Here is a 57,671-nt window from a genome sequence, read left to right on the forward strand (position 1 = left end):
GGCCGCGGTGAACGGTCCGGACTCCGTGGTGGTGGCCGGTGAGCAGGACGCGGTGCTGGAGATCGCGGCACACTTCGCCGAACAGGGCCGCAAGACCAAGCGACTGACGGTCAGTCACGCCTTCCACTCCCCGCTCATCGACCCGATGCTGCCGGAGTTCCGCCGGGTGGTCGCCGGGCTCGCGTTCGGCTCCCCGGAGATCCCCGTCGTATCGGCGCTGACCGGGCGGGAGATCACCGCGGAGGAGCTGCGGACGCCCGAGTACTGGGTGCGGCACGCCCGGGGAACCGTGCGGTTCGCGGACGCGGTCCGCGCCATGGAGGCCGCGGGCGTGCGCACCTTCCTGGAGCTGGGCCCCGACGGGACGCTGTGCGCGATGGGCCGCGACAGCCTCACGGCGGCGGACGCCGATCTGGTCCCGGCGCTGCGCGCGGAGCGGGCCGAGGAACTCACCGTGACGACCGCGCTCGCCCGGCTGCACACCCGGGGCGTCCCCGTCGACTGGCGGGTGTTCTACGGGCGAGCCGCAGCGCCGGCCGTCGAGCTGCCCGTCTACCCCTTCCAGCGCAGCCGCTACTGGCTGACGCCCGCCCGCTCGGCGGCGGTGGGTTCGGCCGGGCTCGGCACGGCCGACCACCCGCTGCTCGGCGCGGTGGTGTCCCTGGCGGACGACGACGAACTGCTCTTCACCGGGCGGCTGTCCACCGGCGCGCACGGCTGGATCGCGGACCACCAGGTGTTCGGCCAGGCGCTGCTGCCCGGCACGGGCTTCCTCGAACTGGCCCTGCACGCCGGGGAACGGGTCGGCCTGGACGTCGTACAGGAACTCACCTTCCACACCCCGCTGGTGCTCCCCGAGCGCGAGGCGGTCACGCTCCAGGTGCGCGTGGGCGCGGCGGGCGAGTCCGGGCAGCGCTCGCTGAGCCTGCACTCCCGGCCGGACCAGGCGGCGGACGACGAGCCGTGGACCCTGCACGCCACCGGTGTGCTGGCCCGGGCCGAGGCGCCCGGCGGCGCCGACGAGGAGGAGCTGGCCGTCTGGCCGCCGCGCGGCGCCGAACCGGTGGACGTCGGCGGGCTGTACCCGCTGATGGCGGAGACCGGGCTGGACTACGGCCCGGTGTTCCAGGGGCTGCGGGCCGCCTGGCGGCGCGGCACCGAGCTGTTCGTGGAGACCGGGCTGCCGGACGGCACCCGGCCCGAGGAGTACGGCGTGCATCCCGCGCTGCTGGACGCGGCCCTGCACGGGGTGGCCCTGAACGTGGTGCTGCCCGAGTGGGACCAGGCCCGGCTGCCCTTCTCCTGGCGCGGGGTGACCCGGTACGCCGTCGGCGCGCCGTCGCTGCGGGTGCGGCTGGCGCCGGCCGGGGAGGACGCGGTGTCGGTGCTGGCCGCCGACGAGTCCGGCCGGGCCGTGCTGGCGGCCGACGCGCTGGTGCTGCGCCCGGCCGCGCGCGAGCGGATCGAGGCGGCCGGCTCCGCCACCCGGGACCGGCTCTTCCAGGTGGGCTGGGAGCCGCTCGCCGCCACACCGCGGCCCGGTGCGGCCCCGGACCTGGTGGCCGTGGGCCCCGGCACCGGCGACCTGGTGCCGTATCTCACCGGCGGCTCCGCCGCACTCCACCCCGACCTGGACGCCCTGGCCGCGGCCCTGGAAAGCGGCCGTGCGGCCCCCGCGGCGGTGCTGGTCTCCTTCCGTACCGACCCGGTCGCGGCGGACCCGGGTGCCGGTGCCACCGCGGCAGCGGATCGCGGTGACGCCGTGCGCGAGGCCGCGCACCGGGCGCTGGAGCTGGTCCAGGGCTGGGTCGCCGACGAGCGGTTCGCCGGTGTCCGGCTGGTGGTGCTGACCCGGCGCGCCGTCGCCGCGGGCAGCGAGGACGTGACCGACCTGACGCACAGCGCCGTGTGGGGGCTGCTGCGCACGGCCCAGTCGGAACACCCCGGCCGGTTCACGTTGGTCGACCTCGACGGCCCGGCGGACGCGCTGGATCTGCTGCCGGTGGCGCTCGCCTCCGACGAGCCGCAACTGGCTGTGCGGGACGGCGAGTTGCGGGTGCCGCGGCTGACCCGGCTGCGCCCCGAGCGGGCGCTGGCCGTGCCGGCGGCGCCGGCCTGGCGGCTGGGCGTCGACGGCGGCGGCACACTGGAGAACCTGGCCCTGCTGGACCACCCCGACGGCGCCGCCCCGCTCGCCCCCGGCCAGGTCCGGGTGGGCGTACGGGCGGCCGGCCTGAACTTCCGCGACGCGCTGAACGCCCTCGGCATGTACCCCGGAGAGGCCGGGCCGCTCGGTGTGGAGGGCGCCGGTGTGGTGCTCGAAACGGGCCCCGGCGTCGACGCGTTGGCGCCCGGTGACCGGGTGTTCGGCATGATCTTCGGCGGGATCGGCCCGATGGCCGTGACCGACCACCGGCTGCTGGCCAGGGTCCCGGACGGCTGGTCCTTCGCCGAGGCGGCGTCGGTCCCGGCGGTCTTCCTCACCGCGTACTACGCGCTGGTCGGCCTGGCGGACCTGCGGCCGGGCGAGTCGGTGCTGGTGCACGCCGGCACCGGCGGCGTCGGCATGGCCGCCGTGCAGCTGGCCCGGCACCTGGGCGCCGAGGTGTACGCCACGGCCAGCCCGCCGAAGTGGGACACGCTCCGCGCGATGGGCCTGGACGACGACCACATCGCCTCCTCCCGGTCGCTGGACTTCGCGGAGAAGTTCCGGCGGACCAGCGGCGGGCGCGGCGTGGACGTCGTACTGAACTCGCTGGCCCGGGAGTTCGTGGACGCGTCGCTCGGGCTGCTGGTGCCGGGCGGCCGGTTCCTGGAGATGGGCAAGACGGACGTACGGGACGCCCAGGAGGTCGCCGAGGCGCACCAGGGCGTCACCTACCGGGCGTTCGACCTGGTGGACGCGGGACCGGACCACACCCGGGAGATGCTCGGCACGGTCCTCGAGCTGTTCGCACAAGGTGCGCTGCGGCTGCCGCCGGTCACCTCGTGGGACGTGCGGCACGCGGCCGAGGCGTTCCGGTTCATCAGCCAGGCCCGCCACATCGGCAAGGTCGTGCTGACCGTGCCGTCCGGCCTGGACCCGGCGGGCACGGTGCTGATCACCGGCGGCACCGGCGCGCTCGGCGCCGGGGTGGCCCGCCGGCTGGTGGACCGGCACGGGGTGCGGAACCTGCTGCTGGTCAGCCGCCGGGGCGCCGCGGCGCCCGGGGCGGACGACCTGGTGGCCGAACTCGCCGCGCGGGGCGCCGAGGTGACCGTCGCGGCCTGCGACGTCGCCGACCGGGACGCGCTGCGGGAGCTGCTGGCCGCGGTGCCCGCGGACCGTCCGCTGACCGCCGTGGTGCACACGGCCGGCGTGCTGGACGACGGGGTCCTGGGGTCGCTCACCCCCGAGCGGCTGGACACCGTGCTGCGGCCCAAGGCGGACGCGGCGCTGCTCCTGGACGAACTCACCCGGGACGCCGATCTCGCCGCGTTCGTACTGTTCTCCTCGACCGCCGGTGTGCTCGGCGGCCCGGGGCAGGCCAACTACGCGGCGGCCAACGTGCTGCTGGACGCGCTGGCCGCGCACCGCCGGGCGGCGGGACTGCCCGCGGTGTCGCTGGCCTGGGGGCCGTGGGAGGACTCCGGCAGCATGCTCGGCGGGCTGGGCGAGGTGGACCTGCGCCGGCTCGGCCGCACCGGTCTGGTGCCGCTCACCGACGAGGAGGGCCTGGACCTGTTCGACGCCGCCCTCGCCGCCGGGCGGGCCGCCCTCGTCCCGGCCAAGGTGGACGGCGCACTGCTGCGCCGGGCGGCCGACGAGCTGCCGCTGCTGCTGCGCGGGCTCACCCGGACGCCGGTGCGCCGGGCGGCCCGCGAGGCGGCCCGGCCGGCCGCGACCGCGGCCCTGCGCAACCGGCTGGCGGGCGTGTCCGAGGCGGAGGGCGAGCAGCTCCTGCTCGATCTGGTACGGCAGCACGCGGCGACGGTGCTGGGCCACACCGACGGCGCGACCGTCGCCGCCGACCGCACCTTCAAGGAGCTGGGCTTCGACTCGCTGACCGCGGTCGAGCTGCGCAACCGGCTCAGCGGTGCCGCCGGGACGCAGCTGTCCGCCACGCTGGTCTTCGACCATCCGACGCCGGTCGTGCTGGCCCGGCATCTGCGGGCCGAACTGCTCGGCGCCGCGCCCGCCGGGGAGCCGGTCCCGGCCGCCGCGCAGGCGCAGGCCGCGGACGACGACCCGGTGGTGATCGTCTCGATGAGCTGCCGCTACCCGGGCGGCATCGCCACCCCGGAGGACCTGTGGCGGCTCGTCACCGACGAGACCGACGTCGTCATGCCCTTCCCGGCCGACCGCGGCTGGGACGTGGACGGCATCTACGACCCGGACGGCACCCGGCCCGGCACGACCTATGTGCGGGTGGGCGGCTTCCTGGACGACGCGGCGCGGTTCGACGCGCAGCTGTTCGGCATCAGCCCGCGCGAGGCGCTGGCCATGGACCCGCAGCAGCGGCTGCTGCTGGAGACCTCGTGGGAGGTGCTGGAGCGGGCCGGGGTCGACCCGCTGTCGCTGAAGGGCCGCCAGGTCGGCGTGTTCATCGGGGCGGCGGCCCAGGGCTATCCGTCCGACCCGCGCCAGGCGCCCGAGGACCTGGGCGGCTATCTGCTGACCGGCAGCACCTCCAGCGTCATGTCCGGCCGGATCGCCTACGCCTTCGGCGTCGAGGGGCCGGCGGTGACCATCGACACCGCCTGCTCGTCCTCCCTGGTGGCGCTGCACCTGGCCGTGCAGGCGCTGCAACGGGGCGAGTGCTCGCTCGCGGTGGCCGGCGGCGCCGCCGTCATGGCCGCCCCGGACATCTTCCTGGAGTTCAGCCGGCAGCGCGGGCTGTCCCCGGACGGCCGCTGCAAGGCCTTCGCGGCGGCCGCCGACGGCACCGGCTGGGGCGAGGGCGTCGGCACGGTGCTGCTGGAGCGGCTGTCGGACGCGCGGCGCAACGGCCACCCGGTGCTGGCGGTGGTCCGCGGCTCGGCGATCAACTCCGACGGCGCCAGCAACGGCCTGACCGCCCCCAACGGCCCCTCCCAGCAGCGGGTCATCCGGCAGGCCCTGGCCAACGCCGGTCTGGCCGCCGGTGACGTCGACGCGGTGGAGGCCCATGGCACCGGCACCCGGCTGGGCGACCCGATCGAGGCACAGGCCCTGGCGGCGACGTACGGCCGTGAGCGCGAGCCGGAGCGTCCGCTGTGGCTGGGCTCGGTGAAGTCCAACATCGGGCACACCCAGGCCGCCGCGGGCGTGGCCGGCGTGATCAAGATGGTCGCGGCGCTGCGGCACGGGGTGCTGCCCCGCACGCTGCACGTCGACCGACCGACCCCGGAGGTGGACTGGTCGGCGAGCGGGCTGTCGCTGCTGACCGAGTCCAGCCCGTGGCCCGAGACCGGCCGGCCGCGCCGGGCCGCCGTCTCCTCCTTCGGGATCAGCGGCACCAACGCCCATGTGATCATCGAGCAGGCCCCGGAGCCGGCCGAGGAGCCCGCGCCGGACGCCCCGGAGCAGGCCGCCCCGGCCGCGCTCGCCGCCGTACCGTGGGTGCTGTCCGGCAAGACCGGGACGGCGTTGCGCGCCCAGGCCCGGCGCCTGCTGTCGCGCCTGGCGGACACCGGTGCGCCGGACCTCGCGGGGATCGGGCACGCGCTGGCCACCACCCGCGCCACGCTCGACGAGCGGGCCGTGGTGGTCGGCGCCGGCCCCGAAGAGCTGCGCGCGGGCCTGGCCGCCCTCGCCGAGGGCCGGGACGCGGACGGGGTGGTCCGGGGCACGGCCCGCGAGCGCGGCCGGACCGTGCTGGTGTTCTCCGGGCAGGGCTCGCAGTGGCCCGGGATGGCCGCGCGGCTCCTCGACGAGTCCGCGGTGTTCGCGGAGCGGATCCGGGAGTGCGAGGCCGCGCTGGCGCGGTATGTGGACTGGTCCCTGACGGAGGTGCTGCGGGGTGCCGAGGGCGCGCCGTCGCTGGACCGGGTGGACGTCGTCCAGCCCGCGCTGTTCTCGGTCATGGTGTCCCTGGCCCGGCTGTGGCAGCACTTCGGGGTGCGGCCGCAGGCGGTGATGGGCCACAGCCAGGGCGAGATCGCCGCCGCGTGCGTGGCCGGCGCGCTCACCCTGGACGACGCGGCCCGGGCGGTGGCGCTGCGCAGCAAGGCGCTGCTCGCGATGTCCGGCAAGGGCGGCATGGTGTCCGTCGCGCTGGGCGAGGAGGCGGTGTCCGAGCTGGTGGAGCAGTGGGCCGGCAAGGTGTCCGTGGCCTCGGTCAACGGCGCGTCGTCCACGGTCGTCTCCGGTGACCTGGACGCGCTGGAGGAGCTGGTGGCGCGCTGTGCCGCCGACGGGGTCCGCACCCGGGTGCTGCCGGTGGACTACGCCTCCCACTCCCCGCAGGTCGAGCAGGTCCGCGAGGAGCTGCTGCGGGAGCTGGCGCCGATCTCTCCGCGGCCCGCGGAGATCCCCTTCTACTCGACGGTGACCGGCACGGAGCTGGACACCACCGCGCTGGACGCCGAGTACTGGTACCGCAACCTGCGGCAGACCGTGCATCTGGAGCGGGTGACCCGGCTGCTGCTGGAGCAGGGCCACGACGTGTTCGTGGAGACCAGCCCGCACCCCGTGCTGACCATGGCGATCCAGCAGACCATGGACGCCGCGCACGTCGCCCACGGGGTCACGGTGGGCTCGCTGCGCCGGGAGGACGGCGGCCTCGGGCGATTCCTGGCCTCCGCCGCCGAACTGCACACCCGTGGCGTGCCGGTGGACTGGGCCGCGGCCTTCCCCGAAGGCCGTACGGCCGCGGCCGCGCTGCCGACCTATCCGTTCGAGGGCGAGCGGTACTGGCTGGAGCGCACCGTCGCCGCGGCCGACGTCACCTCCGCCGGACTGGGCCGCACGCGCCACCCGCTGCTCGGCGCCCTGGTGGCGCTGCCCGGCCCGGCCGGCACGGTGCTGACCGGCCGGCTGTCCCTCACGGCCCAGCCCTGGCTGGCCGACCACGCGGTGCGGGACACGGTGCTCTTCCCCGGCACCGGCCTGGTGGAACTGGCGCTGCGCGCCGGTGCCGAGACCGGCTGCGGCACGGTCGAGGAACTCACCCTGCTCGAACCGCTGGTGGTGGACGAGGAGGGTGCCGTACAACTGCGGGTGCTGACCGGGGAGGCGGACGGGACCGGACGCTGCTCCGTGGAGGTGCACTCGCGGCCCGAGGACGCGCCCGCGGACACCCCGTGGCAGAAGCACGCCGTCGGGGTGCTCGCCCCCGGCGGGCCGGCCGCGCCGGACCGGCTGCCCGCGTGGCCGCCGGCGGACGCCGAACCGGTGGCCCTGGAGGACGGGTACGCCGTGCTGGCGGCGGCCGGACTGGAGTACGGCCCGGCCTTCCAGGGGCTGCGCGCGCTCTGGCGGCGCGACGGCGAGGTCTTCGCCGAGGTCCGCCTGCCGGACGAGGCGGAGGCAGGGCGGTACGGCATGCATCCGGCGTTGTTCGACGCGGCGCTGCACGGAATGGTCCTGGGCGGGCTGGTGGCCGACGCCGGCGAGCCGCGGCTGCCGTACGCCTGGCAGGGCGTGTCCCTGCACGCCACGGGCGCGGCGGCGCTGCGGGTACGGCTGGCGCCGGCGGGCGAGGACACCGTGTCCCTGACGGCGTTCGACACGGCGGGCGCTCCGGTGCTCTCGGTCGGCTCGCTGCGGGCGCGACCGGTGCCGTCCGGGGCGCTGGCGAACTCCCGCCGGGCGGGCCTGCGTTCGCTGTTCCGGCTGACCGGCGAGCGGCTCGCTCCGGGACGCGCGCCCATCGGCGGGTGGGCCGTGCTGGGCCCGGACGACCTCCAGCTGGGGGCCGTGCTGGAGCGGGCCGGGGAGCGGCTCGACGGGTACGCGGACCTGGCGGCGCTGGCCACGGCGGTGGCCGCCGGAACGCCGGCGCCCGAGGTGGTCCTGGTGCCCTGCCTGTGCGACCCGCGGGAGGACGCGGGTCCGGCCGCGGCCGTGCACGGGACGGTCCACCGGGCGCTGGCGCTGACCCAGGAGTGGCTCGCCGACGAGCGGTTCGCCGGCTCGCGGCTGGTCTTCGCCACCCGGTACGCGATGTCCCTGGACGACGACGAGCCCGCGCACGACCTGCGGCACGCCCCGCTGTGGGGGCTGCTGCGCGCGGCGCAGTCGGAACACCCCGGCCGGTTCGTGCTGCTGGACACGGACGAGGACGCCGCGTCCCTGCGCGCACTGCCGCAGGCGCTGGGCGGCGACGAGCCCCAGCTGGTGGTCCGGCGGGGTGTGGTGCAGGCGCCGCGGCTCGCCCGGGTCTCCCCCGCCGCCGAGGCGGCGGACGGCCCGGCACCGCTCGCGCCGGAGGGTACGGTCCTGATCACCGGCGGCACCAGCGGCCTCGGCGCGCTGGTCGCCCGTCACCTGGTGGCCCGGCACGGGGTCACCCGGCTGCTGCTCACCAGCCGCGGCGGCCCGGACGCGCCGGGCGCGGCCGAGCTGGCGGCGGAGCTGACCGGGCAGGGCGCCCGGGTCACGGTGGCCGCCTGCGACGTGGCCGACCGGGACGCGCTGGCCGCGGTGCTGGACGGGATCCCGGCCGCGCATCCGCTGACCGCGGTGGTGCACGCCGCCGGGGTGCTGGACGACGGGGTGCTCACCGCGCTGACCCCCGAGCGGGTCTCCGGGGTGCTGCGGCCCAAGGTGGACGGCGCGCTGCATCTGCACGAACTGACCCGTGACGCCCGCCTGTCGGCCTTCGTGCTGTTCTCCTCGGCCGCCGGGGTGCTGGGCACCGCGGGGCAGAGCGGGTACGCGGCGGCCAACGCCTTCCTGGACGGGCTCGCGCGCACCCGGCGGGCCGCCGGCCTCGCCGGCACCTCGCTCGCCTGGGGCATGTGGGAGGAGCGCAGCGGGCTGACCGGCGCGCTGTCCGAGGCGGACCTGCGGCGCATGGCGCGGTCCGGGGTCGGGCTGCTGCCCACCGACGAGGGTCTCGCGCTGTTCGACGCGGCGCTGGGCGCCGAGGACGCCGTCCTGGTGCCGCTGAAGCCGGCGCCGGCGGCCGACGCGGACGCGGTGCCGGCGGTGCTGCGCACGGTACTCCGCGCCGGGCGGCGGGCCGGCGGCCCGGGCGGCGCGGAGGAAGCGGGCCGGCCGTTCGCCGCGCAGGTGGCCGAACTCCCCGCGCAGGAGCGGGAGTCGGCGGTGCTGCGCCTGGTCCGGGAGCAGGCGGCGACGGTGCTGGGGCTCGCCTCGGCCGAGGCCGTGCCGGAGACCCGGGGCTTCCTGGAGCTGGGCTTCGACTCGCTGACCGCGGTCGAGCTGCGCACCCGGCTGAGCGCGGCCACCGGGCTGCGGCTGCCGGCGACGCTCGTCTTCGACCAGGCCACCCCGGTCAACACGGCCCGCTACCTGCGCGACCAGCTCTTCCCGGAGAGCCGGGAACTGACCGCGGAGGAGCTGGAGGAGAAGAAGTTCCGCGAGGCACTGGCCTCGATCCCGCTGGCCCGCTTCCGGCAGGCCGGTCTGCTGGCCGACCTGCTCCGGCTCGCCGGAGGCGAGGAGGCCGCGGACCCGGCGGTGCCGGGCGAGGAGGCGGCCGGGATCGACGACATGGACGTCGACGATCTCGTGCGCACGGCCTTCGGCGGGGACACGGCGTGATCACGGATGCGAACTGCGGGAGGGGCCATGGCCACAACCTCTGACAAGGTGGTCGAAGCACTACGGGCTTCGCTGAAGGAGAACGAACGGCTCAGGAAGGCGGCCGCGGCCGCGAACGAGCCGATAGCGATCGTCGGGATGGGCTGCCGGTACCCGGCCGGGGTGACCTCCCCGGAGGAGCTGTGGGAGCTGGTCGTGGACGGCCGCGACGCCGTCTCCGGGTTTCCCGCGGACCGCGGCTGGGACCTGGCGTCGCTGTTCTCCGACGACCCCGACCGGCCCGGGACCTCGTACACCCGCGAGGGCGGATTCCTGCACGACGCGGCGGAGTTCGACGCCGCCTTCTTCGGGATCTCCCCGCGCGAGGCGCTCGCCATGGACCCGCAGCAGCGGCTGCTCCTTGAGACGTCCTGGGAGGCCGCGGAGCGGGCCGGGCTCGATCCGCGGACGCTGCGCGGCAGCCGCACCGGGGTCTTCGCCGGGGTGATGTACCACGAGTACGGCGCCCGGCCCGGTCTGCCGACCGCGGAGGTGGAGGGCTACCTCGGCACCGGCAGCGCGGGCAGCGTCGCCTCCGGGCGGATCTCGTACACCCTGGGCCTGGAGGGTCCCGCCGTCACGGTGGACACCGCGTGCTCGTCCTCGCTGGTGGCGCTGCACCTCGCCGTGCAGGCGCTGCGCCGGGGCGAGTGCTCGCTGGCCTTCGCCGGCGGGGTGACGGTGATGTCGACCCCGTCGACGTTCGTGGAGTTCAGCCGGCAGCGCGGGCTGGCCCCGGACGGCCGGTGCAAGTCCTTCGCCGACGCGGCGGACGGCGCCGGCTGGAGCGAGGGCGCCGGGGTGCTGCTGCTGGAGCGGCTCTCCGACGCGCGCCGCAACGGCCGGCGGATCCTCGCGGTGGTGCGCGGCAGCGCGGTCAACCAGGACGGCGCGAGCAGCGGGCTGACCGCGCCGAACGGGCCGTCGCAGCAGCGGGTGATCCGGCAGGCGCTGGACGACGCGGGCCTGACGACCGCGGACATCGATGTGATCGAGGGCCACGGCACCGGCACCCCGCTCGGCGATCCGATGGAGGCCCAGGCCATCCTGGCCACCTTCGGCGCGGAGCGCGAACGCCCGCTGTGGCTGGGCTCGGTGAAGTCCAACATCGGACACACCCAGGCGGCCGCCGGGATCGCCGGGGTCATCAAGATGGTGCTGGCGCTGCGCCACCAACTGCTCCCCCGGACCCTGCACGTCGACCGGCCCTCGACCCGGGTGGACTGGTCGGCGGGCGCGGTGGAGCTGCTGACCGAGAACCGGCCGTGGCCGGACCCGGGGCGGCCGCGCCGCGCCGGGGTGTCGTCCTTCGGCATCAGCGGCACCAACGCCCATGTGGTGGTGGAGGCGGCGCCCCCGGCCGAGCAGGACACGGACCCCGTACGGCCCTCCCAGGCGCCGGACCGCGCGCTGCCCTGGGTCGTCTCGGGCCACAGCGAGGAGGCGCTGCGGGCGCAGGCCGAGCGGCTGCGCCGGCATCTCGCGGACCACCGCGACGCGTACCTCGCCGATGTGGCGTACTCGCTGGCCACGACGCGCACGGCGTTCGAGCACCGGGCCGTCGTCGTGGCCGCGGACCACGCGGAGCTGGACCAGGGCCTGCGCCGGCTCGCGAACGGCGAACCGCCCGCCGTCGGCGCGCGCGGCACGGTGTCCGGCGGCCGGCTGGCGGTGCTGTTCACCGGTCAGGGCGCCCAGCGCGTCGGCATGGGCCGCGCGTGGTACGCCCAGTACCCGGTGTTCGCGCAGGCCTTCGACGCGGTGTGCGCGGAGCTGGACCGGCACCTGGACCGGCCGCTGCGCGAGGTCGTCATGGGCGCGCCGGGCACCGAGGGCCTGCTGGACGAGACCGGCTGGACCCAGCCGGCGCTGTTCGCCGTCGAGGTGGCGCTGTACCGGCTGGTGGAGTCCTGGGGCGTACGGGCGGACCTGGTGTCCGGTCACTCCATCGGCGAGCTGGCCGCGGCGCATGTCGCCGGGGTGCTGTCCCTGCCGGACGCGGCCGTGCTGGCCACGGCCCGGGGCCGTCTGATGCAGGCGCTGCCGCGCGGCGGGGCGATGACCGCGGTGCAGGCGAGCGCGGACGAGGTGGCCCCGCTGCTGGCCGAGCGGGACGGCCGCGCCGGGCTCGCGGCGGTCAACGGCCCGTCCTCCGTGGTGGTCGCGGGTGACGAGGACGCGGTGTCCGAGGTGGCCGCGCACTTCGCCGGGCTGGGCCGCAGCACCAAGCGGCTGCGGGTCAGCCACGCCTTCCACTCGCACCGCATGGACGCCATGGTCGCGGAGTTCGAGGAGGTGGTGCGGGGGGTGACCCTGCGCGCCCCGGAGATCCCGCTGGTGTCCGCGCTGACCGGGACCCTGGTGCCGGCGGAGGAGGTGTGCAGCCCCGCGTACTGGGCCCGGCACGCCCGGGAGACGGTGCGGTTCCTCGACGCCGTGCGCACGCTGGAGGCCGAAGGGGCCGCGGTGTTCCTGGAGCTGGGCCCGGACGCGGTGCTCGCGGCCATGGCCCAGGAGTGCGTCACCGGCGAGGGCGCCGTGTTCGCCGCGGCGGCCCACCGTGACACACCGGAGCAGCAGACGCTGCCGGCGGCACTGGGCGCGCTGTACGCGCGCGGGGTCGCGGTGGACTGGCCGGCGGTGTTCGCCGGTACCGGCGCCCGGCCGGTCGAGCTGCCGACGTACGCCTTCCAGCGCGAGCGGTACTGGCTGGCGGCGGACGCGGCGGACCCGCTCCCGGCGCTGGTGGACGACCACCGCTACCGCCTCGACTGGGCGGCCCTGGACGCGGCCGCCGGCCCGGGCCGGCTGTCCGGCCGGTGGCTGCTCGTGTCCCCCGAGGGCGCGGACGACGCCGACGCCCTGGCGGCCGTGGTGCGGGCGGCCTGCGAAGGCGCCGGCGCGGACGAGGTACGCCACCTGGCGCTCACCGCCGGCGACGCGACCGACCGCTCGGCACTCGCCGCCCGGCTGCACGACATCGCGGCCGAGGGTGGGCCGGCCGGGGTGCTGTCCCTGCTGGCGCTGGACGAACGTCCGCTGTCCGCCCCGGAGTTCGCGGCCGCCGGACACTCCGCCATGGCCCAGGGGCTGGCCGCCGCCGTCGTGCTGACGCAGGCGCTGGACGACGCCGGGATCGACGCCCCGCTGTGGCACCTGACCCAGGGTGCGGTGGCGGTCGGCACCGACCCGGTGCGGCATCCGGCGCAGGCCGCCGTGTGGGGGTTGGGCAGGGTCGCTGCGCTCGAACGGCCGGAGGGCACCGGCGGCCTGGTCGATCTGCCGGAGCTGCTCGACGAGCCCGCGCTGCGGCGCCTGACCGGTGTCCTCGCGGACCCCGGCGAGGAGACCCAGCTGGCCGTCCGCGCCGACGCCGTGCACGGCTGCCGGCTGGTGCGCGCCCCGCTGGCCCAGACGCCGGTACGGCGTACCTGGCGGCCGGCCGGAGCCGCGCTGGTGACCGGCGGCACGGGTGCGCTCGGCGCGCAGGTGGCCCGCTGGCTGGCCGCCCGGGGCGTGCCCCACCTGCTGCTGCTCAGCCGGCGCGGCCCCGACGCCCCCGGGGTGGCCGAACTGACGGCCGAACTCAAGGAACTGGGCAGCGAGGTGACCGTCGCCGCCTGCGACCTCGCCGACCGGGACGCGCTGCGCCGGGCCGTCGCGGCGCTGCCCGCGGAGCACCCGGTGACCACGGTCGTCCACGCGGCCGGCGACATCCAGCGGGAGAAGCCGCTGGCCGAGTGCTCGCTCGCGGAGATCGCCGAGGTGCTGTCCGGCAAGGTCGAAGGGGCCCGGAACCTGGACGCCGTCTTCGACGGCGGCCCCGGCCGCTCCCCCGACGCGTTCGTGCTGTTCTCCTCCGGCGCCGGGCTGTGGGGCAACGTCGGCCAGGCGGCCTACGCGGCGGCCAACGCCTTCCTGGACGCGCTGGCGAGCGAGCGCCGCGCCCGCGGGCTGGCCGCGACCTCGGTGGCGTGGGGCGCGTGGGACGGCGGTGGCATGGCGGCCGCCGAGGGCGCGGGCGAGCTGCTGCGCGAGCGCGGGGTGCCGCTGATGGCACCGGAGACGGCGCTGGCGGGACTCCAGGCGGCCCTCGACCGCGACGAGACCCTCACGGCCTTCGCCGGCATCGACTGGGAGCGGTTCGCGCCCGCGTACAGCCTGTCCCGGTCCCGGGCGCTGCTGGCCGCCCTGCCCGAGGCGCGGCGCGCCGTGCAGGGCGGGTCCGGGTCCGGCGGGGCGGACGCCGCCCTGCGGGAGCGGCTCGCGGGGCTGGCCGAGGACGAGCAGGACCGGCTGCTGCTGGAGCTGGTGCGCGACCGGGCGGCCGCCGCCCTCGGGCACCGCTCGGCCGAACAGGTCCGCGCCTCGCAGGCGTTCAAGGATCTCGGCTTCGACTCGATGGCGTCGCTGACCCTGCGCAACCGGCTCGCCGAGGCCACCGGTCTTTCCCTGCCCACCACGGTGGTCTTCGACCATGCCACCCCGGCCGCGCTGGCCCGGCATCTGCGCGAGCAACTGCGGCCCGACGCCGCGGGGGCGGAGGCGGTGCTCGCCGAGGTGGACCGGTGGGCGGCGGCCGTGGAGGCGCTGGAGCCCGACGCCGAGGCGCACGGCCGGGTCGTCGCCCGGCTGCGCTCGCTGCTGTGGAAGTGGGACCGGTCCGGCGCGGGCGCCGCGACGGGGCCGGCCGACGACGCCCTGGACCTCGCCAGTGACGAGGAGATCTTCGACATCGTCGACAAGGAGCTGGGAATCTCGTGACGACCTCAGAGGACAAACTCCGGCAGTATCTGAAGCTCGTCACCACCGAGCTGCGCCAGACCCGGGCCCGGCTCGAGGACGCCGAGGAGCAGCGGTACGAGCCCGTGGCGATCGTCGCCATGGGGTGCCGCTTCCCCGGGGACGTCGAGTCCCCGGAGGACCTGTGGCGACTGGTCTCCGACGGCACCGACGCGGTCACCGGCCTGCCGGAGGACCGCAACTGGGACCTGGCGGGCCTGTACGACCCGGAGCCGGGCCGGCCGGGCAAGAGCTACGCCCGGGAGGGCGCCTTCCTGCGCGACCCGGCGGGCTTCGACGCCGAGTTCTTCGGCATCAACCCGCGTGAGGCCCTGGCGACCGACCCCCAGCAGCGGCTCTGGCTGGAGATCGTCTGGGAGGCGCTGGAGCGCGCCGGGATCGTCCCGGAGAGTCTGCGCGGCACCCGGGCCGGGGTCTTCGTCGGGCTGACGCACCAGGGGTACGCGTTCCCCACCCGGGCGGACGAGGGCGACGAGGTGGCCGGCTACCGGCTGACCGGCAGCACCGCGGCCGTGGCGGCCGGGCGCACCTCCTATGTGCTCGGGCTGACCGGCCCGGCGGTGACCATAGACACCGCGTGCTCCTCCTCGCTGGTGGCGCTGCACCAGGCGTGTCACGCGTTGCGCTCCGGGGAGTGCTCGCTGGCGCTGGCCGGCGGGGTTACGGTGATGTCCACGCCGAACGCCTTCGTGGAGTTCAGCCGGCAGCGCGGGCTGGCCGCGGACGGCCGGTGCAAGTCGTTCGCCGCGGCGGCCGACGGCACCGGCTGGGGCGAGGGCGCCGGCGTGCTGGTGCTGGAGCGGCTGTCGGACGCGCGGCGCAACGGCCATCCGGTGCTCGCCGTGATCCGCGGCTCCGCCGTCAACCACGGGGGCGCCGGCAACGGGCTGACGGCCCCCAACGGCCCCTCCCAGCGCCGTCTGATCGAGGAGGCGCTGGCCGCAGCCCGGCTGACGCCCGCCGACGTCGACGCGGTCGAGGCGCACGGGACGGGGACCACGCTGGGCGATCCGATCGAGGCGCAGGCGCTGCTCGCGACCTACGGCCAGGGCCGCCCGGCGGACCGTCCGCTGTGGCTGGGCTCGGTGAAGTCCAACATCGGCCACACCCAGGCGGCCTCGGGCGTGGCCGGGGTGATCAAGATGGTGATGGCGCTGCGGCACGGCGTGCTGCCGCGCACGCTGCACGTGGACGAGCCCACCCCGCACGTCGACTGGTCGGCCGGCGCGGTACGGCTGCTCACCGAGGAGCAGCCCTGGCCCGGCTCCGACCGGCCGCGCCGCGCGGGCGTGTCGTCGTTCGGCGTCAGCGGCACCAACGCCCATGTCATCGTGGAGCAGGCGCCGCAGGAGGAGCCCGCCCCCGAACCCTCCGGCACCTCTTCCGCCTCCGACCAGGACGTGGTGCTGCCGTGGCTGCTGTCCGCCCGGAGCGCGGAGGCGCTGCGCGCGCAGGCGGCCCGGCTCGCCGCGTACGCCGAGGCCCGTCCGGAGCTGTCCGACGCGGCCATCGGCCGGGCCCTCGCCACCACCCGGTCCGTCTTCGCGCACCGCGCGGTGGTGGTCGGCGGTGACCGCGGCGAGCTGGTGAAGGGGCTGGTGGCGGTGGACCGGGGCGAGGAGTCCCCGGCGGTGGTGCGCGGCCGTACCCGCGAGGACCTGGACGGCACCGGGTCCCCGGCCGGGCGGGAGCGGACGGTGTTCGTCTTCCCCGGCCAGGGCTCGCAGTTCGCGGGCATGGCCGCGGGCCTGCTGGAGTCGGAGCCGGTGTTCCGGGCGGCCGTCGAGGAGTGCGCGGCGGCGCTGGCACCGCATGTGGACTGGTCGCTGCTGGACGTGCTGCGCGGTGAGGCCGGGTCCGACTGGCTGGAGCGGGTGGACGTCGTACAGCCGGCGCTGTTCGCGGTGATGGTGTCGCTGGCCGCGCTGTGGCGGTCGGTGGGCGTGGAGCCGGACGCGGTGGTGGGCCACTCGCAGGGCGAGATCGCCGCCGCGTGTGTGGCGGGCGTGCTGTCGCTTCAGGACGCGGCCCGGGTGGTGGCCGTGCGCAGCAAGGCGCTGCGGGCGCTGGCCGGCCGCGGCGGCATGGTGACGGTCGCGCTCGGCGAGGAGGCGGCCGCGGCCCGGATCGCGCCGTGGGCCGGCCGGCTGTCGGTGGCCGCGGTCAACAGCCCGTCGTCGGTGGTGGTCTCCGGCGACGGGGACGCCCTGGAGGAGCTGCTGGCCGGGTGTGCCGAGGACGGGGTGCGGGCCCGCCGGATCCCGGTGGACTACGCCTCGCACTCCCCGCAGGTCGAGGAGGTGCGCGAGGACCTGCTGGCGGCGCTGGCCGGGATCGAGCACAACACGCCGCGGGTGGCGTTCTGTTCGACGGTGACCGGGACCTTCCTGGACGAAGATGGGCTGGACGCCGGGTACTGGTACCGCAATCTGCGCCGGCCGGTGCGGCTGGCGCAGGTGACCCAGGCGCTCGCGGCCGAGGGCTACGGGGTGTTCCTGGAGGTCAGCCCGCACCCGGTGCTGACCGTCCCGCTCCAGGAGACGATGGAGGCGGCCGAGGCGCCCGGCGTGCTGGTCGCCGGGACGCTGCGCCGGGACGACGGCGGGCGGGCCGGTTTCCTGCGCGCGGCGGGCGGGCTGTTCGTGCACGGCGTTCCGGTCGACTGGGCGCGGCTGTTCCCGCAGGACGGCGGGGCCCGGCAGACGGTGGACCTGCCGACGTACGCCTTCCAGCGGCAGCACTACTGGCTGGACGACCGGGACGCGGGCGCGGACGTCACGGCGGCGGGGCTCGCACCGGGCGGCCATCCACTGGTCGGCGCGGTCGTCGCCGCGGCCACCGGCGACGGGCTGGTGCTCAGCGGGCGCCTCTCGGTGCGCACCCATCCCTGGCTGGCCGACCACGCGGTGCACGGCTCGGTGCTGCTGCCCGGTACCGCCTTCCTCGAACTGGCGCTGTACGCGGGCCGGTTGCTCGACGCGGGGCGGGTGCAGGAGCTGACCGTCGAGGCTCCGCTGACGCTGAGCGAGGACGGCGAGGTGACCCTTCAGCTGGTGGCCGACCGCCGTGCGGACGGGGCGGCCTGGACCGTGGGCGTGCACTCCAGGACCGGGGACGACGAGCCCTGGATCCGGCACGCGTCCGGGGTCCTCGCCGAGGACGGGCCCGCGCCCGCCGCCGGGTCCGCGGCCTGGCCGCCGCCGGGCGCCGTCCCGGTCGACGTGCGCGACCACTACCTCCGGCTGGCCGACCGCGGCTACGCGTACGGACCGGCCTTCCAGGGGCTGGCCGCCGCCTGGCGGCTGGGCGACTCCGTGCTCGCCGAGGTACGGCCGGCCGACGAGACCCTAGCCGACGCCGAGGCCTTCGGCCTGCACCCGGCGCTGCTGGACGCGGCCCTGCACGCCGTCGCCTTCACCGGCGGGGACGGGGCGGAGCCGGGGCCCGCGCTGCTGCCGTTCTCCTGGAGCGATGTCTCACTGCACGCCGTCGGCGCGGGAGCGGTGCGGGCGGTGCTGTCCCCGGCGGGCAAGGACGCCGTGACGGTCGCCCTCTTCGACGCGGCCGGGCTGCCCGTCGCCACGGTGGGCTCGCTGGCCCTGCGCCCGGTCGACCCCGAACGGCTGGCCGCCGCCTCCGCGCCCGGTCACGACGGACTGTTCCGCCTGGACTGGCCGGCCGCCCCGGCCGCCGGGGACCCGGGCGACACCGCGCCGGAGGACTGGGCCCTGGTGGGCCCCGGCCTCGACGAGCTCGCGGCCGCGCTTCCCGGCGTACGGCACCACGCCGACCTGGCGGCCCTGGCCGACGGCGTCGGCCCGGACGGGACCGCCCCGGGCACGGTGCTGGTGTCCTGCGTGCCGGCCCCCGCCGACGCGGGGGACGTGCACGGCGTGGCGGCGCGGGCGCTGGGGCTGGTGCGGGAGTTCCTCGCCGACGAACGGCTCCTGGCGGCGCGGCTGGTGGTGCTCACCCGGGGTGCGGTCGCGGCGGACGCCACGGACGTCCCGGACCCCGCGCAGGCGGCGGTCTGGGGGCTCGTACGGACCGCGCAGACCGAACACCCCGGCCGGTTCGTGCTGGTGGACCTCGACGGCGCCGGAGCGCCGGCCGGGCCGCCGGCCGCCGCCCTGGCCACCGGCGAGCCGCAGCTCGCCGTGCGCGCGGGCGAGGTCCGGGTACCGCGGCTCGCGCGGGCCGGCGGAGCGGAGCGGCAGCCCGCCGGGCGGCCCTCCTTCGCCGGGGGCACCGTCCTGATCACCGGCGGCACCGGGCTGCTCGGCGGGCTGCTGGCCCGTCATCTGGTCACCGGGTACGCGGCACAGCGGCTGCTGCTGGTGAGCCGTCAGGGCCCGGCCGCGCCGGGCGCCGCGGAGCTGGTGGCGGAGCTGGCCACGCTCGGCGCCACGGCCGAGGCCGTCGCCTGCGACGTCTCCGACCGGGACGCGCTGGCCGCGGTGTTCGACCGGATCCCGGCCGCGCATCCGCTGACCGCCGTGATCCACGCGGCCGGGGTGCTGGACGACGCGGTGGTGACCGATGTGACCCCGGACCGGCTGGACCGCGTCCTGCGGCCCAAGACCGACGCGGCCGGGCACCTGGACGCGCTGACCCGCGGGCTGGACCTGTCGGCGTTCGTGCTGTTCTCGTCGGCCTCCGGGACCCTCGGCACGGCCGCGCAGGGCGCGTACGCCGCGGCCAACGCCGCCCTGGACGCGCTGGCCCAGCGCCGCCGCGCGGACGGTCTGCCCGCCACCTCCCTGGCCTGGGGGTTCTGGGCGCAGCAGAGCGGGATGACCGGGCACCTCGGCGAGCTGGACCTGGCCCGGATCGCCCGGTCCGGAATGCGCCCGCTGACCTCCGAGGAGGGGCTGGCGCTGTTCGACCGGGCGCTGGCGGCCGGTGACCCGGTGCTGGCACCGCTGCGGATCGACACCGCGGCGCTGCGGGCCCGGGCCGCCGCCTCCGACGCGGTGCCGGCGGTGCTGCGCGCCCTGGCCGGTCCCGCGGTGCGCCGGGCGGCGGCCGCAGGACCCGGCGGTGCGCGCCCGGCGGAGCAGCCGGCGCTCGCGGGCCTGGCGGAGCTGCCGGCCGAGGAGCGGGCACGGGTGCTGCTGGAGCTGGTGCGGACCACGGTGGCGGCGGTGCTGGGCCACCGCTCCCCCGACGAGGTGCCGGAGACCCGCGGCTTCGTGGAGATGGGCTTCGACTCGCTGACCGCGGTCGAGCTGCGCAACCGGCTCGCCGCCGCCGTCGGACGGCGCCTGCCGACCACCCTCGTCTTCGACCACCCCACGCCGCGCGCCGTCGCCCGGCACCTGGACACGCTGCTGGCCCCGGCCGCGGCGCCGGACGGGGACGACGTCCTGGCCGGCCTCGACCGGCTGGCGGCCGGGCTGCGCGCCGCGGACGAGGGCGGCGAGCTGCGCGAGCGGGCCGTGGCGCGGCTGTCGGAGCTGCTGGCCGAGCTGACCGGAGCCGACGCGGCCGACGCGGGGCCGGGGCTCGACGGCGCCACCGACGAGGAACTCTTCGACCTGGTCGACAACCGGTTCAGCAATGCCAATTGACGAGCGTGACCAGCGTGACCAGCCGTCGTGCCGGCTGTCGGGAAGGTGTGGAACGCATGGCGGATGAGAACAAGCTCCGCGAATATCTCAAGCGGGCGATCGCGGAGGGACAGCAGACCCGGCAGCGCCTGGACGAGGTGGAGGCCAGGGCCCGGGAACCGATCGCGGTGGTCTCCATGGCCTGCCGGTTCCCCGGCGGCGCCACCGGCCCCGAGGAGCTGTGGCGGCTGGTCGCCGACGGCCGTGACACGCTCTCCGGGCTGCCCGCCGACCGGGGCTGGGACCTGGACCGGCTGCTCGGCGACGCCGACGGGCCGGGCAGGTCGCACGCCGGGGTGGGCGGCTTCCTGTACGACGCCGCGGACTTCGACCCGGAGTTCTTCGGGATCAGCCCGCGCGAGGCGCTGGCGATGGACCCCCAGCAGCGGCTGGTGCTGGAGCTGGCCTGGGAGGTCATGGAGCGGGCCCGGATCGCCCCGGACTCGCTGCGCGGCAGCCGGACCGGGGTCTTCCTCGGGGTGATGTACAGCGACTACGGCAGCCGGGTCACCCAGGCGCCGGAGGAGCTGGAGGGGTATATCGGCAACGGCAGCGCGGGCAGCGTCGCCTCCGGCCGGCTGGCGTACACGTTCGGGCTGGAGGGCCCGGCGGTGACGGTGGACACCGCGTGCTCGTCCTCGCTGGTGGCGCTGCATCTGGCGAGCAACGCGCTGCGCAACGGGGAGTGTTCGCTGGCGCTGGCCGGCGGGGTGACGGTGATGTCCACCCCCGGGGTGTTCGTGGAGTTCAGCCGGCAGGGCGGGCTGGCCGCGGACGGCCGGTGCAAGTCGTTCGCGGCGGCGGCCGACGGCACCGGCTGGGGCGAGGGCGCCGGTCTGCTGGTGCTGGAGCGGCTGTCGGACGCGCGGCGCAACGGCCATCCGGTGCTCGCCGTGATCCGCGGCTCCGCCGTCAACCAGGACGGCGCGAGCAGCGGGCTGACCGTGCCGAACGGCCCCTCCCAGCAGCGGGTCATCCGGGCGGCGCTGGACCGGGCCAGGCTGTCGCCGGCGGACGTGGACGCCGTCGAGGCGCACGGCACCGGCACCCGGCTCGGCGACCCGATCGAGGCGCAGGCGCTGCTCGCGACCTACGGCCAGGGCCGCCCGGCGGACCGCCCGCTGTGGCTGGGCTCGGTGAAGTCCAACATCGGCCATACCCAGGCGGCGGCCGGGGTCGCCGGGGTGATCAAGATGGTGATGGCGCTGCGGCACGGCGTGCTGCCGCGCACGCTGCACGTGGACGAGCCCACCCCGCACGTCGACTGGTCGGCGGGCGCGGTACGGCTGCTGACGCAGGACCAGGAGTGGCCGGCGTCCGACCGGCCGCGCCGCGCGGGTGTCTCGTCCTTCGGCGTCAGCGGCACCAACGCCCATGTGATCCTGGAGCAGGCGCCGCAGGAGGAGCCCGCCCCGGAGCCCGCGGCCGTCCCCTCCGTCTCCGACCAGGACGTGGTGCTGCCGTGGCTGCTGTCCGCCCGGAGCGCGGAGGCGCTGCGCGCGCAGGCGGCCCGGCTGGTGGCGCATCTCGACGCCCGCCCGGACGAGCGGCCCGTCGACACCGCCTGGTCGCTGAGCCGGCGCGCGGTGCTCGACCACCGCGCGGTCGTGGTGGCCCGGGACCGGGACGAGGTGCGCCGGACCCTGCGGGCGCTCGCGGACGGCGGCACCGCGCCCGGCCTGGTGCGGGGCACGGCCGGCGGCGCGGGTCTCGCCTTCCTGTTCACCGGCCAGGGCAGCCAGCGCCGGGAGATGGGCCAGGAACTGTACGCCGCTTTCCCGGCGTTCGCCGATGCGCTGGACACCGTCTCGGAGGCGCTCGACGCCCATCTGGACCGTCCGCTGAAGGAGGTCGTCGCCGGCGCCGCGGACGCGGACGGTCTGCTGGACGAGACCGCGTACGCGCAGCCCGCGCTGTTCGCCTTCGAGGTGGCGCTGTACCGGCTGCTCGAACAGTGGGGTGTGCGGCCGGACTTCGTCGCCGGCCACTCGATCGGCGAACTGGCCGCGGCGCACGCCGTCGGGGTGCTGTCCCTGCCGGACGCCGCGCTGCTGGTCGCCGAGCGCGGCCGGCTGATGCAGCGGATGCCGTCGGGCGGCGCGATGGTCGCGGTCCAGGCCGCCGAGGACGAGGTGCTGCCGTACCTGGCGGACTTCCACGGCAGGGTCGCCGTCGCGGCGGTCAACGGGCCGTCCTCGGTGGTGCTCAGCGGCGATCTGGCCGCGGTCGAGGAGACGGCGCGGATGTTCGGCGCGCGCGGGCGCAAGACCCGGCGGCTGACGGTGAGCCACGCCTTCCACTCGGCGCACATGGACGGGATGCTGGACGCCTTCCGGGAGGTGGCGCGGGGCCTTGAGTTCCGGCCGCCGCGGATCCCGCTGGTGTCCACCCTGACCGGGGCCGTGGCCACCGCGGAGGAGCTGGCTTCGCCCGACTACTGGGTGCGCCATGCGCGGGGCTCGGTGCGGTTCCTGGACGCCGTGCGCACCCTGGAGGCCCGGGGTGCCGGGAAGTTCCTGGAGCTGGGTCCGGACGGTGTGCTGACGGCGATGGCACAGAGCTGCCTCACGGCGGAGGGCGCGGTGTCGGCGGCGACCGCGCGCGCCGGCCGCTCGGAGGCGGAGACGCTGGTCGCGGCGGTGTCCCGGATGTACGCGCACGGCACGCCGGTGGACTGGGACGCGTACTTCGCGGGCACCGGTCCCCGGCCGGTCGACCTGCCCACCTATCCGTTCCAGCGGCGCCGGTTCTGGCTGGACCCGACCGCGGACGGGACGGCGGCGGGAGCGCCGGACCTGGCGGGTCTGCGCGCGGTGGAACACGCCCTGCTGCGGGCCGCGGTGGAGCTGCCGACCGGGGACGGGATCCTGTTCACCGGCCGGCTGTCCACGGCGGAGCACCCCTGGCTCGCCGACCACACGGTGCTCGGCGCCCCGCTGCTGCCCGGGACCGCCCTGGTGGACCTGGCGTTGGCGGCCGGCCGGGAGGCGGGGCTGGAGGAGCTGGAGGAGCTGACCCTTGAGGCGCCGCTGGTCCTGGACCGGGACGGCGCGGTGACCGTCCAGGTCTTCCTCGGCCCGGCCGACGACTCGGGGCGCCGTCCGGTGAGCATCCACTCGGCCGCCGGGGACGCGGCGCCGGGACAGCCGCCGGTGCGGCACGCCACCGGTGTGCTCGGCGCCCCGGCCGGCGGGGAGCCGGAACCGCTCGCGGTGTGGCCGCCCGAGGGCGCCGACGCGATCGAGGTGGCGGACCTGTACGACGATCTCGCCGCCGCGGGCCTGGGCTACGGCCCGGTGTTCCGCGGGCTGCGCGCGGCGTGGCGGCGCGGTGCGGAGGTGTTCGCCGAGGTGGCGTTCCCCGCCGAGGACGCGGGGGGCACCGACGGGTTCGGTGTGCATCCGGCGCTGCTGGACGCGGCCCTGCACGGGGCCGCTCTGGGCGGTCTGCTCGAGGGCGGGGGCGCGGCGCGGGTGCCGTTCTCCTGGAACGGCGTGGCGCTGCACCGCACCGGCGCGGCGCGGCTGCGCGTCAGGCTGGCACCGGCCGGGACCGACGGGGTCTCGGTGACGGCCGCGGACGAGGAGGGGCGCCCGGTGGCATCGGTGCGGTCCCTGGTGCTGCGGCCGGTCTCGCCGGAGCAGATCCGGGCCGCGGGCGGGGTACGGCGCGATGTGCTGTTCCGGCTCGACTGGCCGCGCCTCGACGAGCAGCCGGCGCCGGAGCAGGACGCGGCCCCGGTGCGGCGCTGCGCGGTGCTGGGCCCGGACGGCGACGGCCCGGCGGCGCGGTGGGCGGCCGGGCTGGAGGCCGCCGGTGTCGAGGTCGTCCGGGCGGCCGAGCCGGCGCAGTGGCACGAGCCGGTGCCGGACGCCGTCGTCCTGGCCGTGGACACCGGGGCCGGGCGCAACGCCGTACACGAGGCGCTCGCGGCGGCCCAGGCGTGGCTCGCGGACCCGCGCTTCGCCGGCGCCCGGCTGGCGTTCGTGACCGAGGGCGCGGTGGCGGCCGCCGACGGGGACACCGTCCCGGCGCCGGCGCAAGCGGCCGTGTGGGGGCTGATCCGGTCCGCGCAGACGGAGAACCCGGGCCGTTTCGTGCTCGTCGACATGGACGCTGCCGAGGAGTCGCCGCGGGCGCTGGCCGCGGCGCTCGGCAGCGGCGAACCCCAGCTGGCGATCCGCGCCGGCGCGCTCACCGTCCCCCGGCTCGCCCGGGTCGCGGTGCCCGCCGCGGCGGAGCAGCTCACGGACCCGGACGGCGCCGCCCCGCACCCGCCCGCGCCGGACCCGGAGGGCACCGTGCTGGTGACCGGCGGCACCGGTGGGCTCGGCGCCCAGGTGGCGCGGCGGCTGGTCGTCCGGCACGGGGTACGGCATCTGCTGCTGGCGAGCCGGCGCGGTCCGGCGGCCGACGGCGCCGCCGAGCTGGCCGGCGAACTCACCGCGCTGGGTGCCCGGGTGACCGTCGCCGCCTGCGACGTGGCCGACCGGGAGGCGCTGGCCCGGCTGCTGGCGGACATCCCGGCCGCGCATCCGCTGACCGCCGTGGTGCACACCGCCGGGGTCCTGGACGACGGGGTGCTCACCTCGCTGACCCCCGAGCGGCTGGACGCGGTGCTGCGGGCCAAGGCGGATTCCGCGGCGCATCTGCACGAGCTGACCGGCGACGCCCGGCTCTCGGCGTTCGTCCTGTTCTCCTCGGCGTCCGGGGTGCTGGGCGCCGCGGGGCAGGGCAACTACGCCGCCGCGAACGCCTGGCTCGACGCCCTGGCGCAGCACCGGGCGGCGCGCGGGCTGCCCGGGGTCTCGCTGGCCTGGGGCCCGTGGGAGGAGGCACAGGGCGGCATGACCGCCACGCTGGACCGGGGCGAGCTGGCCCGGTTCGCGCGCACCGGTGTCGCCGCCCTCCCCGCCGACCAGGCGCTCGCGCTGTTCGACGCGGTCTGGGCGGGCGAGGACCCGCTGCTGGTGCCGATGCGCCTGGACACCGCGGTGCTGCGCGGCAGCGCGGGCGGCACGGACGTACCGGCCGCGCTGCGCGGGCTGGTGCCCCCGGCGCGGCGCCGGCCGGCCCCGGCCGCCCGGCCGCTCGCCGAGCTGGCCGGGGATGAGCGGGCCGTGGCGCTGCGCGAGCTGGTGCGGGCACGCGCGGCCGGGGTGCTCGGCCATGCCGCGCCGGAGGAGTTCGACGACAGCCGGCCGTTCCTGGAGTCCGGGTTCGACTCGCTGACCGCGGTGGAGCTGCGCAACGCGCTCGGCGAGGCGACGGGCCTTAGGCTGCCCGCCACGGTGGTGTTCGACAGCGGCACCCCCGAGGCGCTCGCCACCCGGCTGGGCGAGCTGCTGGACGCCGCCCGGCCCGGCGGGGACGGGACCGGCGCCGCGCCGCAGGACACCATCGACGCCCTGTACCGGCAGGCCTGTGCCGAGGACCGGATCGGCGAGGCGAACGAGTTCCTGATGGCCGCCTCACGGCTGCGTCCGGCGTTCACCGCCGACCGTGCGGAGGGCGCCGTCCTGGAGCCGTTGCGCCTGGCCACCGGTCCCGAGGAGCCCGTGCTGATCTGCTTCCCGAGCGTCGGCGCCTCGTCGAGCCCGTTGCAGTACGCGCGGTTCGCCACCGCGCTGGACGGGGTGCGCACGGTGTCGGTGCTGCCGGTGCCGGGCTTCGTCGCGGACGAGCCGGTGCCCGCCGACTTCGCCGCCATGGTGCAGACCCAGGCCGAGGCGGTGCTGCGTTGCGCGGGCGACGCGCCGTTCGTCCTGGTCGGCTACTCCTCGGGCGGCTGGCTGGCCAACGCGGTGGCGGGGCAGCTGGAGCGGCAGGGCCGCGGCCCGTCGGCCGTGGTGCTGCTGGACACCTACTTCGTCGACAGCAGTCTGCCGGCGATCCAGCCGGCCCTGACCCGGGGCATGTTCGACCGCGAGGACGTGTTCGGCCGGATCGACCATGTCCGGTGGACCGCGATGGGCGCGTATCTGCGGCTGTTCGCCGAGTTCACCCCGTCCGCCACGCGGGCGCCGACGGTGCTGGTCCAGGCCTCGGACCCGATGCCGGCCGCGGACGACACGGCACCGTGGCCCGGCCCCGGGGAACGGACCCTGGCCTTCCCCATGGCCGTACGGCCGGTGCCGGGCGACCACTTCACGATCGTGGAGGACGCCGCCGAAGCGGTCGCGCACGCGGTGCACGACTGGCTCACCTCGAACTGACACCACGTCACACCCGAACGACGAGAGAGAGAACGCACATGTCCGAGATATCGACGGTGACCGGCGAGGACCTGCACGAGTACCCGATGCGGCGCGGCTGCCCCTACCACCCGCCGGCGGAGTACACCGAGCTGGACGCGCAGGGCCCGCTGTCCCAGGTGCGGCTGTACGACGGCCGGACCGCCTGGCTGGTGACCCGGTACCCGGAGACCCGGGAGATGTTCGCCGACGCGAAGGTCTTCTCCTCCGACCACGACAACCCGAAGTTCCCGATCCTCGCCGAGCGGGAGAAGAACTTCCCCGAGTTCACCCAGGAGCTGTTCGGCCTGGACGGCGAGGCGCACAAGGCGCGCCGGAAGATGCTGCTGCCCCGCTTCACCGCCAAGCAGGTGGAGAAGATGCGGCCGATGATCCAGGAGGTGGCCGACGAGCTGATCGACGAGCTGCTGCGGCGCGGCGGCCCGGTCGACCTGGTCGCGGTGCTGGGCAGGCCGCTGCCGTCGCGGGTGATCTGCCGGCTGCTCGGCATCTCCTACGAGGAGCACGAGCTGTTCGAGGTGCACGCCCAGGGCATCATGCAGGCCCCCGACCTGGAGAAGGCGGTGCTGGCCGGCCGGGAGCTGCTCGACTACCTGGTGCAGGTGGTGCAGGCCAAGCAGGACCACCTCGGCGACGACCTGCTCAGCACGCTGATCACCGAGCGGCTGCACACCGGCGAGCTGACCGAGATCGAGGTGTCCAAGCTCATGGTCGCCCTGCTGATCGGCGGCCAGGAGACGACCACCAGCATGATCGGTCTGGGCACCCTCACGCTGCTGGAGCACCCCGACCAGCTGGCGCTGCTGCGCAAGGACCCCAGCCTGCTGCCCGGGGCGGTGGAGGAGCTGATGCGCTTCCTGTCCATCGCGGACCTCACCACGCTGCGGGTGGCCACCCGGGATGTGGAGGTGGCCGGGCAGCAGATCAAGGAGGGGGACGGCGTCATCCTCTCGACCGCCGCCGCCAACCGCGACCCCGCGTTCTTCGAGAACCCCGACACCTTCGACATCCGCCGCTCGACCCAGGGCCACCTGGCGTTCGGGCACGGCCCGCACCGCTGCCTGGGCGAGAACCTGGCCCGGGCCGAGCTGGAGATCCTCTTCGGCACCCTCTTCGACCGGATCCCGACGCTGCGGCTGGCCGTCCCGGTGGACCAGGTCCGCATGAAGGTCGGCATGACGCTGGAAGGTCTGCACGACCTCCCCGTCACCTGGTAGGCGACGCCCCGCCCGGCCGCACCCCTCCCCGTAAGGAAGCACGCATGGACGACCGTTACGCGATCATCGAGACCTGTGATCGCATGGGCTGGCACACCGACCGGCACGAATGGGACGAGGTCACCGACCTGTTCACGGACAAGGTGCTGCTGGACTACACCAGTCTGCTCGGCGGAGAACCGAGCACGGTGAGCGCCAAGGAGCTGGTCGGTTCCTGGATCGCCGTGCTCGGCGGTTACGACGCCTCCCAGCACCTGATGACCAACCACCTGGTGACGCTGAAGGGCGACACCGCGGAATGCACCGCCTCCTTCCAGGCCACGCACCGGCTGGACAACCTCATGGGTTCCCCGCTGTGGCGGGTCGGCGGAACCTACCGTTTCCACCTCGTCCGGTCCGCGGACCGCTGGAAGATCGACGAGTTGGCGATGACGGTTCTCTGGGCCGAGGGAAACAAGAACATCGCGGATATCGCCGCGGCCCGGCAGGCGGAGCGGAAATCCGGGGAATAGCGCTGTACCCCGCGCCGGGCGCGGCGCATTCGGCGGCCGCGCCCGGCGGAAAAGCCCGGAAACAGTACAACCCGTAAGAGAACACGGCGAAGACGGAAGACAGGAGCACGTTCATCATGGCTCAGGGGAGCAATGCGTCGGCAGGTCTGCCGGGCAAGCGCGCACTCGTCACGGGCGGTACCCGCGGAATCGGCCTGGCGATTGTGCAGCGGCTGGCCGAGGAGGGGGTGACCGTGGTGACCTCGGCGCGCAAGGAGGCGCCGGGGCTGCCGGACTCGGTGACGCTGGTGACCGCCGATGTGAGCACCCCGGAGGGCGTGCGGCAGCTGGCCGAATCCGCCTTCGAGCTGCTGGGCGGCATCGACATCCTGGTCAACAACGCGGGCGGGGCGAGCAGCGGCGGAATGCCGCAACTCGGCGGGTACGCCTCGATATCCGACGAGGAGTGGGTCGACGCGCTGAACACGAACTACCTCGCCGCGGTCCGGCTGGACCGGGCCGTGCTGCCGTCGATGGTCGAGCAGGGCAGCGGGGTGATCATCGAGATGGCCTCGACCGTCGCCCGCCGCCCGGCCGGCCCCCTGCTGCACTACGGTGCGGCGAAGGCCGCGCTGGTCAACTACGCGAAGGGGCTGGCCACCGAGGTCGCGCCGCACGGCATCCGGGTCAACAGCATCCTGCCCGGCCTGGTCAGGACGCCCGCGATGGATCTGGTCGCGGAGCACATCATGGGCGCCACCGGGCAGGACAGTGACGCGGTCGTCCAGATGATGGTCCAGTCGGAGGGGTCCCCGATGCCGGGCATCACCGAGCCCTCGGACGTGGCCGACCTGGTGGCGTTCCTCGCCTCGGACCGGGCCCGGCGCATCACCGGTGCCGGCTATGTGATCGACGGCGGTGCGCTGCCGCAGCTCTGACCGCCTCGGGGCGGCTTGCCGACGGACCCTACGGGCCGGTGTCCCACGACACCGGCCCGTAGCCGTGCGGGCGATACTCCTGGCCGAAAACATGCGCACCGCGGGGCGGAAGGAGAGGGTTCTTGTAGATCCACCCGGGATGCAATTTTTTACAGCTCGAACTCTTCGAATGTATGCTTCAACCTCTTGTCTTGCTCCACCTGCTGATGTGCTGTCAAAACGGCGAATCGGCTTGCGGAGACGGTTGCCGAGCCCCTACCCCCTCCCGCCGATCGGGGTCCGTTCCTACTACGGAGGACAGGAGCATGCCCAAGTCCGCACCGATACCCCACGAATCCTCGAGTGACGGGAAAAAGGCGCTCACGTCCCTTGAACTCATGGGTCTGGCGGGGTTACTTCGGGCATGGCGCGCCGCGGCCGGCCAGAAACGGGGCCTCGACCGTCCGCTCACCCAGAAAGAGGTGGCGCAGGCGATCGGCCGCAGCGTGCGGTGGTACATCGACCTGGAGGGCGGCGCGACCCCCCGCCTGGAGCGGTCCATCCTCGACGCGCTCACCAAGGAACTGATGCTGGGCCCCGACCAGGAGGCCACCCTTCATCTGTACGCCCTCGGGGGTGCGGTCACCACACCGCTGCCGGCGCTGAGCGCGGAGGCGGCGAGCCTGATGGAGCTGCTGCTCGACCAGCAGATGCCCAACCCGGCGTACATCAGCGACCTCAGCTGGGACATCATCGGCTACAACACCGCCATGGCCGAGTGGTACCCGTGGGTGCGCGAGCCCGGGGCCAACCTCATGCGCTGGGCCCTGCGCAGCAAGGAGGCCCGCCGGCAGCTCATCAACTGGGAGCACCACGCGGCGATCTACCTGGAGCAGCTGCGCTTCGCCCTCGCCGAGCACCCGCACAACACCGAGCTTCAGGACCTGCTCACCTACATCCTCCAGGACCCGGACTGCGAACGGCTCTGGCACGCCAGCTCCGAGGTCCGCAGGAGCGGTGAGGGCCGCCACTTCCTCCAGGCCCTGCCGCGCCACGACTACGCGACCATCCATGTGGTGAGCAACGTCCTGTATCCCGCGGGACTGCCCAACTCCCGGCTGGTCGTGATCACCTGGATCAAGCACGAGGGCACGCACCTGCACGACTGCCGGCCCGCGCTCGACAGACGGCGCGCCCCGGCCCGGGAAGCCGTCGTGGACCCGCACCACCCCACCGCCGAGGCGCAGTTCTCCGTGCCCACCCCGCAGGAGGCGGCGGCGCTGGCCGGGCCGGGGGCCGTACCGCTGCCCGAGCTGAGCCGGCTCGCGGGCCCGCGGCACCAGCTCACCCTCTCCACCGAGCGGGACACCGTCATCTGGGCCGAGCAGCAGGACACCGGGTACTGGGTCTTCGACGAGCTGGACCCGTACACCGTCATCAGGAAGCTGCCCCGCCATCGCACCCCCCTCGAGGCGCCCGAGGAGTACCAGGCGCTGATCCGTGCCCTGCTGCCGGACGACCCGAAGGCGGCGGCGGCACGGGCCGATGTGCTGCTCGCCGACTATCTGGCCCGGATCCGGCATCTGGCCGAGATCCGGCGGGAGCTGGGCCTGCGCCATCCGGACAGGGTGCCGCCGGCCGATCCGCTCGGCGACGCGCTGGAGCACCCGAAGATCACCGAGGCGCTGCGGCTGCCGCCCGACGACGACTCCCGGCCGGAATAGTCCGGCCGGAGCCACCGCCCGGCTGTTTCACCGGCGCACCCCGTACAGTAAGAGCCGTGATCGTCACGCAGCCCGCCCGGCGCACGGCCGGGGCCCGCCACCGCCGGGTGGTGCGGCCCGCCGTGCTGATCGCGGCGCTGCTCGGGCTGTTCCTGATGCACGGCACCCCGGCCTCGGCCGCCGGCGGCTGCCACGGGACCATGCCGGACACGGCCGTCATGACGGCCGCGCACCCCGCCGCCCACACCGCGATGACACCCCCGGGCGACCGGGCCACCGCGAGCGCGGGCCACTCCATGCGCGGCGCGCTGTGCCTGGCCACCACGCCCCGCCCGGCGATCCCCCTGCCGCCGCTGTCCGCGGTGGCCGTCCTGCTTCCGGCCGCCGCCCTGCTGCCCTGGGTCCGGCGGTCGTACGGCGACGCCCGCCGCCGGGGACCACCGGCCGGCGGACGCGGCCTCCTGCTCCAGGTGTGCGTCGCGCGGACGTGACACGACCCCCGGGCCCCGGCGCGATGCCGCGGTCCGGCCCCGGTCTCCTGTCACCCCGCGCCCGTTCACGGCGCCCACCTGGAAAGACACCTTCATGTCCCAGCGTCTGCGGACGACCCGCCGCGCCCTCATGACTGCCGCCGCCAGCGCGGCCCTCGCCCTGACCCTGGCCGCCTGCGGCTCCGACTCGGGCCACGGCTCGGGCCATGACTCCGGTCACGGCTCCATGGCCGGCATGGACCACGGCGGCACACCGTCGCCCTCGGCGTCCGGCCACGACATGGCGTCGATGCCCGGCATGGACTCCGCGTCCGCCGGAAACGGCCTGGCCGCCGCCCAGGACGGCTACCGGATGACCGCCACGGCCACCGGGCTGCCCGCCGGCAGGGCGGCCGGTTACCGCTTCACCATCACCGGCCCGGACGGCCGGCCGGTCACCGATTTCGCCGTCGACCAGACCAAGCGGATGCATTTCTACGCGATCCGCTCCGACCTCACCGGCTTCCAGCATCTGCACCCCGTCATGGCCGCGGACGGCACCTGGACCGCGACCCCGGCCGCGCTGCGGCCGGGCAACTGGCGGCTGTACGCCTCCTTCACCCCCGGCAGCGGTCCCGGCAAGGGCAAGGGCCTCGTGCTCAGCCGCACCGTGCGGGTCTCCGGCACGGCGACGGCGGCGCCGCTGCCCGAGGCGTCCGGCACCACCACCGTCGACGGGTACACCGTCACGCTGAAGGGCGAGCCGATGGCCGGCATGGCCCACCAGCTGACCGCCACCGTCACCAAGGACGGCCGGCCGGTCACCGATCTCCAGCCCTACCTGGACACCTACGCCCATCTCACCGCCTTCCACCAGGGCGACCTGGCCTTCGCCCACCTCCACCCGGAGACCGAGGTGCGCGGCGACCACGGCGGGCCGGCGCTGGCCTTCCACGCCGAGTTCGCCCGCTCCGGCGACTGGCGGCTCTTCCTCCAGTTCCGGACCGGGGGACGACTGCACACCGCGGCCCTCACCCTGCATGTGAACTGACCGCCCGCGTCCGGCCCGTCCCCCGTTGCCGGCGGGGCGGGCCGGGCGCGGTCAGCGGCCGCCGACGGCCAGCTCGTAGTCGCCGATCAGATCGCCGAGCAGGGTTCCGGCGGTGAGGTCGCTGGAGACGTGCCCGGCCATGTAGAGGCGGGAGTAGAGGACCTCGTCCTGCATCCACCGGTAGTCCGCAGCGCGGTGCGGGGACAGACCGCCGAGGAAGGTGACGGCGGCGGCGGCCCGGGTCGCATGGCGGGAGGGGTAGGAGTAGGGGCCCTTGGCGCCGGGCTTGATGTGCTTGTCCGGGCGCAGGGCGGGGTCGAGGACGAAGGGCGCGGGCTGCCGGTCGCGGGCGGCCAGCTGGTCGCTGACGGTCTTGGCGAGCTTGAGGGCCGCCTTGAGCCCGGCCTTCTCCGCCGTGCCCTGCGCCGTGGGGAGGAGTTCCCGCTGGTCGTGCTGGTACAGCTTCCAGATGTCCTTCTTACCGTTGATTTCCAGCCAGGTCGCCGCCTTCTTCCCGGCGGCCGTGCGCTTGCGGGCCAGGGCCTGGACCTGGCCGAGTTCGGCGGTGCGCTCCTTCGCCGAGGGCGGCGCGGGGATCTGCCGGGCGGCCCAGGCGGCGAACGCCTTGTCGTCGCGGGCGGTGCCGTGCGCCTTCTTCCACCGGGCGAAGAGCGCGTCGGCCCGCGCGCGCTGGGCGTCGGCCTGCCGGCCGATCGGTGCGATGTCGGCGTCGGTGAAGAGCGGCGGGGGCGGGTTCTGCCGGATGCGGGCGGTCGCCGAGAGCTTCTGCTTCCCGGTGGCGGCCGTGGGGATCAGGCGCGGCCGCAGCAGCCCGAAGGCGGCGACCGCCACGGCGAGCAGTGCGATGACCGCGTACTGCCACCTGACGCGGCGCAGGATGTTCATCGGGAGAGGGTCCTTTCCGGAGGCGGTGCGGGGTGTGCCGCGGCGGTGAAGTGGGTGCGCGCGAGCCGGCGCACGTCGTTGTCGGGCAGCCCGGGTGTGAGCAGGGACTGGAGGACGATGTACTTGCTCAGCGAGACCGGCCGGGCGCCGAGGCTCAGCAGCAGGCGGTCGGCGGGGGCGGGCCGGGCGCCGCCCTTGGTCTCCACGAGGATCCGTCCCGGGGCGAGGGCGGCGGTGCGGTCGCCGCGATGGCCGGTGAGCAGGCCGTCCAGCGTGACCCGGCTGCCCCGGTCCAGGTCGGCGAGGGCGGCACGCACGTACCTGACCTCGGCCGACGGGGTCAGCAGGGAGGCGGTGACCGGGATGTCGGCCTGCCGGAGCACGTCGTCGACGAACCGCGCCGCGGCGTCGTCGAGGCGGCCGTAGGCGGGGGCCGGGACGTTCAGCGCGTGTTTGACGGTGGCGCCCCGGCCGTCCTTCGTCTTCACCTCCACCCGGCACAGCCCGTCCTCCGCGTACAGCCGGGTGCGCACCTTCCAGCGCCGGCGGCGCCGCTGGACGTGGGCGCGCCAGGCGCCGAGCCCCGCCGTGTCGAAGTAGGCGGAGAGATAGCTCGTCGTACGGCGGCCGGCCAGGTCCAGGACGTGGTGGCTCGCGGCGAGCCGGTCCACGAGGAGGCGGGCGCGTTCCAGCGGCAGCAGATACTTGCGGTCGGTGCGGTGCTGGAGCGCGGCGGCCGCGTCCACCTCGGCGAGCGTCGCGCCGCGCAGTCCGGACAGACCGAGAGCGGACGCGAGGGAGCCCGCGGACGTCATACGGCGGTCACCTGCTCACGCGGCTCCGCCTCGTCCCGTACGGCGACGGGTTCGTCCGGTGCGAGGGGGTAGCGGGCGGCCACCCGGGTGGTCTCGCGGACGTAGTCGACCTCCTCGACCGCCACCGACAGCGGAGCCCGGCCGTAGCGCAGGGCGACGTCCTCGGGGATCAGGGACGGGTCGTCGTACACCCGGTCCAGGGTCAGCTTCACGGTGCGGGTGGGCGGCGGGTAGGCACGGGGATCGTCCACCAGCAGCACGGCGAGCAGCACCACCGCGTCCAGGGCGATGACGAGCCAGCCGGCGCGCTGCGGCAGCCCGGTGCACAGGCCGATGACCAGCGTCACGAAGGTGTAGGCGACATCGCGCAGGGTGAAGGCGGCGCTGCGCAGCCGGACCAGGGAGAGGATGCCGAACAGGCCGAAACCGACCCCGGCCGGGAACTTGCCGGCGCCGATCGCGCTCATCGCCGCGAACAGCCCGATGTTCAGGGTCACCAGCACCAGCGGCATCGCCGGTGCGGTGGGACGGCGCCGGTAGAGCCAGCCCACCAGGAGCAGCAGGGCGATGACGTCGAGCCCGCCGCGGGTGCTCAGGTCGAGGGCGGTGAGGTGGCGGGTGATGCCCTTGGCGGCGAGCACCAGTGCGTGCATGGCTGTCCCTTCCGTCCGGGCACGTCGGACGGCGGACCGGTCGCGGTCCGCGGTGCACCGCGACATGAAGGAAGGTAGGGATGTCACATGAACAGACCATGAAGGCTTTCCGGGGTCCGTGACGGCCACGGCGGCCGGTTAGCCTGACCGGCATGCACTACCTGGTCGTCGATGACGAGACCCGCCTCACGGACCTCGTCGTCCGCTACCTCACCGAGTCCGGACACACCGCCGAGGGCCGCTACGACGGCCCCTCCGGTCTGGCCGCCGCCCGCGATCCGCGCCTGGACGGGATCGTCCTGGACGTGATGCTGCCGGGGACGGACGGGGTGGAGGTGTGCCGGACGCTGCGCGACGAGGGCATCGATGTGCCGGTCGTGCTGCTCACCGCGCGCGGCGCGATCAGCGAGCGGGTGGCCGGTCTGGACGCGGGAGCCGACGACTATCTGGTCAAGCCGTTCGCCATGGAGGAGCTGCTGGCCCGGCTGCGGGCGATATCCCGGCGCCGCCCCGACTCCTCCGGCCGGCTCCGGGTGGGCGACCTCGTCCTCGACCCCGAGCAGCAGCGGGCCTGGCGGGCGGGAAGCGAACTGGAGCTGTCCCGGCGGGAGTTCGCCGTACTGCGGGTGCTGATGGAGAACGCCGGCCGGGTGGTGACCCGGCTCCAGCTGCTGGAGGAGGTCTGGGACGGCGAGACGGATCTGCGCAGCAACGCCATCGACGTCCATGTCTCCAAGGTGCGCGCGAAGGCCGACCGCGCCTTCGGCCGTACGACCATCACCACCCTGCGCGGACGCGGCTACCGGCTGGAGACCGCCGCGTGACACTGCCCGGACGGCTGCGGGCCTGGTTCGGGCGGCTGCCCGTCGTCACCCGCCTGGTGCTGGCCGTCGCCGTGACCATGTCCCTCGTGCTGGCCGCGGCGGCCTGGCTGGTGTACTGGCGGGTGGAGAGCGCCCTGGACCGGCAGCTGCACGACGACCTGGTCACCTACCAGCACAGCCTCGACGGGGCCGTGCGCACCGGCACCGCACCGCCACCGGGCCCGAGCGGCAGCCTCTACCAGGTCCTCGACCTCCGCGGCCGGGTGCTCGGCGCGAGTCCCGCCGTGCACCGCCGCGCCCTGCTCAACCCCGCCGAACTCGCCTCCGCCGCCCGGGGCAGGACCGTACGGCGCGATGTCGGCTCCCTGCTGCCGATGGCCCCGGACACCCTGCGGCTGCTGGCCGAGCGGGTCCCTGCCCAGGGCGCCCCCCGCGTGGTCGTCGCCGCCGTCCGCCGCGGGCATCGTGACGAGGCCCTGCGCGAGCTCCTCGCCCAGCTCGCCCTCGCCTCCGGGCTCACCCTGATCGCCGCCTCCTACGTCGGCTACCGCACCGCGCGCGCCGCCCTGCGCCCCGTCGAGCGGTACCGCACCGCGGCGGCCACCCTCGCCGACGGCGCACAGAAGCTGCGGCTGGACGTGCCCGCCGACCGCGACGACGAGATCACCCGGCTCGGCCACACCCTCAACCGCATGCTCGACCGGCTGGAGGCCGCCGCCGCGCGCGAGCACCGGTTCATCGCGGACGCCAGCCATGAGCTGCGCACCCCGCTGTCCCTGCTGCGGGCCGAGGTCGACGTCGCGCTGCACCGCCCCCGCTCGGCCGCGGAGCTCACCGAGACCCTGCGCTCGGTGGACGCCGAGGTGCAGCGTCTGATCGATCTCTCCAACGCCCTGCTGGAGCTGGAGGAACTCGGCGGCACCGACCGTGTCACCCGGGCGCCCGTGGCCCTCGCCGACCTCCTCGGCACCGCCGTGGCACCGCATCTGCGCACCGCCGAACGGGCCGGGCGGGAGCTGGCCACGACGGTGCAGGACACCACCGTGGACGTGGACGCGCGGTGGCTGGTGCCCGCCCTCGGCAATCTCGTCGACAACGCGCTGCGGCACGGAGAGGGCGCCGTACGGCTCACGGCCGCCGTCCACGAGAACCGGCTGCGGGTGTCCGTCACGGACGAGGGGCCGGGCTTTCCGCCCGACTTCCTGCCGCGCGCGTTCGAGCGGTTCGCCCGTGCCGAGGCCAGCCGGGCCGGTGAGGGCTCCGGTCTCGGGCTGTCCTTCGTGAGCGCGGTGGCCGCGGCGCACGCGGGCACCGCACACGCCGAGAACGCGGCGGGCGGGGCAGCGGTGACGCTCGAACTGCCGTGTTGATCCGCCGCTCGGCCGGAACCGCGGCCCGGTCCTGCCGGGCCGGGGCAGGCGGTTCGGCGGGTGGCGGGTGATGCTGGAGCGGACAGCTCTGCCAGATGCGCCTGGAGGCCCGGCCGGTGATCGCCGTCAACCCGATGAACAGCGCCTCGGTGCTGGCCGCCTTCGGCGCGCTGGGCGTCCTGGTGGTGACCTTCGCCGAGTCCGGCCTGCTGGTCGTCGGGTTCCTCCTGCCCGGCGACACCCTGCTCTTCCCGGCCGGGGTGCTGTGCGCGGGCAGCGGTGACCAGCCGCCGCGGCTGTCGCTGTGGCAGGTGCTGCTGTGCGCGGCCGTCGGCGCGGTGGCCGGAGGGCAGATCGGCTATCTGATCGGGCGGCACGGCGGCCGGGCGCTGCTGGCCCGCACGTCCAGCCGCCGGGCGAAGGCGGCGACGGTCCGGGCCGAGCAGCTGCTGTCCCGGTACGGCTACGGCAAGGCGCTCGTGATCGGCCGGTTCGTGCCACTGCTGCGGACCGTCCTGCACCCGGTGGCGGGGGTGCTCGAGGTGCCCCTGCGCCCGTTCACCCTGTGGCAGGCCGTGGGCGGGGTGCTCTGGTCGCAGCTGCTGGTGCTGGCCGGATACACGCTGGGCGCGTCGGTGCCGCACGTCGACGACTATCTGCTGCCGCTGGTCGCGGTGGTCGTCGTCCTCTCGCTGCTGCCGCTGCTGGTCGAGGCCCGCCGCGCCCGCCGGCAGCGGCGCGGCACCTCCGGCTGAGCGCCGCGCCCGGCACCCGGCCGGCGACGCCTTCTGGACGGGCCGGTGACGTTCCCCGAGACTGGACCGGATCCGGCGCTCCGCTCCCAGGGACGGTGACATGGAAGAGGAAGTCCCCCGCGTCGAACTCACCCCGCAGGCGGCGGAGCTGGTGCGCCGGCTGCGCGCCGAGCACGGGCCCCTGATGTTCCACCAGTCCGGCGGCTGCTGCGACGGCAGCGCACCCATGTGCTACCCGGACGGCGAGTTCCGCACCGGCGGCTCGGACGTGCTGCTGGCCGAGCTGACGGTGGAGGGGGTGGCGGAGCCCGTGAGCTTCTGGATGTCCCGGAGTCAGTACGAGGTGTGGCGCCACACCCGGCTGATCGTGGACGTCGTACCAGGAAGAGGCAGCGGCTTCTCGCTGGAGGCACCCGAGGGGGTGCGTTTTCTCACCCGTTCTCGCGTCGTCGGGGCCTAGTCCGCCCGCAAGCCGCCGAGGTCTGGTGCACTGCCCCTGAACACAGGGATTCCACGGGCAGTTGACGAGACATCAGGGGGCACGGTGACGAGACGTCGCAGGCGTTCGGCAGCGGGCAGAGCGGTTCTCACGGTGGTCACGGCGTTCGGAGTGCTGGCCGGTGCGGCCGTGGCGGAGGCGGCGCCGGCCGGTGCCGTACCGGCCGGCCGGCGGATCGCGCCGGGGGTCACCTACCGGCAGTTCGACGTCGACGCGGCCGCCGGTACGGCGCACGCCCATCTGCTCACGGTCGACCTGGCCAATCCCCATGTCCGGGTCGACCTGCTCCACCCGGGCGCGGTGGCGGCCCGGGCCACGGTCTCCCGGATGGCGGACTCGGCCGGGGCGGTCGCCGGGGTCAACGGGGACTTCTTCAACATCACCGAGTCCCAGCACCCCGGCGTCGAGGCCACCGGCGCGAGCGTCGGCCCGGCCGTCGCGGACGGTACGGTGCTCAAGGCGGCGGTGCCGAAGGGCCAGCGGTTCGGTCCCGCGCTGCCCCCGGGGACGAGCACCGAGGACGTCCTCGGCGTGGGCACCGACCGGCGGGCCCGCCTGGACCGGCTCTCGCTGTCCGGCTCGGTCGACACCCCGGAGGGCCGGCTGGCGCTGGAGGGCCTCAACCAGTACGCGCTCCCGGAGAACTCCGTCGGCGCCTTCACCCACCTGTGGGGCAGCACCTCCCGGGAGCGCGCCGTCTGCGGCACCGACACCGAACGGGCGGCGCCGTGCAGCACCGACACCTACGAGGTGACGGTCACCGACGGCCGGGTGGTCTCCGCCGCCGACGCCCCGGGCAGCGGCCCGATCGCCGCGGACAGCACGGTGCTGGTGGGCCGCGAGGAGGGCGCGCGGCAGCTGCGCAAGCTGTCCGTCGGCGACGCGGTGAGCGTCATCCACACCCTGGTGGCGGCGTCCGGGACGCCGTACGCCTTCGCGATCGGCGGCTTCCCGGTGCTGCGGGACGGCGCGCCGCTGACCGGGCTGGACGACACCACCACGGCGGTGCGCACGGTCGTGGGCTTCAAGGACGGCGGACAGCAGCTGCTGCTCCTGGTACTGGACGGGGCCGCCGCCTACCGGACCGGGATGACGGTCGCGGAGGAGGCGGACACCATGCGGTCGCTGGGTGCGACCGACGCGTTCAACCTGGACGGCGGCGGCTCCTCGGAGCTGGTCACCCGGGATGCGGACGCAAGCGCGGTGACGGTCCGCAACCACCCGAGCGGCGGCGCCGAACGCGCCGTCGCCAACGGCATCGGCGTCTTCTCGCTGCCGTAGCTCAGGGCCGCAGGCTGCTCACGAGATCGGCCGTGGTGGTGAGCCCGCTGCTGATGGTGGGCGCCATGCTGGTGCCGGCCAGGAAGAAGCCGAGCAACATGCAGACCACGGCGTGGGAGACCTTCAACGCGCCGTTGCGCATGAAGATCACGGCAAGGATCAGGAGCAGCAGCACCACAGAGATGGAAATGGCCATCGCGAACCTCCTCCGCCACGCGCGTTTCGCGGCGTTCGGCCGCAAGTGTGGCGTAGCGGAGGGTTCGTCCGGGCAGCTGACGTGTCCTCCGTTCGTGTGAAGTCTCGCCCGCGTACCGGAAAGGCCCGCCCCGGGTGGGGGCGGGCCTCGGTCGCGGTGCGGCGGGTCAGGGGGCCTGGAGGTCGACCAGATCGGCCAGTGCCTCGCGGTGCGCTCCGGCCGTCCCGTAGGCGATCGAGTCGGCCTTGGCCCGCTTCAGGTAGAGGTGGACCGGGTGCTCCCAGGTCATGCCGATCCCGCCGTGCAGCTGGAGCGCCTCCTCCGTGGCGTGGACGGCGACGGGGGCGGCGTAGGCCTGGGCGAGGGCCACGTGGAGGTCGGTCTCGGTACCGGTGGCGAGGGCGTCCGCGGCGGCGCGGGCGGCGGCCCGGAGGTTGACCACCTCCAGCCACAGCTGGGCGAGCCGGTGCTTGAGCGCCTGGAAGCCGCCGACCGGCCGGTTGAACTGCTTGCGCTCCTTCAGATAGCGGACCGTCTCGGTCAACGCCCAGTCGGCGACGCCCAGTTGCTCGGAGGCGAGCAGGCCGGCGGCGGCACCGAGGGCCCGGCGTACGGCCGGTTCGGCGTCGCCGACCAGGCGGCCCGGGGCGCCGTCCAGCCGCACCGAGGCCAGCGGCCGGGTCAGGTCCAGGGAGACCTGCGGGGTGACCGTCACGGCGTCGGCGGTCACGGCGTACAGGCCGCCGTCGTCGGCCGGGACGAGCAGGACGTCGGCGACGGCGGCGTCCGCGACCCCGGTCAGCTCGCCGTGCAGGGCGTCGCCTTCCCGTCGTACCGCCGGGAAGGACGCACCCGGCGCCGTGTGCAGGCCGACCGCGAGGACGCCGATGGTCCGGCCGCCGGCCAGCTGTCCGAGCAGCTCCTCGTCGCCGCAGGCCAGCAGCGCCTCGGTGGCCACGACCGCGCTGGAGAGATACGGCACGGGTGCCACCGCGCGCCCCAGCTCCTCCAGGACGACTGCGGCTTCGCGGTGGGTGGCGCCCTGGCCGCCCAGGGCCTCCGGCACCAGCAGGCCCGCGAGGCCCATGCCGTCGGCGAGCGCCTTCCAGGCGGCGAGGTCGTGCGGCGCGTCGGACTCGGTGCGCGCGATGACCCCGGGGGCGTCGCAGTGGTCGGCGAGCAGGTCGCGTACGGCGGCCCGCAGCGCCTCTTCCTCCTCCGAGTACAGCAGGTCGGTCATCGGGCGAGGTCCTTCCAGGCGACGTCCTTGTCGGTGCGCGGCTCGGCGGGCAGTCCGAGCACCCGCTCGGCCACGATGTTCAGCAGGACCTCGCTGGTCCCACCCTCGATGCTGTTGCCCTTGGCGCGCAGATAGCGGTACCCGGCGTCCCGGCCGGTGAAGTCGACCATCTCCGGGCGGCGCATGGTCCAGTCGTCGTACAACAGGCCCTCGGCCCCGCGGAGTTCGACCTCCAGGCCGCTGATCTCCTGGTTGAGGCGGGCGAAGGCGAGCTTCATCCCGGAGCCCTCGTAGCCCGGCTGTCCGGCGACGAGCTGCTGGCGCAGGCGTTCGGCGGTGAGGCGGGACACCTCGGCCTCGACCCAGAGCTTCAGCAGCCGCTGGTGCAGTTCGTGGGTGCGCAGTTCGGGGCGTTCGCGCCAGGTCTTCGCGATCGGGCCGATCATCCCGCCCTCGCGGGGCAGGGCCATGCCGCCGATGGAGACCCGCTCGTTCATCAGCGTGGTCTGGGCGACCCGCCAGCCGTCGCCGATCTCGCCGAGGCGGTGGGAGTCGGGGATGCGGACGTCGGTGAGGAAGACCTCGTTGAACTCGGCCTCGCCGGTGATCTGGCGCAGCGGCCGGACCTCGACACCGGGGTCGGTCATGTCACAGACGAAGTAGGTGATGCCCGCGTGCTTCGGCAGGTCCGGGTCGGTGCGGGCGATGAGGATGGCCCAGCGGGCGGTGTGGGCGCTGGAGGTCCACACCTTCTGCCCGTTGACCACCCAGGTGTCGCCCTCGCGGACGGCCCGGGTGCCGAGCGCGGCCAGGTCGGAGCCGGCGCCGGGCTCGCTGAACAGCTGGCACCAGACCTCCTCCCCGGTCCACAGCGGCCGCAGAAAGCGCTGCTTCTGCTCCTCGGTGCCGTACTTGAGGACGGTCGGCGCGGCCATGCCCAGGCCGATGCCGATGCGCCGCGGGTCGTTGTCCGGGGCGCCCGCGGCCTCCAGCTCGGCGTCCACGACCGCCTGGAGGGAGCGCGGGACACCGAGGCCGCCGAGGCCCTCGGGGTAGTGCACCCAGGCGAGTCCGGCGTCGAAGCGGGCCCGCAGGAAGTCCAGCCGGTCGGTCTCGGCGGGCGGATACGCGGCCAGCAACTCGGCCGTACGGCGCCGGAGTTCGGTGGCGTCGGTCATGCGGCGGCTCCCTTGTCCAGGACCACGGCCACCCGGCCGGTGGTCACCCCGTCGGCGACGCGCTGCACGGCGTCGGCCGTGCCGGCGAGCGGCACCCGCTCGCTCACCAGCGGCCGGATCGCGCCACGGGTGGCCAGCTCGGTCAGTTCCTCGTGGCAGCGCTGGACCAGCTTGGGGTTCTTGGTGTTGTACAGGCCCCAGTGGAGGCCGAGGATCGAGTAGTTCTTCACCAGGGCGTGGTTGAGTGCCGGGCTGGGGATGGTGCCGGAGGCGAAGCCGACAACGACGATCCGGCCCTCGAAGGCGACCACCTTGGTGGACTGGGCGTAGGCCGCGCCGCCGACGGGGTCGTAGATCACATCGGCGCCGCGTCCGCCGGTGGCCTCCTTGACGGCCGCGACGACGTCCTCGGCGCGCCGGTCGACCACCACGTCGCAGCCCAGCTCGCGGGCGACGGCGGCCTTGTCCGCGCCGCCGACCACACCGATCACGGTGGCACCGGCGGCCTTGCCGAGCTGGACGGCGGCGCTGCCGACGCCTCCGGCGGCGGCGTGCACGAGCAGGGTCTCGCCGGCCTCCAGACGGGCGCGGCGGTGCAGGCCGAACCAGCCGGTCTGGTAGCCGATGTGCAGGGCCGCGGCCTCGGCGTCGTCCAGCGCCTCGGGGGCGGGCAGCAGGGCGCGGGCGTCGGCGAGGGCGTACTCGGCGAAGCCGCCGTGCGGCAGCACGGGGTTGGCGATCACCCGGCGGCCGTCCGCGGTCTCACCGCAGATCTCCACGCCGGGGGTGAACGGCAGCGGCGGGCGCACCTGGTACTGGCCCCGGCACAGCAGCGCGTCCGGGAAGTTGACGTTGGCGGCCCGTACCCGGAGCAGCACCTGGCCGTCGCCGGGGGTGGGCGGCTCCACCTCCAGCAGGCGCATCACCTCGCTCGGCTCGCCGTTCTCGTGCACTTGCCATGCCTGCATGCGGGGCCTCCACGACTGCTTCGTCCGACCGGGTCCAACCGCATACTAAGCGGTCGCTTGCCCATCAGGGAACAGTCGGCCGGGAAGAGACCGGTGCGCTCACGAACGGGACGGCCGCGCCCGGACGTGCATCCGTTCCCCCTGCGGGCCGAACAGGCTGAGGAACTCCACCGGCCCCTCCCCCGTCGACCCGAACCAGTGCGGCACCCGGGTGTCGAACTCGGCCGCCTCCCCCGCCGTCAGCACCACGTCGTGCTCGCCGAGCACCAGCCGCAGCCGGCCCGAGAGCACATACAGCCACTCGTACCCCTCGTGGGTGCGCGGGTCCGGTTCCTGCGTGCGCTGCGGTTCGAGCACCTTGAAGGCCTGGAGGCCGCCGGGCTGACGGGTCAGCGGCCAGTGGGTGCGCCCGCCACGCACGATCGGCTTGGCCCGCACCCGCGGATCCCCGGCCGGCGGCGCCCCGACCAGCTCGTCCAGCGGCACCTGATGGGCCTGGGCGATGGGCAGCAGCAGCTCCAGGCTGGGCCTGCGCAGACCGGACTCCAGTCGGGACAGGGTGCTCACGGAGATCCCCGTCGCCTCCGACAGGGCGGCCAGCGTCACCTCCCGCTCCTTGCGGATCCGGCGCAACCGCGGCCCCACCTCGGCCAGAACCTCGTCAGTGCTCATGCGGGTATTGCAGTTTTGGCAAAGGTGTTTGTCAATACCGCAGAGCGGGGCGCCTGCCGGCGGGGGAGGCGGCGGAGACGACCGGGCCGTGGCCGCCCGTCGTGGCACCGACGGGATGCGGACGAGCGAGTCGACGCTGAAGGGACATGGACCGGCCCCGGCCATCCACCGCCGGCGCCCGCCTGGCCGGGTCCCTCCGGGGAAGGCACCCGCCTGCGGGTGGCGGGCCACGCGAGCGGGGAACCCCCTCCCGGGGAAGCCCCCGGGAGCGGGGAACCCCCTCCCGGGGAAGCCCCCGGCCTGTGGGCAGCCGATGCGACCGAGGGCCCCCTTCGGGGGAGGCACCGGCCCGAGGGCAGCGGGCCATGCGAGCGGATTCGTCGGGCAGGGCGGCAGGGACACCCGGGCCGGCGGGGCGATCAGTGGGGGACTGCCGGTTTCCGTTTTCTCGGCGGCGGCGCGCCCGTGGGCTGGGGCGTTGCGCATCCTGCGGTGCGCTGAGGCACGCTGAACGCATGCTTCTGTCTCGGTTGGCCCAGGTGTCCCGGGACGTCGCGGCGACGGCGTCCCGCTCGCGCAAGACCGCCCTGCTCGCCGACCTCTTCCGGGAGGCGCAGCCGGACGACGTGCCGATCGTCATCCCGTATCTGGCCGGCCGGCTGCCGCAGGGGCGGCTCGGCGTCGGCTGGAAGGTGCTGGGCCAGCGGGTGCCGCCGGCCGCCGTACCGACGCTCACCGTCGCCGAGGTCGACGCCCGGCTCGGCGCGCTCGGCAAGGTGTCCGGCCCCGGCTCGCAGGCGGAGCGGATCCGACTGGTCGGCGAGCTGATGGGCGCGGCCACCGAGGAGGAGCAGCGCTTTCTGCTCGGGCTGCTCACCGGCGAGGTCCGGCAGGGCGCGCTGGACGCGGTCGCCGTGGAGGGGCTGGCCCGGGCGACCGGCGCGGACCCGGCGGACGTGCGCCGGGCGGTGATGCTCGCCGGGTCGCTCCAGACGGTCGCCGAGGCCCTGCTCGCCGAGGGGCCGCCGGCGCTGGACCTGTTCCGGCTCACCGTCGGCCGCCCGGTCCTGCCCATGCTGGCGCACAGCGCGTCCTCGGTCGCCGAGGCGGTGGAGAAGCTGGGCGCCTGCGCGGTGGAGGAGAAGCTGGACGGCATCCGGATCCAGGTCCACCGGGACGGCGACACCGTCCGGGTGCACACCCGCACCCTGGACGACATCACCGAGCGACTGCCCGAAGTGACCGCCGCGGCACGGGAGTTGCCCGGAGAGCGGTTCATCCTGGACGGCGAGGTGATCTCCTTCGACGCGGCCGGCCGGCCCCGCTCCTTCCAGGAGACCGCGGGCCGGGTCGGCTCCCGGACGGACGTGGCGCGGGCGGCCGGAGAGGTGCCGGTCTCCGCCGTCTTCTTCGACGCGCTCGCGGTCGACGGCGCGGACCTGCTGGACCTGCCCTTCGCCGAGCGGCACGCCCGGCTGGCCCGGCTAGTGCCGGAGCCGATGCGGGTGCGCCGGACGGTGGCGCACGGGCCGGGGGACATCCCGGAGGCGGAGCGGTTCCTCGCCGACACCCTCGCCCGCGGCCACGAGGGCGTCATGGTGAAGGCGCTGGACGCCCCCTACAGCGCGGGCCGGCGCGGCGCCTCCTGGCTGAAGGTCAAACCCGTGCACACCCTCGACCTGGTCGTCCTGGCCGCCGAGTGGGGCCACGGCCGGCGCACCGGCAGGCTGTCCAACCTGCACCTCGGCGCCCGCACGGCGGACGGCGGCTTCGCCATGCTCGGCAAGACTTTCAAGGGCATGACGGACGCGATGCTCGCCTGGCAGACCGAACGGCTCCAGCGGCTGGCGGTGGCCGACGAGGGCTGGGGGGTCCGGGTCCGTCCGGAACTCGTCGTGGAGATCGCCTACGACGGCCTTCAGCGCTCCTCCCGCTACCCGGCGGGCGTCACCCTGCGCTTCGCCCGCGTGGTCCGCTACCGCGAGGACAAGCGCCCCGAGGAGGCGGATACCGTGGAGGCCCTGCTGGCGGCTCATCCGGAGGTCACACCGTGACGGTGCGTACGACCAGGCGCAGCGCGGGACTGCTGGTGTTCCGGCGCACCGACGCCGGGCTCGAGGTGCTGCTGGGCCACATGGGCGGCCCGTTCTGGGCGCGGAAGGACGCGGGCGCGTGGACCGTGCCCAAGGGCGAGTACGACCCCGGGGAGCCCGCCTGGGAGGCGGCCCGGCGGGAGTTCCGGGAGGAGCTGGGTCTGGCGCCGCCCGACGGGGAGGCCGTACCGCTGGGCGAGGTCGCGCAGAAGAACGGCAAGGTCGTGACCGCGTGGGCGGTGGAGGCGGACCCGGACCTGAGCGGATTCAGCCCCGGCACCTTCGCCATGGAGTGGCCGCCGCGCTCCGGGCGGGTGCAGGAGTTCCCGGAGCTGGACCGCGTCGCCTGGCTCTCCGTGGACCGGGCCCGGGAGCTGATCGTCGCGGCCCAGGCGGCGTTTCTCGACCGGCTGGCGGAGCACTCGGGCTGAACAGCGCATCACACGTTGCGGCCCGCGCGCGGGGGCGCGAAGGTCGAGACAAGCCCGCTCCCAGGGAGGCCAGCCATGCCCATCGCGACGGTGAACCCGGCGAACGGCGAGACGCTCAAGACGTACGAGCCCATGGGCGAGGAAGAGCTGGAACGCCGGCTCCAGCTCGCCGAGGCCACGTTCCGCACCTACCGGACGACCGCGTTCGCCGACCGCGCCCGGCTGATGACCCGGGCCGCCGGTCTGCTGGACGAGGACCAGCAGGAGATCGCCCGGGTCATGACCACCGAGATGGGCAAGCCGATCACGCAGGCCCGCGCCGAGGCCGCGAAGTGCGCCAAGGCGATGCGCTGGTACGCCGAGCGCGCCGAGGGCCTGCTGGCCGACGAGGAGCCCCCCGAGGCGGACGTACGGGACTCGGGCGCGTCCCGGGTCCGGGTGCGGTACCGCCCGCTGGGGCCCGTCCTCGCGGTGATGCCGTGGAACTTCCCGCTGTGGCAGGTGATCCGGTTCGCGGCACCCGCCCTGATGGCGGGCAACGTGGGCCTGCTCAAGCACGCGTCCAACGTCCCGCAGACCGCCCTGTACCTGGAGGACCTGTTCCACCGGGCGGGCTTCCCGGAGGGCTGCTTCCAGACGCTGCTGGTCGGCTCGGCGGCGGTGGACGACATCCTGCGGGACGAGCGGGTGAAGGCGGCCACCCTCACCGGCAGCGAGCCGGCGGGCCGGGCGGTCGGCTCCACCGCCGGGGAGATGATCAAGAAGACGGTGCTGGAGCTGGGCGGCAGCGATCCCTATGTGGTGATGCCGTCGGCCGACCTCGACCGGGCGGCCGAGGTCGCGGTGACCGCGCGGTGCCAGAACAACGGCCAGTCCTGCATCGCCGCGAAGCGGTTCATCGTGCACACCGACGTCTACGACGCGTTCACCGAGAGGTTCGTCGCCGGCATGCGGGCGCTCAAGGTCGGCGACCCGCTGGCGGAGGACACGGACATCGGGCCGCTCTCCAGCGAGCGGGGGCGGGCGGATCTGGAGGAGCTGGTGGACGACGCCAGGCGGGGCGGCGCCCAGGTGCTGTGCGGCGGTGAGCGGCCGGACGGGCCGGGCTGGTACTACCCGCCGACCGTGCTCGCCGGCATCACCCGGGAGATGCGCATCCACCGCGAGGAGGCGTTCGGGCCGGTCGCCACGGTGTACCGGGCCGGTGACGTGGACGAGGCGATCCTGATCGCCAACGACTCGCTGTTCGGGCTGAGTTCGAACGTGTGGACGCGAGAGAACGGCGAGGTGGAGCGGTTCGCCCGGGACCTGGACGCCGGCGCCGTGTATGTCAACGGCATGACCGCCTCCCATCCGGCGTTCCCCTTCGGCGGGACGAAGCGGTCGGGGTACGGGCGTGAGCTGTCCGGGCACGGAATCCGGGAGTTCTGCAACATCACCACGGTTTGGCAGGGTGCGTAGGGGACGCGCGACTACCATCCCTTTTTGTGAACCGCGAAGTGACCCTCCCTCTGATCGTCGACGACCGCGGTACCTTGCAGGTGTCCGCGGCCGATGTGAGCAAGTTGCTGCGCACCGTGGGCGGGCGATGGCTGCGGCTGGTCGAGGCCGGGGAGCAGGGTCTGGACGAGGACACGGTCGCCGCGCTGACCATCGAGCTGGCGAAGCTGGCGGACCGGATCGACGTGGCCTGCATCGCCCACAGCAGCGGAGCGCCGTAACGCCACGGGCCGGCCGGCCCGTGGCATCACCCTGCGCAACCCTCCCGCGACCAGCGAGGATCGACGCCGTGTCCCCGATTCGGAGTAATCCGGCGCGTGATCATCGCCCTCCCGGGTGACGGTGGGTGGAGCACCCACAGAGGTGAACCACCTTCTGGCCGGTGGGCGCGAGCTCACCGGAAAGCGGAAAGCAGGGACGGTTCATGGCGACTTTGTGCAGACCCTCGGTGTCGGTCCCGGAGCACGTGATCACGATGGAGGAGACGCTGGAGCTGGCGCGCTCCCGCCACGCGGACCACCCTCAACTGGCGCTCGCGCTGCGGCTGATCGAGAACACGGGTGTCAAGACCCGGCACATCGTGCAGCCCATCGAGGAGACGCTGAAGCACCCGGGCTTCGAGGACCGCAACAAGATCTACGAGGCCGAGGCCAAGGCCCGGGTTCCGGCGGTGATCCAGCGCGCGCTGGACGACGCGGAGCTGCTCACGAGCGACATCGACGTGATCGTCTACGTGTCGTGCACGGGCTTCATGATGCCCTCGCTGACGGCGTGGCTGATCAACGAGATGGACTTCGACAGCACCACCCGGCAGCTGCCCATAGCCCAGCTGGGCTGCGCGGCGGGCGGCGCGGCGATCAACCGGGCGCACGACTTCTGCTCGGCCTACCCGAACGCCAACGTGCTGATCGTGGCCTGCGAGTTCTGCTCGCTGTGCTACCAGCCCACCGACCTCGGCGTCGGCTCGCTGCTGTCCAACGGCCTCTTCGGTGACGGCGTCGCCGCCGCCGTGGTCCGGGGGCGCGGCGGCACCGGCGTCCACCTGGAGCGCAATGGCTCCTACCTGATCCCGAAGACCGAGGACTGGATCGCGTACGACGTCCGGGCCACCGGCTTCCACTTCCTGCTGGACAAGCGGGTCCCGACCACCATGGAGCCGCTCGCCCCGGCGCTGAAGGACCTGGCCGGGCTGCACGGCTGGGACGCGTCCGACCTGGACTTCTACATCATCCACGCGGGCGGCCCACGGATCCTGGACGACCTCAGCAAGTTCCTCCAGGTCGACCCGCACGCGTTCCGGTTCAGCCGGGCCACGCTCACCGAGTACGGCAACATAGCCAGCGCCGTCGTGCTGGACGCGCTGCGCCGGCTGTTCGACGAGGGCGGCGCCGAGGACCGGGCCCGCGGACTGCTCGCCGGGTTCGGCCCCGGCATCACCGCCGAGATGACGGTGGGCCGCTGGGCCAGCGGGAACGGAGCCGGGCGATGACCGAGGAGACCACGCTCACCGGGACACTCCCGCCGATCCGGCACTGGCCGGCGTTCGACCTGCCGGGGACGGCCTTCGACCCGGTGCTGACCGATCTGATGCGCGAGGGCCCGGTCACCCGCATCCAGCTGCCCAACGGCGAGGGCTGGGCCTGGCTGGTCACCCGCTACGACGATGTGCGGATGGTCACCAACGACCCGCGCTTCGGCCGCGAGGCGGTCATGGGCCGGCAGGTCACCCGGCTCGCCCCGCACTTCATCCCGGACCGGGGCGCGGTCGGCTTCCTCGACCCGCCCGACCACACCCGGCTGCGCCGCTCGGTGGCCGCCGCGTTCACCGCGAAGGGCGTGGAGCGGGTGCGCGAGAAGGCCCGCGGCATGCTGGAGGAGCTGGTGGACGAGCTGCTCCAGGACGGCCCGCCGGCCGACCTCACGGCGGCCGTCCTCAGCCCCTTCCCCATCGCGGTGATCTGCGAGCTGATGGGCGTCCCGGCCGGCGACCGGCACGAGATGCACACCTGGACCCAGCTGATCCTGTCCTCCGCGCACGGCAAGGACATCAGCGAGAAGGCCAAGCGCGAGATGAGCGCCTACTTCTCCGATCTGATCGGGCTGCGCGAGGGCAGCACCGGCGAGGACGTCACCTCGCTGCTCGGCGCCGCCGTGGGCCGGGGCGAGGTCACCCTCGCGGAGGCCGTCGGGCTCGCGGTGCTGCTCCAGATCGGCGGCGAGGCGGTCACCAACAACAGCGGGCAGATGTTCTACCTGCTGCTGACCCGCCCCGACCTCACCGAGCAGCTGCGCGCCGAGCCGGGGATCCGCCGGCAGGCCATCGACGAGCTGCTGCGCTACATCCCGCACCGCAACGCGGTCGGCCTGTCCCGGATCGCCCTGGAGGACGTGGAGATCCGCGGCACCCTGATCCGGGCCGGCGACCCGGTCTACGTCTCCTACCTGGCGGCCAACCGGGACCCGGACGTCTTCCCCGACCCGGAGACCATCGACTTCTCCCGCAGCCCGAACCCGCATGTGGCGTTCGGCTTCGGCCCGCACTACTGCCCCGGCGGCATGCTGGCGCGGCTGGAGTCGGAACTGCTGGTGGACGCCCTGCTCGACCGGATTCCGGGTCTGCGGCTGGCGGTGCCGCCGAACCAGGTGCCCTTCAAGAAGGGCGCGCTGATCCGCGGCCCCGAGGCCCTGCCGGTGACCTGGTGAGCGGACCATGACGGAGACGGAGGGACTCTACGTGCCGCCGGGCCACGGCCGCGTCGTGGCGACCCCGGCCCAGCGGGTGACGTTCAAGGTCACCGGCACCCACTCGCGGATGGCCTCCACCTTCGAGGTGGAGGTCCCGCCCGGCTTCGACGTGGGCGCCCATGTGCACACGCGCAGCGAGGAGCTGTTCTACGTCCTGGAGGGCGAGCTGGATGTGCTCGCCTTCGAGCCGCGCGTGCGCACCCCCGACAACTGGCAGAAATGGGAGTCGAGTTCGGGCCGCCGGACGGTCCGGGCGACCCCGGGGACGGTGATCGTCGTACCGCCGGGGTGCCCGCACGCCTTCGCCAATCCGACGGAGACGCCCGCGCGGATGTTCTTCCAGGCGTCTCCGCCCCCGGACCACGAGCGCTATTTCGAGGAACTCCTGGAGATCCTCGGCAACGGCGGCCCACCGGACCAGGAGGCGATCGAGGCGCTGCGCACCAAGTACGACATCGAACAGCTGACGCCGCTCCGGCATCGCCAGGGAAGCCGACCTGATCCGAAAGAACGGCCCTAGCGGATCGGCATCCCGGAGAGGGTGCGGGCGATCACCAGTCGCTGGATCTCGCTCGTGCCCTCGAAGATGGTGTAGATCGCGCTGTCGCGGTGCATGCGCTCCACCGGGTACTCGCGGGTGTAGCCGTTGCCGCCCAGGATCTGGATGGCCTGCGCGGTCACCTTCTTCGCGGTCTCACTGGCGAAGAGCTTGGACATCGAGCCCTCGGCGGCGGTGAACGGCTTGCCGTTGACCGCCATCCAGGAGGCCCGCCAGACCAGCAGCCGCGCCGCGTCGATCTGGGTCCGCATGTCCGCCAGCTGGAACGCGACCCCCTGGTTGTCGATGATCGGCCGCCCGAACTGCTCACGGGTCTTCGCGTAGTCGAGGGCGACCTCGTAGGCCGCCCGGGCGGTGCCGATGGCCATGGCGCCCACCGCGGGCCGGCTCGCCTCGAAGGTCGCCATCGCCGCGTTCTTGACCCGCTCTCCGCCGGCGGCCCGCGCCCGGGCCAGCCGCTCGTCCAGCTTCTCCTTGCCGCCGAGCAGGCAGGAGCCGGGGACCCGGACGTTGTCGAGGATCACCTCGGCGGTGTGCGAGGCGCGGATGCCGTGCTTCTTGAACTTCTGCCCCTGGGACAGCCCCGGGGTGCCTGGCGGGACGATGAAGGAGGCGTGGCCCTTGGAGCCCAGCTCCGGGTCGACGACCGCGACGACGACATGGACGTTGGCGATGCCGCCGTTGGTCGCCCAGGTCTTGGTGCCGTTGATCACCCACTCGTCCTTGGCCTCGTCGTACACGGCCCGCGTGCGCATGGAGGCCACGTCGGAGCCGGCGTCGGGCTCGGAGGAGCAGAAGGCGGCGAGCTTGACGTCGTTCTGGTCGCCGTACATCTGCGGGATCCAGGTGCCGATCTGCTCGTCGGTGCCGTTGGCGAGGACGCCCACGGCGGCGAGACCGGTGCCCACAATGGAGAGGGCGATGCCCGCGTCGCCCCAGAACAGCTCCTCCATGGCCATCGGGATGCCGAGGCCGGTGGGGTCGAAGTACTGCTGTGCGTAGAAGTCGAGGGAGTAGATGCCGACCTTCGCGGCCTCCTGGATGACCGGCCAGGGAGTCTCCTCGCGCTCGTCCCACTCCGCGGCGGCGGGACGGATCACGTCCGCGGCGAAGCCATGGAGCCAGTCCCGGACTTCCTTCTGTTCGTCGTTCAGCTCCATGGTGAACTCGGCCATGTCCCCTCCAGCGGCGCGTACGGTGTTACTAGCGGTAACCGCAGTCTGTTACCGGTGGGTAGGAAAAGTCAACCGTGGCTGACCCCTCGGCATCCCGCTCCATGTCAGGGGCCCGGTCAGTGCTAGTTTGCGCAGGCGTCACCGAATCACCACGGGTGGGGAGAGCACATGGACACCACACAGCGGACCGAGCAGCAGCGGTCCGCCGACCGCAGACGGCGCGAGCTGCTGGAGGCCGCCGACCGGGTGGTGCTCCGCGACGGCCCGCGGGCGTCGATGAACGCGATCGCGGCGGAGGCGGGCATCACCAAGCCGATCCTCTACCGCCACTTCGGCGACAAGGGGGGCCTGTACGCCGCCCTCGCCACCCGGCACACCGACGCACTGCTCGCCTCGCTCCGGGCGGCGCTGGACGCCCCCGCCGACCGGCGCGAGCGGGTGGAGTCCACCCTGGACACCTACCTCGCCGCGATCGAGGCCCGGCCCCAGGTGTACCGGTTCCTGATGCACCCGGCGGAGGGCAGCACCGGCGGCGACCAGGGCTTCGACGTCGGCAAGCACTCCGCTCCGCTGCTGAGGCGGATGGGCGAGGAGCTGGCCCAGGTCATCGAGGAGCGGGTGGACCTCGGCCCGGAGAGCCAGCAGCTCGCCCGGGTCTGGGGGCACGGGATCGTCGGCATGATGCACGCGGCCGGGGACTGGTGGCTGGGCGAACGGCCCTGCTCCCGGGCCGAGTTGGTGCGGTCGCTGGCGGACCTGCTGTGGGGCCGGCTGGCGGCGGCCGGGGACCGGATCGGCGGACCGGGGTTCTGAGGGCCGCCCTCCGACCCTAAGCGGTCACGCCGGCAATGGGGCTCCCGGGAGACTTCCCTCACTTCCCCCAGGAGGCCTTGGCGATCTGCCGGAGCAGCCGGCGCCTGCGCCACCCCGTGAGGTGATCCGCGTACACCCGGCCCTCCAGGTGGTCGCACTCGTGTTGCAGGCACCTGGCGAAGAAGCCCGTGCCGTGCACCGTGACCGGCTCCCCGGTCATCGTGCGGCCCTCGACCACCGCGTGGTCGTAGCGCTCGGTACCCGCCTCCAGGCCCGGCAGGGACAGACAGCCCTCCGGGCCGCGGAGCACGACTCCGTCGGCCTCCACCAGGCGCGGATTCACGATATGCCCGAGATGCCGGACATCTTCGTCGTCCGGGCAGTCGTACACGAACACCCGCAGCCCCACCCCCACCTGATTCGCCGCCAGGCCCACCCCCTGCGCCGCGTACATGGTGGCGAACAAGTCCTCCACGAGGCGGGCCAGTTCGGGGCCGAAGTCGGTGACGTCCGCGCAGGGCGTGTGCAGGGCGGTGTCGCCGTGCAGGGTGAGAGGCCGGACGCGCCCGCGGGCGCCCGGAATGGAACCGTGTCGCATGGCGGCAAGGGTACGGTTCGTTCGACCCATGCCCGCCGCGCTGGCGTGGGCCGGGATTCGGGTGTGCGAATGGATCTCGATAGGCTGAGCTTCACACCACGTTGCCGGATTGCCCCAGGCGCGGCGCGTACGCAAGGAGGATCGAGAACTGATGGCAGGCAACTCGGACCCGCTCACGCCGCGGGCCAAGCTGGCCGTGACCGCGGGTAAGGCGGTCGCTGCGGCATCGCGCGCCGCAGGGCGCGGCAGCGGGTCGGTGATCGGCGGCCGGGTCGCGCTGAAGCTCGACCCCGATCTGCTCGGACGGCTGGCCCAGAACCTGGACGTCGTCCTGGTGTCCGCCACCAACGGCAAGACCACGACCACCCGGCTCATCGCGGAGGCGCTGCGGGCCGCGGGCCCGGTCGTGTCGAACGCGCTCGGCGCCAACATGCCGGCCGGCATCACCTCCGCCCTGGCCGGGGGCACGGAGTCGAAGTTCGGCGTGATCGAGGTCGACGAGAAGTACCTGGCCGGTGTGGCACGGGACACGGACCCGAAGTGCATCGCCCTGCTCAACCTCTCCCGCGACCAGCTCGACCGCGCCGCGGAGACCCGGATGCTCGCCGAGAACTGGCGCGAGGGTCTGGCCGGCTCCAAGGCCGTGGTCGTCGCCAACTGCGACGACCCGCTGGTGGTGTGGGCCGCCTCGTCCTCCCCGAATGTGATCTGGGTCGCGGCCGGGCAGATGTGGAAGGACGACGCCTGGTCCTGCCCGGCGTGCGGTGGCGTGATGCAGCGCCCCGGCGACGACTGGTTCTGCGGTGAGTGCGGCTTCCGCCGGCCCACCCCGACCTGGGCGCTCTCCGGCGACCATGTGCTGGACCCGCACGGCTCCGCCTGGCCGATCCACCTCCAGCTGCCGGGCCGCGCCAACAAGGCGAACGCGGCCAGCTCCGCGGCGGTCGCCGCCGTCTTCGGGGTGCCGCCGCAGGTCGCCCTGGAGCGGATGTACCAGGTGCAGGCCGTGGCCGGCCGGTACGACGTCGTGCAGTTCCTGAACCGCGATCTGCGGCTGCTGCTGGCCAAGAACCCGGCCGGCTGGCTGGAGACGTTCTCGCTGATCGACCCGCCGCCCGCCCCGGTGATCCTGTCCGTGAACGCCCGCTCGGCCGACGGCACCGACACCTCCTGGCTGTGGGACGTCGACTACACCCGGCTGACCGGTCACCCGATCTTCGTCATCGGTGACCGCAAGCTGGACCTCGCCGTCCGCCTGGAGGTCGCGAACCAGCACTTCCAGGTCTGCGACGACCTCGACCAGGCGGTGCAGATGTGCCCGCCGGGCCGGGTGGAGGTCATCGCGAACTACACCGCGTTCCAGGACCTGCGCCGCCGCGTCGGCAACTGATCTTCGAAGGGCGATCACCTCATGAGCGACAACCAACTGCGGCTGGTGTGGATCTATCCGGACCTGCTCAGCACCTACGGTGACCAGGGCAATGTGCTCGTCGTGGAGCGCCGGGCCCGGCAGCGCGGCCTGGACGTGGCCCGGCTGGACGTCCGCAGCGACCAGCCGATCCCGACCTCGGGGGACATCTACCTGATCGGCGGTGGCGAGGACCGTCCGCAGCGGCTCGCCGCCGAGCGGCTGCGCCGGGACGGCCATCTCCAGCGGGCGGTGCAGAACGGCGCGATCGTCTTCTCCGTCTGCGCCGGCTACCAGATCCTCGGCCACGAGTTCATCAACGACCTGGGCCAGCGCGAGCCGGGCCTCGGTCTGCTGGACGTGGTGTCGGTGCGCGGCGAGGGCGAGCGGTGCGTGGGCGACGTACTGGCCGACATCGACCCGCAGCTGGGCCTGCCCCCGCTGACCGGCTTCGAGAACCACCAGGGCGTCACCCACCTCGGCCCGGCGGCCCGCCCGCTGGCCCGGGTGCAGATCGGCAAGGGCAACGGCACCGGGGACGGCACGGAGGGCGCGTACAACGGGACGGTCTTCGGGACGTACATGCACGGCCCGGTCCTCGCCCGCAACCCGCTGATCGCCGACCTGCTGCTGAAGCTGGCGCTCGACGTCAACGCGCTGCCGCCGATCGACGACCGCTGGTACGAGGCGCTCCGCAACGAGCGCATCGCGGCTGCGCAGCAGCCTGCGTAGGCACCGTTGCGCAGCAGCCTGCGTAGGCACTGCTGATCACTGCCGGGAAGCCCCCTGCCTGAGCGCTTGCGCTCCAGGTCAGGGGGCTTTCCCGTGGTGTGCGGCGGGGTGGCGGGGAGCCCGCCTGACGGGCCGTCCGCTCACATGTGCGGGTGCGTCCAGCAGGCGGACGCCCGCTACGGCGGGGCCCCCTCGCGCCGGTAGGGTGGCGGTGAATCCGCCGGACAACGTGGTCCGGTCTGACCGGCCCACGTTGAGAAGGTAAACGGGCTATGCGCATTGGTGTCCTCACGTCCGGCGGCGACTGCCCCGGCCTGAACGCCGTCATCCGGTCCGTCGTGCACCGTGCCGTCGCCGACCACGGCGACGAGGTCATCGGCTTCCGGGACGGCTGGAAGGGCCTCCTGGAATGCGACTACACGAAGCTCGACCTCGACGCCGTGGGCGGCATCCTGGCGCGCGGCGGCACCATCCTCGGCTCCTCCCGGGTCCGTCCGGAGCATCTGCGGGACGGGGTGGAGCGGGCCAGGGGCCATGTCGCGGAACTCGGCCTGGACGCGATCATCCCGATCGGCGGTGAGGGCACCCTGAAGGCGGCCCGGCTGCTGTCGGACAACGGGCTGCCCATCGTGGGCGTGCCCAAGACCATCGACAACGACATCGCCGTCACGGACGTCACCTTCGGCTTCGACACGGCCGTCGGTGTCGCGACGGAGGCCCTGGACCGGCTGAAGACCACCGCCGAGTCGCACCAGCGGGTGCTGATCGTGGAGGTCATGGGCCGGCACACCGGCTGGATCGCGCTGCACTCCGGTATGGCGGCCGGCGCCCACGCCGTCGTCGTACCGGAACGGCCCTTCGACATCGACGAGTTGACCCGGAAGGTCGGCGAGCGGTTCGCGGCGGGCAAGCGGTTCGCCATCGTGGTCGCCGCCGAGGGCGCCAAGCCGAAGCCGGGCACCATGGACTTCGACGAGGGCGGCAAGGACATCTACGGGCACGAGCGGTTCGCCGGGATAGCGCGTCAGCTGTCGGTGGAGCTGGAGCAGCGGCTCGGCAAGGAGGCGCGGCCGGTCATCCTCGGGCATGTGCAGCGGGGTGGCACGCCGACCGCCTATGACCGGGTGCTGGCGACGCGGTTCGGCTGGCACGCCGTGGAGGCCGTGCACCGGGGCGAGTTCGGCATGATGACGGCGCTGCGCGGGACCGACATCGTGATGGTGTCGCTGGCGGAGGCGGTCGAGACCCTCAAGACGGTGCCGACCGAGCGCTACGACGAGGCGGAGTGCGTGCTCTAGCCCGTCCGGGCTGTGGGCTGTGGTTCAGCCGAGAACAACCCGCCCCCGGTCACCGTGGTGACCGGGGGCGGTTCTACTCTTGGTGCGGACACAGACAGCTGTGGACAGACACCGCACACCCCCACGAACCAGGAGCCGCAGGATGGATCACGGCGGGCACGGCATGATGATGGATCTGCCGCCGTTCACGCTGGGGCGGGGGCTCCAGTGGTCGGCGGACCCGTTCTTCCTCGTCGCCTGTCTGCTGGGGCTGGGTCTGTACGGCTGGGGTGTGGTGCGGCTGCGGCGGCGCGGGGACGCGTGGCCGGTGGGCCGTACGGTGTCGTACGCCGTGGGTGTGCTGACCATCGGCCTGGTGATGTGCACCAGGCTGAACGACTACGGCATGGTGATGTTCAGCGTGCACATGGTGCAGCACATGATCATCAGCATGCTGTCGCCGATCCTGATCCTGCTCGGCGCACCGGTCACCCTGGCGCTGCGGGCGCTGCCGGCCGCCGGCCGGGGCCGGGGCCGCAAGGGTCCGCGCGAGCTGCTGCTGGCGCTGCTGCACAGCCGGTACATGCGGATCATCACCCACCCGGCCTTCACCATCCCGCTGTTCATCGCGAGCCTGTACGCGCTGTACTTCACCCCGCTGTTCGACTTCCTGATGGGGTCCAGGGCCGGGCACATCGCGATGATGGTGCACTTCCT

The 57,671-nt window shown here is 74.5% G+C and carries 36 protein-coding genes and 1 pseudogene (2 of these 37 cut by a window edge); 27 read left to right on the forward strand and 10 right to left on the reverse strand.

Annotation, left to right across the window (positions count from 1 at the left end):
- The 10 genes and pseudogenes from ACWCV9_RS22020 to ACWCV9_RS22065 form a co-directional block, all read left to right on the forward strand.
- Window positions 1-9,691: the 3' portion of an SDR family NAD(P)-dependent oxidoreductase gene (locus tag ACWCV9_RS22020; protein ID WP_450789111.1), read on the forward strand. The gene continues 2,111 nt to the left of window position 1, outside the view; the window shows 9,691 of its 11,802 coding nt (coding positions 2,112-11,802); the start codon falls outside the window, past its left edge; it ends in the stop codon at window positions 9,689-9,691.
- 27 nt (window positions 9,692-9,718) lie between these two features.
- Window positions 9,719-14,494, forward strand: a pseudogene (locus tag ACWCV9_RS22025) (type I polyketide synthase); the annotation flags it as partial.
- Window positions 14,491-20,103 carry a type I polyketide synthase gene (locus tag ACWCV9_RS22030; protein ID WP_450788821.1) on the forward strand — a complete coding sequence of 1,871 codons (5,613 nt, stop codon included), beginning with the start codon at window positions 14,491-14,493 and terminating at the stop codon, window positions 20,101-20,103. The pseudogene ACWCV9_RS22025 and the gene ACWCV9_RS22030, both read left to right, overlap by 4 nt.
- Window positions 20,104-20,159: 56 nt before the next feature.
- A complete protein-coding gene (locus ACWCV9_RS22035) occupies window positions 20,160-26,357 on the forward strand; it encodes a type I polyketide synthase (protein ID WP_450788823.1) in 6,198 nt (2,065 codons plus the stop codon).
- A 38-nt stretch (window positions 26,358-26,395) separates the two neighbouring features.
- Window positions 26,396-27,613 (forward strand): cytochrome P450, encoded by a 1,218-nt coding sequence (locus ACWCV9_RS22040; RefSeq protein ID WP_450788825.1) that lies wholly within the window; start codon window positions 26,396-26,398, stop codon window positions 27,611-27,613.
- Window positions 27,614-27,657: 44 nt separating this feature from the next.
- Window positions 27,658-28,125 carry a nuclear transport factor 2 family protein gene (locus ACWCV9_RS22045; protein WP_385844326.1) on the forward strand — a complete coding sequence of 156 codons (468 nt, stop codon included), beginning with the start codon at window positions 27,658-27,660 and terminating at the stop codon, window positions 28,123-28,125.
- Window positions 28,126-28,241: 116 nt separating this feature from the next.
- On the forward strand, window positions 28,242-29,042 hold the full coding sequence (locus ACWCV9_RS22050; protein WP_450788827.1) for an SDR family oxidoreductase: 801 nt from the start codon (window positions 28,242-28,244) through the stop codon (window positions 29,040-29,042).
- A 461-nt stretch (window positions 29,043-29,503) separates the two neighbouring features.
- A complete protein-coding gene (locus tag ACWCV9_RS22055; RefSeq protein WP_450788829.1) occupies window positions 29,504-30,745 on the forward strand; it encodes an MmyB family transcriptional regulator in 1,242 nt (413 codons plus the stop codon).
- Between the two features lie 56 nt (window positions 30,746-30,801).
- Window positions 30,802-31,236: a hypothetical protein gene (locus tag ACWCV9_RS22060; protein WP_450788830.1), complete on the forward strand. Its 435-nt coding sequence runs from the start codon at window positions 30,802-30,804 to the stop codon at window positions 31,234-31,236.
- Between the two features lie 94 nt (window positions 31,237-31,330).
- On the forward strand, window positions 31,331-32,266 hold the full coding sequence (locus ACWCV9_RS22065; protein ID WP_450788831.1) for a hypothetical protein: 936 nt from the start codon (window positions 31,331-31,333) through the stop codon (window positions 32,264-32,266).
- A gap of 51 nt (window positions 32,267-32,317) precedes the next feature.
- Here ACWCV9_RS22065 and ACWCV9_RS22070 read toward each other — a convergent pair whose 3' ends face one another.
- The 3 genes from ACWCV9_RS22070 to ACWCV9_RS22080 are packed head-to-tail and all read right to left on the reverse strand — an operon-like array spanning window position 32,318 to window position 34,640.
- Window positions 32,318-33,172, reverse strand: coding sequence for a phosphatase PAP2 family protein (locus ACWCV9_RS22070; RefSeq protein WP_450788833.1), 855 nt, complete (start codon window positions 33,170-33,172; stop codon window positions 32,318-32,320).
- A complete protein-coding gene (locus ACWCV9_RS22075; protein ID WP_450788835.1) occupies window positions 33,169-33,987 on the reverse strand; it encodes a VTC domain-containing protein in 819 nt (272 codons plus the stop codon). Before ACWCV9_RS22075 ends, ACWCV9_RS22070 begins: the two co-directional genes overlap by 4 nt.
- Window positions 33,984-34,640, reverse strand: a complete 657-nt coding sequence (locus ACWCV9_RS22080; protein WP_450788836.1) for a DUF4956 domain-containing protein — start codon at window positions 34,638-34,640, stop codon at window positions 33,984-33,986. Before ACWCV9_RS22080 ends, ACWCV9_RS22075 begins: the two co-directional genes overlap by 4 nt.
- 152 nt (window positions 34,641-34,792) lie before the next feature.
- Here ACWCV9_RS22080 and ACWCV9_RS22085 point away from each other — a divergent pair, with 152 nt between their 5' ends.
- The 5 genes from ACWCV9_RS22085 to ACWCV9_RS22105 all read left to right on the forward strand — a co-directional run bounded on the left by ACWCV9_RS22085 (window position 34,793) and on the right by ACWCV9_RS22105 (window position 39,369).
- Entirely contained in the window at window positions 34,793-35,464 is a 672-nt protein-coding gene (locus ACWCV9_RS22085; RefSeq protein WP_450788838.1) for a response regulator transcription factor, read from the forward strand.
- The gene (locus ACWCV9_RS22090; RefSeq protein ID WP_450788841.1) at window positions 35,461-36,834 is read left to right on the forward strand and encodes an ATP-binding protein; all 1,374 of its coding nucleotides are present in this window, start codon (window positions 35,461-35,463) and stop codon (window positions 36,832-36,834) included. Before ACWCV9_RS22085 ends, ACWCV9_RS22090 begins: the two co-directional genes overlap by 4 nt.
- Before the next feature lie 116 nt (window positions 36,835-36,950).
- Window positions 36,951-37,589, forward strand: coding sequence for a DedA family protein (locus tag ACWCV9_RS22095; protein WP_450789113.1), 639 nt, complete (start codon window positions 36,951-36,953; stop codon window positions 37,587-37,589).
- Between the two features lie 100 nt (window positions 37,590-37,689).
- Entirely contained in the window at window positions 37,690-38,049 is a 360-nt protein-coding gene (locus ACWCV9_RS22100) for a DUF779 domain-containing protein (protein WP_450788843.1), read from the forward strand.
- 132 nt (window positions 38,050-38,181) lie between these two features.
- Window positions 38,182-39,369, forward strand: a complete 1,188-nt coding sequence (locus ACWCV9_RS22105) for a phosphodiester glycosidase family protein (protein ID WP_450788844.1) — start codon at window positions 38,182-38,184, stop codon at window positions 39,367-39,369.
- Between the two features lies 1 nt (window position 39,370).
- Here the strand turns inward: ACWCV9_RS22105 and ACWCV9_RS22110 are convergent, their stop codons facing one another.
- The 5 genes from ACWCV9_RS22110 to ACWCV9_RS22130 form a co-directional block, all read right to left on the reverse strand.
- Entirely contained in the window at window positions 39,371-39,565 is a 195-nt protein-coding gene (locus tag ACWCV9_RS22110; RefSeq protein WP_385844306.1) for a hypothetical protein, read from the reverse strand.
- Window positions 39,566-39,731: 166 nt separating this feature from the next.
- Entirely contained in the window at window positions 39,732-40,805 is a 1,074-nt protein-coding gene (locus tag ACWCV9_RS22115; RefSeq protein WP_450788846.1) for an acyl-CoA dehydrogenase family protein, read from the reverse strand.
- Window positions 40,802-41,983, reverse strand: a complete 1,182-nt coding sequence (locus ACWCV9_RS22120; protein ID WP_450788847.1) for an acyl-CoA dehydrogenase family protein — start codon at window positions 41,981-41,983, stop codon at window positions 40,802-40,804. The genes ACWCV9_RS22115 and ACWCV9_RS22120 overlap by 4 nt, the downstream gene beginning before the upstream one ends.
- Complete coding sequence (locus ACWCV9_RS22125; protein WP_450788849.1) at window positions 41,980-42,951, reverse strand: NADPH:quinone oxidoreductase family protein; 972 nt, start codon at window positions 42,949-42,951, stop codon at window positions 41,980-41,982. The genes ACWCV9_RS22120 and ACWCV9_RS22125 overlap by 4 nt, the downstream gene beginning before the upstream one ends.
- Window positions 42,952-43,050: 99 nt before the next feature.
- Window positions 43,051-43,623: a helix-turn-helix domain-containing protein gene (locus tag ACWCV9_RS22130; RefSeq protein ID WP_450788851.1), complete on the reverse strand. Its 573-nt coding sequence runs from the start codon at window positions 43,621-43,623 to the stop codon at window positions 43,051-43,053.
- Between the two features lie 515 nt (window positions 43,624-44,138).
- Here ACWCV9_RS22130 and ACWCV9_RS22135 point away from each other — a divergent pair.
- The 7 genes from ACWCV9_RS22135 to ACWCV9_RS22165 all read left to right on the forward strand — a co-directional run bounded on the left by ACWCV9_RS22135 (window position 44,139) and on the right by ACWCV9_RS22165 (window position 50,912).
- Complete coding sequence (locus ACWCV9_RS22135; RefSeq protein ID WP_450788853.1) at window positions 44,139-45,677, forward strand: ATP-dependent DNA ligase; 1,539 nt, start codon at window positions 44,139-44,141, stop codon at window positions 45,675-45,677.
- Window positions 45,674-46,147 carry an NUDIX domain-containing protein gene (locus ACWCV9_RS22140; protein WP_385844297.1) on the forward strand — a complete coding sequence of 158 codons (474 nt, stop codon included), beginning with the start codon at window positions 45,674-45,676 and terminating at the stop codon, window positions 46,145-46,147. Before ACWCV9_RS22135 ends, ACWCV9_RS22140 begins: the two co-directional genes overlap by 4 nt.
- 75 nt (window positions 46,148-46,222) lie before the next feature.
- A complete protein-coding gene (locus ACWCV9_RS22145; protein WP_450788855.1) occupies window positions 46,223-47,608 on the forward strand; it encodes an NADP-dependent succinic semialdehyde dehydrogenase in 1,386 nt (461 codons plus the stop codon).
- Between the two features lie 26 nt (window positions 47,609-47,634).
- On the forward strand, window positions 47,635-47,868 hold the full coding sequence (locus ACWCV9_RS22150; protein WP_385844295.1) for a DUF6213 family protein: 234 nt from the start codon (window positions 47,635-47,637) through the stop codon (window positions 47,866-47,868).
- 203 nt (window positions 47,869-48,071) lie between these two features.
- Window positions 48,072-49,136 (forward strand): type III polyketide synthase, encoded by a 1,065-nt coding sequence (locus tag ACWCV9_RS22155; protein WP_450788857.1) that lies wholly within the window; start codon window positions 48,072-48,074, stop codon window positions 49,134-49,136.
- A complete protein-coding gene (locus tag ACWCV9_RS22160; RefSeq protein WP_450788858.1) occupies window positions 49,133-50,350 on the forward strand; it encodes a cytochrome P450 in 1,218 nt (405 codons plus the stop codon). The genes ACWCV9_RS22155 and ACWCV9_RS22160 overlap by 4 nt, the downstream gene beginning before the upstream one ends.
- Before the next feature lie 7 nt (window positions 50,351-50,357).
- The gene (locus ACWCV9_RS22165) at window positions 50,358-50,912 is read left to right on the forward strand and encodes a cupin domain-containing protein (protein ID WP_450788860.1); all 555 of its coding nucleotides are present in this window, start codon (window positions 50,358-50,360) and stop codon (window positions 50,910-50,912) included.
- Here ACWCV9_RS22165 and ACWCV9_RS22170 read toward each other — a convergent pair.
- The gene (locus ACWCV9_RS22170) at window positions 50,909-52,126 is read right to left on the reverse strand and encodes an acyl-CoA dehydrogenase family protein (protein ID WP_450788862.1); all 1,218 of its coding nucleotides are present in this window, start codon (window positions 52,124-52,126) and stop codon (window positions 50,909-50,911) included. The two genes, ACWCV9_RS22165 and ACWCV9_RS22170, sit on opposite strands and share 4 nt — an antisense overlap.
- A 168-nt stretch (window positions 52,127-52,294) precedes the next feature.
- Here ACWCV9_RS22170 and ACWCV9_RS22175 point away from each other — a divergent pair, with 168 nt between their 5' ends.
- Complete coding sequence (locus tag ACWCV9_RS22175) at window positions 52,295-52,939, forward strand: TetR family transcriptional regulator (protein ID WP_450788863.1); 645 nt, start codon at window positions 52,295-52,297, stop codon at window positions 52,937-52,939.
- A 58-nt stretch (window positions 52,940-52,997) separates the two neighbouring features.
- Here ACWCV9_RS22175 and def read toward each other — a convergent pair whose 3' ends face one another.
- The gene (gene def, locus ACWCV9_RS22180; protein WP_450788865.1) at window positions 52,998-53,537 is read right to left on the reverse strand and encodes a peptide deformylase; all 540 of its coding nucleotides are present in this window, start codon (window positions 53,535-53,537) and stop codon (window positions 52,998-53,000) included.
- A 151-nt stretch (window positions 53,538-53,688) separates the two neighbouring features.
- Between def and ACWCV9_RS22185 the strand changes: the two genes are divergently transcribed.
- The 4 genes from ACWCV9_RS22185 to ACWCV9_RS22200 form a co-directional block, all read left to right on the forward strand.
- Complete coding sequence (locus ACWCV9_RS22185; protein WP_385844286.1) at window positions 53,689-54,927, forward strand: Mur ligase family protein; 1,239 nt, start codon at window positions 53,689-53,691, stop codon at window positions 54,925-54,927.
- Window positions 54,928-54,948: 21 nt separating this feature from the next.
- Window positions 54,949-55,677 carry a type 1 glutamine amidotransferase gene (locus ACWCV9_RS22190; RefSeq protein ID WP_385844285.1) on the forward strand — a complete coding sequence of 243 codons (729 nt, stop codon included), beginning with the start codon at window positions 54,949-54,951 and terminating at the stop codon, window positions 55,675-55,677.
- Window positions 55,678-55,949: 272 nt separating this feature from the next.
- Complete coding sequence (locus ACWCV9_RS22195; protein ID WP_385844283.1) at window positions 55,950-56,975, forward strand: 6-phosphofructokinase; 1,026 nt, start codon at window positions 55,950-55,952, stop codon at window positions 56,973-56,975.
- Window positions 56,976-57,117: 142 nt separating this feature from the next.
- Window positions 57,118-57,671 carry the 5' portion of a cytochrome c oxidase assembly protein gene (locus tag ACWCV9_RS22200; RefSeq protein WP_450788868.1) on the forward strand. The gene runs 403 nt beyond the window's last position, so the window shows 554 of its 957 coding nt (coding positions 1-554); it begins with the start codon at window positions 57,118-57,120; the stop codon falls past the right edge of the window.

Source organism: Streptomyces sp. NPDC001606 (assembly GCF_053596835.1).

Bases quoted from the DNA above. Each gene is read 5' to 3' on its own strand.
- ACWCV9_RS22035 (WP_450788823.1), top strand. From the start codon at position 20,160: ATGGCGGATGAGAACAAGCTCCGCGAATATCTCAAGCGGGCGATCGCG.
- ACWCV9_RS22040 (WP_450788825.1), top strand. From the start codon at position 26,396: ATGTCCGAGATATCGACGGTGACCGGCGAGGACCTGCACGAGTACCCG.
- ACWCV9_RS22045 (WP_385844326.1), top strand. From the start codon at position 27,658: ATGGACGACCGTTACGCGATCATCGAGACCTGTGATCGCATGGGCTGG.
- ACWCV9_RS22050 (WP_450788827.1), top strand. From the start codon at position 28,242: ATGGCTCAGGGGAGCAATGCGTCGGCAGGTCTGCCGGGCAAGCGCGCA.
- ACWCV9_RS22065 (WP_450788831.1), top strand. From the start codon at position 31,331: ATGTCCCAGCGTCTGCGGACGACCCGCCGCGCCCTCATGACTGCCGCC.
- ACWCV9_RS22070 (WP_450788833.1), bottom strand. From the start codon at position 33,172: ATGAACATCCTGCGCCGCGTCAGGTGGCAGTACGCGGTCATCGCACTG.
- ACWCV9_RS22075 (WP_450788835.1), bottom strand. From the start codon at position 33,987: ATGACGTCCGCGGGCTCCCTCGCGTCCGCTCTCGGTCTGTCCGGACTG.
- ACWCV9_RS22080 (WP_450788836.1), bottom strand. From the start codon at position 34,640: ATGCACGCACTGGTGCTCGCCGCCAAGGGCATCACCCGCCACCTCACC.
- ACWCV9_RS22085 (WP_450788838.1), top strand. From the start codon at position 34,793: ATGCACTACCTGGTCGTCGATGACGAGACCCGCCTCACGGACCTCGTC.
- ACWCV9_RS22100 (WP_450788843.1), top strand. From the start codon at position 37,690: ATGGAAGAGGAAGTCCCCCGCGTCGAACTCACCCCGCAGGCGGCGGAG.
- ACWCV9_RS22110 (WP_385844306.1), bottom strand. From the start codon at position 39,565: ATGGCCATTTCCATCTCTGTGGTGCTGCTGCTCCTGATCCTTGCCGTG.
- ACWCV9_RS22115 (WP_450788846.1), bottom strand. From the start codon at position 40,805: ATGACCGACCTGCTGTACTCGGAGGAGGAAGAGGCGCTGCGGGCCGCC.
- ACWCV9_RS22120 (WP_450788847.1), bottom strand. From the start codon at position 41,983: ATGACCGACGCCACCGAACTCCGGCGCCGTACGGCCGAGTTGCTGGCC.
- ACWCV9_RS22125 (WP_450788849.1), bottom strand. From the start codon at position 42,951: ATGCAGGCATGGCAAGTGCACGAGAACGGCGAGCCGAGCGAGGTGATG.
- ACWCV9_RS22130 (WP_450788851.1), bottom strand. From the start codon at position 43,623: ATGAGCACTGACGAGGTTCTGGCCGAGGTGGGGCCGCGGTTGCGCCGG.
- ACWCV9_RS22135 (WP_450788853.1), top strand. From the start codon at position 44,139: ATGCTTCTGTCTCGGTTGGCCCAGGTGTCCCGGGACGTCGCGGCGACG.
- ACWCV9_RS22145 (WP_450788855.1), top strand. From the start codon at position 46,223: ATGCCCATCGCGACGGTGAACCCGGCGAACGGCGAGACGCTCAAGACG.
- ACWCV9_RS22155 (WP_450788857.1), top strand. From the start codon at position 48,072: ATGGCGACTTTGTGCAGACCCTCGGTGTCGGTCCCGGAGCACGTGATC.
- ACWCV9_RS22160 (WP_450788858.1), top strand. From the start codon at position 49,133: ATGACCGAGGAGACCACGCTCACCGGGACACTCCCGCCGATCCGGCAC.
- ACWCV9_RS22165 (WP_450788860.1), top strand. From the start codon at position 50,358: ATGACGGAGACGGAGGGACTCTACGTGCCGCCGGGCCACGGCCGCGTC.
- ACWCV9_RS22170 (WP_450788862.1), bottom strand. From the start codon at position 52,126: ATGGCCGAGTTCACCATGGAGCTGAACGACGAACAGAAGGAAGTCCGG.
- ACWCV9_RS22175 (WP_450788863.1), top strand. From the start codon at position 52,295: ATGGACACCACACAGCGGACCGAGCAGCAGCGGTCCGCCGACCGCAGA.
- def (WP_450788865.1), bottom strand. From the start codon at position 53,537: ATGCGACACGGTTCCATTCCGGGCGCCCGCGGGCGCGTCCGGCCTCTC.
- ACWCV9_RS22185 (WP_385844286.1), top strand. From the start codon at position 53,689: ATGGCAGGCAACTCGGACCCGCTCACGCCGCGGGCCAAGCTGGCCGTG.
- ACWCV9_RS22190 (WP_385844285.1), top strand. From the start codon at position 54,949: ATGAGCGACAACCAACTGCGGCTGGTGTGGATCTATCCGGACCTGCTC.
- ACWCV9_RS22195 (WP_385844283.1), top strand. From the start codon at position 55,950: ATGCGCATTGGTGTCCTCACGTCCGGCGGCGACTGCCCCGGCCTGAAC.